The sequence below is a fragment of the Alteromonas sp. MmMcT2-2 genome (assembly GCF_022348305.1).
GTDB classification, from domain to species: Bacteria; Pseudomonadota; Gammaproteobacteria; order Enterobacterales; family Alteromonadaceae; genus Alteromonas; species Alteromonas macleodii.
This window is the reverse complement of sequence record NZ_JAKRFA010000007.1, coordinates 57,672-115,342: the sequence shown is the minus strand read 5'-3', so window position 1 is coordinate 115,342 and position 57,671 is coordinate 57,672. Positions and strand designations below refer to the sequence as shown.

50 protein-coding genes, 3 tRNA genes and 1 pseudogene (2 of these 54 cut by a window edge) are annotated in these 57,671 nt (G+C 45.2%); 42 read left to right on the top strand and 12 right to left on the bottom strand.

Annotated elements, in window-relative coordinates:
- Both wrbA and MHM99_RS06475 read right to left on the bottom strand, forming a co-directional pair.
- Window positions 1-51, bottom strand: partial view of an NAD(P)H:quinone oxidoreductase gene (gene wrbA / locus MHM99_RS06480; protein ID WP_239218616.1) — the start only. Its footprint begins 558 nt before the window's first position; 51 of the gene's 609 nt are visible here — the first part of the coding sequence; the start codon lies at window positions 49-51; the stop codon falls past the left edge of the window.
- Window positions 52-54: 3 nt separating this feature from the next.
- Entirely contained in the window at window positions 55-855 is an 801-nt protein-coding gene (locus MHM99_RS06475) for a citryl-CoA lyase (RefSeq protein WP_239218614.1), read from the bottom strand.
- A gap of 143 nt (window positions 856-998) precedes the next feature.
- On the opposite strand from MHM99_RS06475, the gene MHM99_RS06470 reads away from it, so the two are divergent.
- The 23 genes from MHM99_RS06470 (at window position 999) to MHM99_RS06360 (ending at window position 27,734) form a co-directional block, all read left to right on the top strand.
- Window positions 999-2,120 carry a CoA transferase gene (locus MHM99_RS06470; RefSeq protein WP_239218586.1) on the top strand — a complete coding sequence of 374 codons (1,122 nt, stop codon included), beginning with the start codon at window positions 999-1,001 and terminating at the stop codon, window positions 2,118-2,120.
- Window positions 2,121-2,193: 73 nt separating this feature from the next.
- A complete protein-coding gene (locus MHM99_RS06465; protein ID WP_239218584.1) occupies window positions 2,194-2,991 on the top strand; it encodes an IclR family transcriptional regulator C-terminal domain-containing protein in 798 nt (265 codons plus the stop codon).
- A 206-nt stretch (window positions 2,992-3,197) separates the two neighbouring features.
- Window positions 3,198-5,438, top strand: coding sequence for a TonB-dependent receptor (locus tag MHM99_RS06460; RefSeq protein ID WP_239218582.1), 2,241 nt, complete (start codon window positions 3,198-3,200; stop codon window positions 5,436-5,438).
- A gap of 48 nt (window positions 5,439-5,486) precedes the next feature.
- Window positions 5,487-6,083: a VOC family protein gene (locus tag MHM99_RS06455; protein WP_239218580.1), complete on the top strand. Its 597-nt coding sequence runs from the start codon at window positions 5,487-5,489 to the stop codon at window positions 6,081-6,083.
- A 3-nt stretch (window positions 6,084-6,086) separates the two neighbouring features.
- Window positions 6,087-6,905 carry an alpha/beta hydrolase gene (locus MHM99_RS06450; RefSeq protein ID WP_239218578.1) on the top strand — a complete coding sequence of 273 codons (819 nt, stop codon included), beginning with the start codon at window positions 6,087-6,089 and terminating at the stop codon, window positions 6,903-6,905.
- Between the two features lie 220 nt (window positions 6,906-7,125).
- Window positions 7,126-9,225: a flagellar biosynthesis protein FlhA gene (gene flhA / locus MHM99_RS06445; RefSeq protein WP_039224872.1), complete on the top strand. Its 2,100-nt coding sequence runs from the start codon at window positions 7,126-7,128 to the stop codon at window positions 9,223-9,225.
- A gap of 29 nt (window positions 9,226-9,254) precedes the next feature.
- The gene (gene flhF / locus MHM99_RS06440; RefSeq protein ID WP_239218576.1) at window positions 9,255-10,664 is read left to right on the top strand and encodes a flagellar biosynthesis protein FlhF; all 1,410 of its coding nucleotides are present in this window, start codon (window positions 9,255-9,257) and stop codon (window positions 10,662-10,664) included.
- A 5-nt stretch (window positions 10,665-10,669) separates the two neighbouring features.
- On the top strand, window positions 10,670-11,536 hold the full coding sequence (locus MHM99_RS06435) for a MinD/ParA family protein (RefSeq protein ID WP_014948648.1): 867 nt from the start codon (window positions 10,670-10,672) through the stop codon (window positions 11,534-11,536).
- Window positions 11,533-12,264 (top strand): RNA polymerase sigma factor FliA, encoded by a 732-nt coding sequence (locus MHM99_RS06430; RefSeq protein ID WP_239218574.1) that lies wholly within the window; start codon window positions 11,533-11,535, stop codon window positions 12,262-12,264. The genes MHM99_RS06435 and MHM99_RS06430 overlap by 4 nt, the downstream gene beginning before the upstream one ends.
- A 36-nt stretch (window positions 12,265-12,300) precedes the next feature.
- Window positions 12,301-12,684, top strand: a complete 384-nt coding sequence (gene cheY / locus MHM99_RS06425) for a chemotaxis response regulator CheY (protein WP_012517682.1) — start codon at window positions 12,301-12,303, stop codon at window positions 12,682-12,684.
- A gap of 34 nt (window positions 12,685-12,718) precedes the next feature.
- Complete coding sequence (locus MHM99_RS06420) at window positions 12,719-13,474, top strand: protein phosphatase CheZ (RefSeq protein ID WP_014948650.1); 756 nt, start codon at window positions 12,719-12,721, stop codon at window positions 13,472-13,474.
- Between the two features lie 12 nt (window positions 13,475-13,486).
- Complete coding sequence (locus MHM99_RS06415; RefSeq protein WP_239218572.1) at window positions 13,487-15,721, top strand: chemotaxis protein CheA; 2,235 nt, start codon at window positions 13,487-13,489, stop codon at window positions 15,719-15,721.
- Window positions 15,722-15,749: 28 nt separating this feature from the next.
- Window positions 15,750-16,880 (top strand): chemotaxis response regulator protein-glutamate methylesterase, encoded by a 1,131-nt coding sequence (locus MHM99_RS06410; RefSeq protein WP_014948651.1) that lies wholly within the window; start codon window positions 15,750-15,752, stop codon window positions 16,878-16,880.
- Between the two features lie 28 nt (window positions 16,881-16,908).
- Entirely contained in the window at window positions 16,909-17,673 is a 765-nt protein-coding gene (locus MHM99_RS06405; protein ID WP_014948652.1) for a ParA family protein, read from the top strand.
- A gap of 7 nt (window positions 17,674-17,680) precedes the next feature.
- Entirely contained in the window at window positions 17,681-18,487 is an 807-nt protein-coding gene (locus tag MHM99_RS06400) for a chemotaxis protein CheW (protein ID WP_014948653.1), read from the top strand.
- Window positions 18,488-18,504: 17 nt separating this feature from the next.
- Complete coding sequence (locus tag MHM99_RS06395; RefSeq protein WP_014948654.1) at window positions 18,505-18,996, top strand: chemotaxis protein CheW; 492 nt, start codon at window positions 18,505-18,507, stop codon at window positions 18,994-18,996.
- A 59-nt stretch (window positions 18,997-19,055) separates the two neighbouring features.
- Complete coding sequence (locus tag MHM99_RS06390) at window positions 19,056-19,490, top strand: DUF2802 domain-containing protein (protein WP_014948655.1); 435 nt, start codon at window positions 19,056-19,058, stop codon at window positions 19,488-19,490.
- 112 nt (window positions 19,491-19,602) lie between these two features.
- A complete protein-coding gene (gene metA / locus MHM99_RS06385; protein ID WP_039224879.1) occupies window positions 19,603-20,541 on the top strand; it encodes a homoserine O-succinyltransferase in 939 nt (312 codons plus the stop codon).
- Window positions 20,542-20,544: 3 nt separating this feature from the next.
- Window positions 20,545-21,612, top strand: a complete 1,068-nt coding sequence (locus tag MHM99_RS06380) for a homocysteine S-methyltransferase family protein (protein ID WP_061094485.1) — start codon at window positions 20,545-20,547, stop codon at window positions 21,610-21,612.
- A gap of 9 nt (window positions 21,613-21,621) precedes the next feature.
- Window positions 21,622-24,246, top strand: a complete 2,625-nt coding sequence (gene metH, locus MHM99_RS06375) for a methionine synthase (protein ID WP_239218570.1) — start codon at window positions 21,622-21,624, stop codon at window positions 24,244-24,246.
- A gap of 23 nt (window positions 24,247-24,269) precedes the next feature.
- Window positions 24,270-24,860 (top strand): DUF938 domain-containing protein, encoded by a 591-nt coding sequence (locus MHM99_RS06370; protein WP_061485050.1) that lies wholly within the window; start codon window positions 24,270-24,272, stop codon window positions 24,858-24,860.
- Between the two features lie 79 nt (window positions 24,861-24,939).
- Complete coding sequence (locus MHM99_RS06365) at window positions 24,940-25,224, top strand: pyrimidine/purine nucleoside phosphorylase (protein WP_039224887.1); 285 nt, start codon at window positions 24,940-24,942, stop codon at window positions 25,222-25,224.
- 488 nt (window positions 25,225-25,712) lie between these two features.
- Window positions 25,713-27,734: a methyl-accepting chemotaxis protein gene (locus tag MHM99_RS06360; protein WP_239218568.1), complete on the top strand. Its 2,022-nt coding sequence runs from the start codon at window positions 25,713-25,715 to the stop codon at window positions 27,732-27,734.
- 135 nt (window positions 27,735-27,869) lie between these two features.
- Here MHM99_RS06360 and MHM99_RS06355 read toward each other — a convergent pair whose 3' ends face one another.
- Both MHM99_RS06355 and MHM99_RS06350 read right to left on the bottom strand, forming a co-directional pair.
- Window positions 27,870-28,757 carry a LysR family transcriptional regulator gene (locus MHM99_RS06355; RefSeq protein WP_039223024.1) on the bottom strand — a complete coding sequence of 296 codons (888 nt, stop codon included), beginning with the start codon at window positions 28,755-28,757 and terminating at the stop codon, window positions 27,870-27,872.
- A 17-nt stretch (window positions 28,758-28,774) separates the two neighbouring features.
- Window positions 28,775-29,743, bottom strand: a complete 969-nt coding sequence (locus MHM99_RS06350; RefSeq protein ID WP_014948663.1) for a hydrogen peroxide-inducible genes activator — start codon at window positions 29,741-29,743, stop codon at window positions 28,775-28,777.
- 158 nt (window positions 29,744-29,901) lie between these two features.
- On the opposite strand from MHM99_RS06350, the gene MHM99_RS06345 reads away from it, so the two are divergent.
- The 4 genes from MHM99_RS06345 (at window position 29,902) to betI (ending at window position 35,531) form a co-directional block, all read left to right on the top strand.
- Window positions 29,902-30,555, top strand: a complete 654-nt coding sequence (locus MHM99_RS06345; protein WP_014948664.1) for a carbonic anhydrase — start codon at window positions 29,902-29,904, stop codon at window positions 30,553-30,555.
- Between the two features lie 11 nt (window positions 30,556-30,566).
- Entirely contained in the window at window positions 30,567-32,204 is a 1,638-nt protein-coding gene (locus MHM99_RS06340; protein ID WP_049587661.1) for a SulP family inorganic anion transporter, read from the top strand.
- 253 nt (window positions 32,205-32,457) lie between these two features.
- The gene (locus tag MHM99_RS06335) at window positions 32,458-34,881 is read left to right on the top strand and encodes a TonB-dependent receptor (protein WP_239218566.1); all 2,424 of its coding nucleotides are present in this window, start codon (window positions 32,458-32,460) and stop codon (window positions 34,879-34,881) included.
- A 74-nt stretch (window positions 34,882-34,955) separates the two neighbouring features.
- A complete protein-coding gene (gene betI / locus MHM99_RS06330; RefSeq protein WP_061485063.1) occupies window positions 34,956-35,531 on the top strand; it encodes a transcriptional regulator BetI in 576 nt (191 codons plus the stop codon).
- A 228-nt stretch (window positions 35,532-35,759) separates the two neighbouring features.
- Here betI and MHM99_RS06325 read toward each other — a convergent pair whose 3' ends face one another.
- On the bottom strand, window positions 35,760-37,835 hold the full coding sequence (locus MHM99_RS06325; protein ID WP_168532398.1) for a M13 family metallopeptidase: 2,076 nt from the start codon (window positions 37,833-37,835) through the stop codon (window positions 35,760-35,762).
- Window positions 37,825-39,150, bottom strand: a complete 1,326-nt coding sequence (locus MHM99_RS06320) for a GNAT family N-acetyltransferase (RefSeq protein WP_168532396.1) — start codon at window positions 39,148-39,150, stop codon at window positions 37,825-37,827. The genes MHM99_RS06325 and MHM99_RS06320 overlap by 11 nt, the downstream gene beginning before the upstream one ends.
- 118 nt (window positions 39,151-39,268) lie before the next feature.
- Between MHM99_RS06320 and MHM99_RS06315 the strand changes: the two genes are divergently transcribed.
- From MHM99_RS06315 to MHM99_RS06270, 10 genes and pseudogenes are all read left to right on the top strand, one after another.
- A complete protein-coding gene (locus tag MHM99_RS06315; RefSeq protein ID WP_168532394.1) occupies window positions 39,269-39,727 on the top strand; it encodes a regulatory protein RecX in 459 nt (152 codons plus the stop codon).
- Between the two features lie 297 nt (window positions 39,728-40,024).
- The gene (gene alaS / locus MHM99_RS06310; protein WP_014948671.1) at window positions 40,025-42,622 is read left to right on the top strand and encodes an alanine--tRNA ligase; all 2,598 of its coding nucleotides are present in this window, start codon (window positions 40,025-40,027) and stop codon (window positions 42,620-42,622) included.
- Window positions 42,623-42,756: 134 nt separating this feature from the next.
- A complete protein-coding gene (csrA, locus tag MHM99_RS06305) occupies window positions 42,757-42,948 on the top strand; it encodes a carbon storage regulator CsrA (protein ID WP_012517705.1) in 192 nt (63 codons plus the stop codon).
- A 565-nt stretch (window positions 42,949-43,513) separates the two neighbouring features.
- Window positions 43,514-43,605, top strand: a tRNA-Ser gene (locus MHM99_RS06300).
- A gap of 37 nt (window positions 43,606-43,642) precedes the next feature.
- Window positions 43,643-43,719 (top strand) — tRNA-Arg (locus MHM99_RS06295).
- Window positions 43,720-43,772: 53 nt separating this feature from the next.
- A tRNA-Arg gene (locus tag MHM99_RS06290) sits at window positions 43,773-43,849 on the top strand.
- A gap of 141 nt (window positions 43,850-43,990) precedes the next feature.
- Window positions 43,991-44,400 (top strand): annotated as a pseudogene (locus MHM99_RS06285) (acyl-CoA thioesterase).
- A gap of 219 nt (window positions 44,401-44,619) precedes the next feature.
- Window positions 44,620-44,928: an OadG family transporter subunit gene (locus MHM99_RS06280; protein ID WP_168532392.1), complete on the top strand. Its 309-nt coding sequence runs from the start codon at window positions 44,620-44,622 to the stop codon at window positions 44,926-44,928.
- 19 nt (window positions 44,929-44,947) lie between these two features.
- Window positions 44,948-46,771: a sodium-extruding oxaloacetate decarboxylase subunit alpha gene (gene oadA, locus MHM99_RS06275; RefSeq protein WP_168463663.1), complete on the top strand. Its 1,824-nt coding sequence runs from the start codon at window positions 44,948-44,950 to the stop codon at window positions 46,769-46,771.
- A gap of 3 nt (window positions 46,772-46,774) precedes the next feature.
- On the top strand, window positions 46,775-47,905 hold the full coding sequence (locus MHM99_RS06270) for a sodium ion-translocating decarboxylase subunit beta (RefSeq protein WP_014948675.1): 1,131 nt from the start codon (window positions 46,775-46,777) through the stop codon (window positions 47,903-47,905).
- A gap of 171 nt (window positions 47,906-48,076) precedes the next feature.
- Here MHM99_RS06270 and MHM99_RS06265 read toward each other — a convergent pair whose 3' ends face one another.
- The 6 genes from MHM99_RS06265 to pspF are packed head-to-tail and all read right to left on the bottom strand — an operon-like array spanning window position 48,077 to window position 54,673.
- Entirely contained in the window at window positions 48,077-48,883 is an 807-nt protein-coding gene (locus MHM99_RS06265) for an ATP-binding cassette domain-containing protein (RefSeq protein ID WP_039233285.1), read from the bottom strand.
- Window positions 48,883-49,878: an oligopeptide/dipeptide ABC transporter ATP-binding protein gene (locus tag MHM99_RS06260; protein WP_014978627.1), complete on the bottom strand. Its 996-nt coding sequence runs from the start codon at window positions 49,876-49,878 to the stop codon at window positions 48,883-48,885. Before MHM99_RS06260 ends, MHM99_RS06265 begins: the two co-directional genes overlap by 1 nt.
- A 1-nt stretch (window position 49,879) precedes the next feature.
- Window positions 49,880-50,773 carry an ABC transporter permease subunit gene (locus MHM99_RS06255; RefSeq protein ID WP_014948678.1) on the bottom strand — a complete coding sequence of 298 codons (894 nt, stop codon included), beginning with the start codon at window positions 50,771-50,773 and terminating at the stop codon, window positions 49,880-49,882.
- On the bottom strand, window positions 50,760-51,728 hold the full coding sequence (locus MHM99_RS06250; protein ID WP_080752378.1) for an ABC transporter permease: 969 nt from the start codon (window positions 51,726-51,728) through the stop codon (window positions 50,760-50,762). The genes MHM99_RS06255 and MHM99_RS06250 overlap by 14 nt, the downstream gene beginning before the upstream one ends.
- A 59-nt stretch (window positions 51,729-51,787) precedes the next feature.
- The gene (locus MHM99_RS06245) at window positions 51,788-53,548 is read right to left on the bottom strand and encodes an ABC transporter substrate-binding protein (RefSeq protein WP_168532388.1); all 1,761 of its coding nucleotides are present in this window, start codon (window positions 53,546-53,548) and stop codon (window positions 51,788-51,790) included.
- A 3-nt stretch (window positions 53,549-53,551) separates the two neighbouring features.
- Complete coding sequence (gene pspF / locus MHM99_RS06240; RefSeq protein WP_039226406.1) at window positions 53,552-54,673, bottom strand: phage shock protein operon transcriptional activator; 1,122 nt, start codon at window positions 54,671-54,673, stop codon at window positions 53,552-53,554.
- Between the two features lie 222 nt (window positions 54,674-54,895).
- On the opposite strand from pspF, the gene pspA reads away from it, so the two are divergent.
- From pspA to tyrR, 5 genes are all read left to right on the top strand, one after another.
- Window positions 54,896-55,579 carry a phage shock protein PspA gene (gene pspA, locus MHM99_RS06235; RefSeq protein WP_014948682.1) on the top strand — a complete coding sequence of 228 codons (684 nt, stop codon included), beginning with the start codon at window positions 54,896-54,898 and terminating at the stop codon, window positions 55,577-55,579.
- 75 nt (window positions 55,580-55,654) lie between these two features.
- Window positions 55,655-55,894, top strand: a complete 240-nt coding sequence (gene pspB, locus MHM99_RS06230) for an envelope stress response membrane protein PspB (RefSeq protein WP_014948683.1) — start codon at window positions 55,655-55,657, stop codon at window positions 55,892-55,894.
- On the top strand, window positions 55,891-56,337 hold the full coding sequence (pspC, locus tag MHM99_RS06225) for an envelope stress response membrane protein PspC (RefSeq protein WP_014948684.1): 447 nt from the start codon (window positions 55,891-55,893) through the stop codon (window positions 56,335-56,337). Before pspB ends, pspC begins: the two co-directional genes overlap by 4 nt.
- Before the next feature lie 203 nt (window positions 56,338-56,540).
- Complete coding sequence (phhA, locus tag MHM99_RS06220; RefSeq protein ID WP_014948685.1) at window positions 56,541-57,341, top strand: phenylalanine 4-monooxygenase; 801 nt, start codon at window positions 56,541-56,543, stop codon at window positions 57,339-57,341.
- A gap of 215 nt (window positions 57,342-57,556) precedes the next feature.
- Window positions 57,557-57,671, top strand: partial view of a transcriptional regulator TyrR gene (gene tyrR / locus MHM99_RS06215; RefSeq protein WP_014948686.1) — the 5' end (the start) only. It continues 1,442 nt past the right edge of the window; the window shows 115 of its 1,557 coding nt (coding positions 1-115); its start codon is at window positions 57,557-57,559; its stop codon lies beyond the right edge, outside the window.

The window sequence follows — 57,671 nt, the reverse complement described above, 5'->3', positions numbered from 1 at the left end:
TAACGTTTCTATATGGCCATAGGTAGAATAATAAAGAACAAGTGTTTTCATGGTTTAATCCTCTTTTGTCTCGCGAGTAGTAGGTCCAACGTACTTCACATCTTCTACTGCCTTTCCAGTTAAGATAAAGCCTATCGGCGTTGTGGTTTCTTCTTGTAAATGTGCAACCAAGCTACCTGTTCGCGCCAATAAGGAAATTCCCTTCAATGCGCTAAGAGGAAAGCCTACGTCCAGCATTACAGCGGGAATGGCGCCATTAACGTTAATCGGTAGCGATTTCCCTATAATGTCAGGCATTAACTTCTGCACAGTGTAAAGTGCTTCGAAATAATGATTTTCAACTTCTTTTTCTTTTGCGAGCTTCATTATCAGGTTGGCGCGCGGGTCGCCTTCAGAGTGGAGAGGGTGGCCAAAGCCAGGCAGTCGTTTTCCTTGCGATTTGTACTCGTTGAGCACTTCTTTTACTGCTGACTCCATAGAGGAGTCTTGAGCTCTTTCAACAATACGATGCAAAAAGTGCCCGGCGACCTCTGCACTACCTAGCACAACGGAGCCGCACCCATTGAGGCCAGCAGCAACTGCTCCTTGAAAAGCTTCTGGTGCAGCAGCAAGCGTTGCTCGAGCTGCCACCACGCTTGGTACAAGCCCATGTTCGGCGATTGACGTCAGTACGACATTAGCAAAGAACTTTTGCTTTTCGGTTGGCATATGACCGCAAACTAAAAGCCAGAAATAAGATGTAAAATCTACTTTGCCGATAATGTCATCACACAAATCATAGCCCCTGACCGTAATGTTTTCAGCGGTAGACGTACAAATAGCCGAAGTAAAATTATCCTGTTTACCAATTCTCATGTATGTTCTCCTCTGAAAAACAAATCGGTTAATTTCGCATATCGAACTTGATTTCGTATATCGAAGAATATAGTATGAATAGTGAAGTGTAAAGATGCATTTTCAAGTTTATCTACGCGCTGTTTATAATTGAGGATCCGGTTATGTCAAAAATGCTATCAAATGTGAAGGTTGTAGAAATGGGAACCTTTATCACTGGACCGGCCGCGGGAATGTTTCTCGCGGACATGGGCGCTGACGTAATAAAAGTAGAGCGTCCAGAGTCTGGTGACCCTTTTAGAGCGTTCAAAGGCGAGCTATACAGCCCACATTTTCAAACGTATAACCGCAATAAGCGAAGCATTGAGCTCGATACTCGCGACAGCAGCGATTTGGCGAAGTTTGATGCATTGATAAAAGAGGCTGACGTTTTTATTGAAAACTTTCGTCCAGGCGTAGCGGATAAACTGAATGTAGATTTCGCGCGTTTAAAAGCGTTAAACCCCAAGCTTATATACTGCTCAATTTCAGGTTTTGGTCCAGACGGCCCTGACGCATTGAAGCCTGCATTTGATACCGTTGCGCAAGCCGCCACCGGGTTTCTTAGGCTTTTGTTAAATCCAGCTAATCCACGTGTTGTCGGCCCCGCCATTGCTGATGCGATTACAGGGTTTTATGCTTCTCAAGGGGTTCTTGCAGCTTTATTTAAACGCCATGAGTCGAACGAAGGATGCCTAGTCGAAGTGTCAATGCTAGAAGCTATGACCCATTTCAATTTGGATGATTTTACGCACTTCTATTCAAGCGACCTGATTATGGGGCCCGAAAGCCGGCCGAACGTTTCTCAATCTTATGTTTTCGAGTGTAAAGACAGACGTTGGATTGCCTTACATATGTCTTCGCCTGCTAAGTTCTGGACCGGGCTTTCTGAAGCAGTGGGCAAGCCTGATATGCTAGAAATGCCTGAATTTAATAGCCGTGAAGCAAGGATAGAAAACTACGATAAGGTGTTGGACTTTTTAAAACCCATTTTTATGCAGCAACCCGCATCTTACTGGTGTCAACGTTTTACTGAGATTGAGGTTCCACATTCTCTGGTCATGAATTCGGCGGAAGCCCTTGAGACCCCTCAGGCGAAACACATGAAATTAAAGGTGCAGGCTGAGCACCCATCGAAGGGAACATTTACTACGGTTCGTCCAGCCATTCGATTTAATGGTGAAATTAGCGAGGACGTTACCCCTCCGCCCGTTCTTGGGCAACATAATGGACAGGGTTTTAATTAACCTGTGTAGTATTTTTATCACCCTTTAACTTTGATATAGTCGAAGAAATAATGGTTATAAGTAGCGTAAAACTTTGAAAGATAAAGATCCTGAGTATCTTACTACACTAGAACGAGGATTAACGGTCCTGCGTTCGTTTAATAAGTCCCGGCCGGAAATGCAGCTGAGCGAGGTTGCTGCTGCAACTAATTTAAGTCCAGCAGTGGCTCGCAGGTGCTTGAATACCCTGGTGGCTCTGGGTTACGTAACCCGTGCTGGCAAAAAGTTTCTTCTAACACCAGAAGTGCTGGTTTTTGGATCCGCATTTCTGGCGTCTGCGAGCATTGACTCTGTTATTGGTGAGCACCTACAGAGCGTTAGGGATGAAACTGGCGACAGTTCGTCTATCTCTGTGCTGTCTGGTGAGGATATTTTGTATCTTGCCCATATCCCGACGAACCGCCATATCCGTTTAAATGCAGGAGTCGGGACGCGCTTTCCTGCTCACGCTACCTCAATGGGTAAGGTCATGCTTGCTCATCTGCCTGAAGATAAGTTAGCTGATTATTTAGAGCACGCTGAACTAAAGCGTTTCACGGACTTAACAGTAACCTCACCCGAAACGCTCAAAAAGCAACTTGTTGATATTAGAAGCAAGGGATATTGTTCGGTTTTAAGTGAATTAGACTACGGCCTCGTTTCTATTGCTGTACCTGTATATGACGATGACGGTAGTGTTCTTGCTGCCATCAACTGTTCTACAGCTGCCTCGCGCATTGCGCAGGATGAATTAGTTCGAACTCGCCTTCCTTTGTTAAAGCAAGCGTCACAGCAAATTCAACAATCTCTCAATAAGTGGCCTGTACTACTTCACTCGCTGCTCAGATTGTAATACACCCTTCCAAATAATTTCTTCGAAAGCACGCTACGGCGTGCTTTTTTCGTTTCTGCGCAAAACAAAACCAAAAAAATATTAAAAAATTCGATAATCGAACTTGATTTCGATAGTCGAAGACATTAATGTAAATAAAACGTTAAGTCACTGTGAGGTTTTTCCTCTCTGTAGACTGGGACCAAGTAGCGGGTGGAGAAAACGTCATGCCTGAGTTAGCAAGTAAAGATCTATTCAAAAAATCTATTCTGAGTTCAGTGGTTGTTGGGGCGTTGAGCTCTACACCTGTATATGCACAGGAAGGTTCAGGAGAAAACGAGTTACAAGATGACAAAGACGTTGAAGTCATCATGGTTCAAGGAACGAGAAGAACGACCAAACTACAAGACGCACCAGTTTCGATGACGGCCTTCACTGAGCTAGACATTGAACGCTCTGGAATCGACCGCCCCGCTGATTTTATAGGCTTAACCCCCAATGTAACGCTAATAGAAACGCAAAACGCCGGGATGGCATTTATTACTATCCGAGGCATATCACAAAACCGTGATACACAACCTTCCGTTGCGGTAATCGTGGATGGAGTGCAGCAAACAGACGCTGGGCAGTTTCAGCAAGAGCTTTTTGACATTCAACAGATTGAAGTGCTTAAAGGGCCTCAAGGCGGTCTGTATGGTAGAAACGCCATTGGAGGCGCTATCGTAATTAATACTAAAGATCCTACTGAATATACTCAGGGTAAAGTGCGATTGGGTGTGGATAACGGGCCCGGATATCGAGTTCAAGCTGGGTTAAGCGGTCCAATGGGAGAGAATTGGGCCTATCGCATCTCGGGCTCTTATTACGATACAGATGGTTACATAGAGAACACTTACCTAGGTGAGAATTCAGACCCGCTCAAAGATATCTCTTTCAGAGGTAAAGCCCTTTGGTATGCCAGTGAAAATTTCGAAGTGGATTTTAGGGGATATTACAGCGCTCTGGAAACGCAGCCATTTAATTACCGAATCACCTTTGATGTCAATGAAGTGCTTTCCCCTCGCACCAACAACCCTGGAATCAATGACAGAGACCTTTACGGTGGGTCAATTAAAATGACCTATACCGACGAGGAAGGGGGAACATGGACTTCAATTACAGCTTATGACCGCAGCAAAGAATTAATAGCGGGAGATGCATACGACTTTTTGCCTGTAGAAGAATCATTTCTGTATAACTTGCTGCTTGGTTTTGGACTGCCAGAAGATGCTGTGTATGACCAAAGTCAAATATCAAACTTTGGGTCAAAAAACTGGAGCCAAGAAATTAGGTACACATCTCCAGATAGCGAGCGATTTAAGTATATCTATGGAGTCTACTTCGTCGATACTGAACAGCTTCAACAAAACGGTGCCAGGGCAGATTTCGGTTTAGGGTTTGCGTCTCCACTCGACTGGATAAGCACCGATCCAAGTAATCCTCAGCTCAATTTCCTGTCTGACTTACGCAATAACTTTGCTTGGGCAGTTTTCGCCAATATGTCTTATGAAATGAGTGACGATTGGGTGTTAGACGCTTCGCTACGCTATGACAGGGACGAGCGAGAGAACGTAACTCAAACTCCGCAAGCATTCATTCCTAATGTGCCAGGCTTCCCTGTCGGGACAGAAGGGGAGGTGCGTGAAAAAACATTCAGCGAATGGCAGCCTAAAGTGACACTAACATATAAACCTGTCGACGCATTTACCATGTATGGTGGCTACAGCGTGGGTTTTCGTTCTGGCGGATTTAACCAAACTGGTTCAGATGCTGTCGCAGGTGCCGCTGGCATTTTCGGTATCAAAGAATTTTACGAAGCTGAAACCGCTTCGACATGGGAACTGGGAGGTAAGTTTACATTAGCAGATAACAACATTCGCGGTGGGTTCGCGGTGTATTCAACTACTAGTGAAAACACGCCTTTCTTCGTATTTCTTCAAGAAAACTCTACGCAGAATATTGGAACCATTGATGAAGCTGAATTAAATGGGTTCGAATTCGATATTACTGCAACGCCATTGCCTGGTCTTAGAGTCGTAGCTGGCTTTGGGTATGTTGACAGCGAAATTACTGAGTATGGAGACCCACAGGCTATAGGTAACCAGACGCCGGCGGTATCCAAAACCACCATTAATCTTGGTGCTGAATATCGCCAAGATCTTAGTGATGGGCTCACTAGTCTTATTTATCGAATTGACTACCAACGCCTAGGTGAAACGAATTTTGATATTTACGAAACCACCACTCGTGAGCCTGTAAGCCTTGTAGATGCCCGTCTTACCTATGACACCGAAAATTGGTCTCTATCGCTCTGGGCGAAAAACCTTCTAGACAAACAGTATAACGCCGAATGGTCGCCAGGTGGATTCGTCTATCGAGCACGTCCCCGCGTGTTCGGGCTGACCTATAACTACAAATTTGAAATGTAAAACTATTGTTAATAGCTTAATATCTGAGAAACGAATGGGAGTATCACAATGTCATTAGCTCACTGGAATAAGTCAGATGTACCAATTCAAAAGCTCCGAGCGCTACAGCGCAAGCGTCGCGGCAACACCTCGGTACACAGCTTACATCACCATGCTTTTAAGTGTAATAACGCGGAAGAAACGCGGAAGTTTTATGAAGATGTACTCAATATCCCGCTAGTTTGTGCAATCATTGAACCGAAAGATCCTATCACAGGTAAAGAAACGCCTTATGCCCACCTCTATTTTGAATTAAGTGACGGAAGCTGGCTGGCGTTCTTTGATTTCCCGCAGAAATACAAAGACCTTAACTGCGGTTTCGAAAATACTGACGTATGGACGCATCACATCGCATTGGAGATTGATGATGAAGATACGCTTAATGATTACCGTAAACGATTAGATGAGCATGGCGTGGAATACATGAATATCGACCATGAATATTGTAACTCTATCTACTTTTATGATCCTAACGGTCTTTGTGTGGAGTTTACCCACAACGTAGACGATACAGAGCGTTATTTTCATGACAAAGCTCGAGATGCCAAGGCTGACATGGAAGAGTGGATGAGAGTACGAGGTGAAGCATATCCAGATGCGTCGTAAATAATGGATACAGTTTCTTGTGTTAGTAGTGACAACTCGTTACTACACGTCGTTCACAATAATCGAGTAGGGCGCCCCGCTATTGTTTTTTTGCATGGCGCTTGCTCGTCACACCATGTTTGGAAGTACCAGTTTAATGATGAATTACTTGACGAACAGTTTCATCTAATTGCGTTAGATATGAGAGGGCATGGCTTGTCCTCTAAGCCAGACAGTTCCGACGCCTACCGAGAGGGCCGTTATTGGGCAGATGACCTTGATTCGGTGTTAACGCACTTTAACCTTACTCAATGCGTCTTAGTTGCTTGGTCATATGGCGGGCGGATGGTAAATGACTATCTAAGATATTATGGCACTTCCCATCTGCTGGGGATTAATTTTATCGCTGCCGGTACCCTTGCTACGAATGACGTAAAAGGACCAGGGTACACAGTGTTAGGCGATATGTTCAGTGAAGACCCTATGCGTGTTAGTAAAGCTGAAGAGCAATTTGTACACGATTTAGCAGTGGGCGTAACCGACCTCGATTTAATCAAGCACCTTAATGAAGATTTAAAACATTGCCCTATGTATGTTCGCGATGCCATGCGTCAGAGGGATATGGACTACGACGACATTCTTAAAAATTTAGATGTACCCGTTTTGCTTACTCATGGAGAAGATGATAGGTATTCACTTGTTAAGCTAGCTTATTTGCTCAACAATCACATTCCGCATACTTCGCTTTCGATTTTGAAGCGCGCAGGTCATTTGCCTTTTGTACAGCGCTATCAAGAATATAATAAGTCTCTTTACGCTTTCGTCAGCACTTTAGTGACTTGATAGCGTGAAACGATAGGGTTCTGATTCTCTCAACCAATTCTTTTTGCTTAAATTCGTGAGGACTAGGTTGCTGTAAATCAACATAACTACCGAACTAGCTTCCACTGTATATACAAGTAGCAATAAGTTTTGCACTCATACACAAAGCTGGCACGTTAGTTGAAAACTCTCCTTCAGTTTCACGTAAAGCGTCAATTTTCTGATAGAGAGACACCAAGCCATGCAGTTATCCGGTTATCTTCAGCGATTCGATAAAAATCAGCTGCAAAATTTCACTAGTGGTTTAGGCGCACCCATCGTCCTTTTGGCAATTATGGGCATGGTTATATTGCCTATGCCGCCATTCTTACTGGACGTGCTGTTTAGCTTTAATATTGCGTTGTCGCTAGTCATTATCTTGGTGGCTGTACTTACCCAGCGCCCAGTAGATTTCGGCATTTTCCCCTTGGTGTTACTTATCGCTACCGTTTTGAGACTAGCGCTTAACGTGGCTTCTACTCGCGTTGTTTTACTTTACGGACATGAAGGCGGCGATGCAGCAGGTAAAGTTATCGAAGCCTTCGGTGAGGTCGTGATTGGTGGTAACTACGCCGTAGGTATTGTTGTTTTCGCCATTCTTCTTATTATCAACTTCAAAGTTGTAACCGCAGGCGCAGGACGTATTTCAGAAGTAAGCGCTCGCTTTACGTTAGATGCTATGCCCGGTAAGCAAATGGCCATCGATGCTGATTTAAATGCAGGGTATATAGATCAAGATCAAGCACGTAAACGCCGTGAAGAGATTACCGCAGAAGCGGATTTTTATGGGTCGATGGACGGTGCGTCAAAATTTGTAAAGGGTGATGCGGTCGCAGGCCTTTTCATCATGCTGATTAATATTGTCGGTGGTCTTTTTATTGGCATGATTCAGCACGGGCTTTCATTCGGTAACGCGATAGAAATCTACACCATATTGACCATCGGTGATGGTTTGGTGGCGCAAATTCCTTCATTGTTACTTTCGGTCGCTACAGCCATTATCGTTACTCGTGAAAACGAGACCCAGGAAATGGGCAAAGAAATCCGCGGTCAGCTCGGTAATAATCAAGCCCTGTATATAGCCTCGGGCGTTCTATTTGTGATGGGGATCATTCCTGGGATGCCTCATATCGCATTCTTAGGGTTCTCATTCTTGATTGCAGGCTTTGCTTACTGGCAGTCGGTCCAAGAAAAGAGAAAGGCCGCAGAGCCCAAAGTGCCAGACAATGTGGTTAAAGATGAATCGGTTGCGCCTGAAGTGAAAGAGCTTGGCTGGGATGATGTTCAGCAGGTAGATACCATCGGATTGGAAGTGGGCTATCGCTTAATTCCTCTTGTCGATAAATCCCAAGGTGGCGAGTTGTTGACGCGCATTAAAGGCGTACGTAAGAAACTATCGCAAGAGCTGGGTTTCCTTATTCCGCCTGTCCACATTCGCGATAACTTGGATTTAGAGCCCAACACTTACACCATCGCTATGCTAGGCGTAACGATTGGGGATTCCATCATCAGTCACGATGAAGAACTTGCTATTAATCCAGGGCAAGTGTTCGGTAAATTAGAAGGGCGTGCCACCAAAGACCCCGCGTTCGGCTTAGACGCAGTATGGATCAAGCCCAACAAACGGGAGCATGCCCAAACCCTTGGGTACACAGTAGTAGACGCTGCGACCGTTGTAGCGACCCATTTAAGCCAATTACTCTCTAACAATGCATATCAATTATTAGGGCACGAGGAAGCCCAACAACTTCTTGATATGCTTGCCAAGCAGCATCCGAAACTGGTTGAAGGATTAGTACCAGACATTCTTCCGCTAAGCACCGTCGTGAAAGTACTGCAAACCTTATTGTTTGAAGGCGTGCCTATTCGCGATATGCGTACAATCGTGCAAACACTCAGTGAGTACGGCACGCGCAGCCAAGACCCCGATGTTTTAGTGTCTGCGGTGCGTATTGCCCTTAAACGTTTAATTGTCCAAGAAATTACTCAAGGTGCAAAAGAGATACCTGTCATAACCTTGGCGCCAGAGTTGGAACAGATGTTGCACCAGTCACTTCAAGCAGGTGGCGAAGATGGCGCTGGCATAGAACCAGGTCTGGCAGACAAGCTGCAAAAATCATTGCAGCAAGCCAGTCAGCAGCAAGAGTTAGAAGGAGAGCCTGCAGTACTCCTTACCTCAGGCATGCTACGACCCGTTCTGTCTCGCTTCTTAAAATATTCGGTTGTTGGGCTTCATGTTCTGTCTTACCAAGAAGTGCCTGACGACAAACAAATAAAAATAGTCAGTTCGGTCGGTCAATAATCTGACACTGGGTGATTGGAGAGGTTGCAATGAAAATTAGACGTTTCTTCGGCAAAGATATGCGTGAGGCGTTAAGCCAAGTTAAAGCTGAATTGGGCAGTGACGCTGTGATCATGTCAAATCGCAAAGTCGCTGACGGTATTGAGCTTGTCGCAGCCTACGACAAAGAACCTGAAGCGAAGCTGTTTACGCCGAAAGCGTCCCCACAAGCCGCTGCAAAAACACCTGGTCAAAAGGCAGTGCCTAGCTTGAGCGAAATCATTGGTGACGACGGTCCTGATAGCCTTAAAGCACTGCTAGAAAAGCAGCACGGTGGAAATAATGGCGTAGCGAGTCCAACGCAACCTAACCAACCAATGACAGCAAATGCTAAGCACGCCAATGAAATTGCTTCGCACTTAGACTTCTCAGAAGCCTTTATTGACGACGTAGAAGCCCAGCAGTCTTCTCATGAACCAGTTCGTCAGAACGCTTTCCCAGAGCATCAAGCGTCTAGTATGGATGATACCCCTGTGACGCAGTCAGCGGAGCTTGCGCAAATCAAGGAGGAGCTAGCGTCTCTTCGCGATGTATTGCAATATCAAGTGGCCGACTTGATGGAAGCTAAGAACAAACGTCAAAAACCTGTTCATCAATATCTAATCACCCGTTTAACCGATATGGGGTTAAGCAACGCGTTAGCGAAACAGCTTATTAGCTATACGCCGTCACATTACAACGAACGAGATGCATGGGTATATCTTCTTAACCTATTGGCTAATCGCATAAATGTGACAGGAAACGATATACTTAGCGCACAAGGTGCTGTTGCATTAGTAGGACCAACAGGTACCGGTAAAACAACTACCGTTGCGAAACTTGCTGCCCGCTATGCGCAGAAATACGGTGCAGAGTCGGTTGCGATGATCACCATCGATACGTATAGAATTGCCGCCTATGAGCAGCTAGCAACATACGGAAAGATTATTGGCTGCACGGTGAGAAAAGCGCAGACTAGTGAAGAACTTGCGGATTTATTATTCCAACTTCGTCATAAGCGACTAGTATTGATTGATACGGCTGGATTTAGTCAAAGAGACAGTCGATTAATTAAACAAATTAAGCAGTTTGATAACGGACAAATGCCAAATGTTAAGAAATATTTGGTAGCGCAAGCAAATACGCAATATCCTGCTTTGCAGAGAATCATTCAAGCGTATGATGATATTGAACTAAGTGGCTGTATTTTCACGAAGTTAGATGAGTGCTACTCTTTAGGAGAGGTGCTTAGTGCAGCGGTTGAATACCAATTACCGGTTAGTTATGTCACCGATGGTCAAAAAGTACCTGAAGACATTAAGATTGCAGAAGCGAAATCTTTGGTTTCCGCTGCTGCAAAGCTTTATAAAAAGTACGGTTTGAATCATACTAGTGGTAACAACGCAATTAAAACAGCATAGGCAGTATGATTGACGACCAAGCGAGTAGCTTAAGAAAAATGAAGCAATCACGGTTAATCAAAGTAATCGCCGTCACCGGTGGCAAAGGTGGCGTAGGTAAAACAAACATTACATTGAACACCGCTATCGCCATGGCGAAGCAAGGTAAACGTGTAATGGTTCTCGATGCGGACCTCGGTCTTGCTAACGTAGACGTTATGTTAGGTTTGCGTGTTGAGAAAAACTTATCCCACGTGCTTTCCGGCGAATGTACACTTGATGAAGTATTAGTGACCGGTCCGCACGGAATAAAGATTGCCCCTGCCACATCAGGTACGCAGTCGATGGCAGAATTGTCGCCAACGCAACACGCGGGCCTAATTCGTGCATTTAGTGAGCTACGCTCGCAAATTGACGTACTTATCGTTGATACAGCGGCAGGTATTTCAGACATGGTGTTGAGCTTTTCAAAAGCCTCACAAGACATCATGGTCGTTGTGTGTGACGAGCCTACTTCATTGACAGATGCGTATGCATTGATAAAAATTCTGAATAGAGAGCACGGTGTTTTCCGCTTCAAAGTTGTGGCTAATATGGTGCGCGACGTGCGAGAAGGCCAAGAGCTATTTAGTAAATTAAGCAAAGTGACAGGGCGTTTTTTAGATGTTGCACTAGAATTAGTGGCGACTGTACCGTTTGACGAGAACATTCGTAAAGCAGTGCGTAAACAAACAGCCATTGTCGATGCTTACCCAGGTTCACCGGCAGCCGTTGCAATAACACAGTTGGCAAGTAAAGCCTTAACATGGCCTATTCCAGCGCAGCCAGGTGGCCATTTAGAGTTTTTCATTGAACAATTAGTCGCAGAAAAAGCCGTAGGAAGTCAGCGTTGAACAGCAAGGCAGCCGCGTATCAACAACAAACCGATAAAGCGCAGTTAGTCGAAAGACATGCGCCATTGGTTAAGCGTATAGCGCATCACTTGATAGCGCGATTGCCTGCTAGTGTTCTTGTAAACGATTTAATTCAATCAGGCATGATTGGATTATTAGAAGCCGCGCGAAACTTTGATGGTTCAAAAGGAGCCAGCTTTGAAACGTTTGCCGGTATTCGCATTCGCGGTGCTATGCTAGATGAAATTCGCAAAGGGGATTGGACACCGCGTTCAGTCCACCGAAATGGCCGAGCGATCACTGAAGCAATTTCGCAAGTAGAAAGCGAAACAGGCCGAGATGCTAGAGATTCTGATATTGCTGATAAGCTTAATGTAAGCTTGCAGGACTATCACCAAATGCTTAATGAAGTAAATGCCGGAAAGCTGGTAGGTATTGAAGATTTAGGTGTGTCAGAAGATGTTATTTCGACAGAGCAAAATCGAGGTAGCGACGCACCACTGGAAGATTTGATGCAAGGCGCTTTCCAAAAAGCGCTTGCCCATGCAATTACGACATTACCTGAAAGAGAAGCGATTGTACTTTCGCTGTATTATGATGAAGAGCTGAACCTAAGAGAAATTGGTGAGGTTCTTGATGTAAGTGAATCGAGAGTCAGTCAAATTCACAGTCAGGCCATGTTAAAACTCAAATCACGAATGAAGTCGTGGCAAGCTGACGAAGAATAGAAATTAATAACAATTAACCCCTCACTGGAGGCTATTTTGGACAAAAGCATGAAAATTCTCGTGGTCGATGATTTTTCTACCATGAGACGTATCATCAAAAACCTACTTAAAGATTTGGGTTTTTCCAACATCCAGGAAGCGGATGACGGAAGTACTGCATTGCCTATGTTGCAGCAAGGTGATTTCGATTTCGTAGTTACCGATTGGAACATGCCTGGAATGCAGGGTATTGACTTGCTTCGCGCGATTAGAGCCGATGACAAGCTCAAGCACCTACCAGTACTTATGGTTACTGCTGAAGCGAAGAAAGAGCAAATTGTTGCCGCCGCGCAAGCAGGTGTTAATGGCTACGTTGTTAAGCCGTTCACTGCAGCAACACTTAAAGAAAAATTAGATAAAATATTCGAACGTTTAGGTTGATCCAGACGCTCACCAGAGAAATGAGGTTTACTGGATGTCAACGAATGTAAACGTTCCAATTTCGTTGGAAGAAGCAAAACAGCTTGTCACCTACCTTGAAGAGGGTGACAACGCTTCAGCCAATGCCCTACTAGAAGCGGCCTCAATGAAAGAAAACGTTGAGTTATTTGCTGAAGTAGGGAAACTGACGCGTCAGCTCCATGACGCGCTGAATAATTTCCAAATAGACGACCGCATTAAAAATCTCGCGACCGATGATATTCCCGATGCACAATCCCGCCTAACCTACGTAATTGAAGAAACTGAAAAAGCTGCTAATACTACTATGGATGCCGTTGAAGCGAGCATGCCTATAGCTGAAATGCTGTCGGCGCGCATCGAAAAGGTTATGCCTGAGTGGAAGAAGCTGATGAATCGCCAAATAGAGTTGGGTGAATTCAAGGCTTTATGCGCAGACTTAGACGAATTGTTGGAAGAAGGTTCGGCACAGTCAGCTAAACTTACACAGTTACTTACAGAAGTATTGATGGCTCAAGGTTATCAAGACTTAACTGGTCAGGTTATTCGCCGCGTTATCGACTTGGTTAAAGAAGTGGAAGACAGCTTAGTTAACATGCTTACCATGTTTGGTGAACGCGACGGTGCAGAACAAACTAAACCATCTAGCGTTAAGGCCGATAAGGTTGATGGTGTAGAGGCAGAAGGCCCTATCATTGATGCCGATAAGCGCGACGACGTCGTGTCAGGCCAAGATGATGTAGATGATCTTCTGTCTAGCTTAGGTTTTTAGGGGAGCGGGCGCATGTCGTTTGATGTTGACGAGGATATATTACAGGACTTTCTAGTTGAGGCTGGAGAGATACTTGAACAATTACAAGAACAGCTCGTTGATCTTGAGAACAATCCTGAAGATGCGGATTTGCTAAATGCAATTTTCCGTGGTTATCACACAGTTAAAGGGGGAGCAGGGTTCCTGTCTCTTACCGAGTTAGTAGAAATTTGTCACGGTGCGGAAAACGTCTTTGACGTAATGCGTAACGGTCAACGAACACTAACCCCTGAACTGATGGATATTATTCTGCAAGCCACAGATGTGGTGGTTGAAATGTTTGAACGAGTGAAAGCTCGGGATCCATTAGAGCCAGCAGATGCACACCTAGTAGACTTATTACACAAACTAAGTCGCCCGGAATCTCCAGATGAGAATATTTTTGGTGAACAAAGCGCGCCGGCGTCAGAACCTGAGCCCGCGATTGAAGAGCCAGAATTAGTTGTTGAAGAGCCTACTGCACAGGCCCCAAGTTCTGGTGATAGCGGCGGTATTGACGAAATCACTGAAGATGAGTTTGAAGCGCTGCTTGATGAGCTTCATGGCTCTGGGGCACCAGGACAGTCCTCAGCGGCTAAAAGCGAACCTGCAAAGGCTGCTGCACCTGCTGCCGCTAGTGATAACGACGATATCACCGACGAAGAATTTGAAGCGCTGCTCGATGATTTACATGGCAAAGGCAAGTTTGGTGGTGAAGAAGCTGCGCCAAAGGCAAATACACCAGCTCCAGCACCAGTTACGCCGAGTGCAGCTGGTGATGAAGAAATCACCGATGACGAATTTGAAGCACTGCTTGACCAACTACATGGCTCAGGGCAAGGGCCTACCAAGCAGGGAGCCGTTTCAAAGGCGCCAGAGCCTCCTGTAGATAAGGCAGCAACAGAAGCGGTTCAAAAAGCGAAACAAGCAGCGCCAGCTGCGCCAAAATCGACGCCTGCTCCTAGCGCCGCAGCGCCAGCTAAAGCAAGCGCACCTGCTGCACCAAAAGCAGCGCCTAAAAAAGATGAGAAGAAGGCGGCACCAGCTGCGCCTCCTGCTGAGACTACAGTACGTGTAGATACCAAGCGCCTTGACCAAATTATGAACATGGTGGGTGAACTCGTACTAGTGAGAAACAGGCTAATAAGCTTGGGTATCAACAGTAACGACGAAAGCATGTCCAAAGCCATTGCCAACTTAGATGTGGTAACGGGCGACTTGCAAGGTGCGGTAATGAAAACCCGCATGCAACCTATCAAGAAGGTGTTTGGTCGTTTCCCTCGCGTTGTTCGAGACCTCGCTAGAAGCTTGAAGAAAGAAATAACCCTTGAGCTTGTGGGTGAGGAAACTGATTTAGATAAAAACCTGGTTGAAGCACTGGCCGATCCACTTGTGCATTTGGTGAGAAACTCCGTCGACCATGGTATTGAAATGCCTGATGATCGTGCTGCAGCGGGTAAACCGCGTATGGGTACAGTTCAGCTATCGGCATCTCAAGAAGGCGATCATATTCTTCTAACCATCGAAGATGATGGTAAAGGAATGGATCCTGAAAAGCTTAAAGAAATTGCTATTAGTCGCGGTGTACTAGACGCAGACGCAGCTGCACGGATGTCGGATGTTGAAGCGTTTAACTTGATATTCGCGCCAGGGTTCTCAACCAAAACAGAAATTAGTGATATTTCTGGTCGCGGTGTGGGCATGGACGTGGTTAAGACCAAAATTAACCAACTTAACGGCACCGTGAACATAGATTCACAGCTAGGAAAAGGCACGCGACTGGATATCAAAGTTCCGCTAACGCTAGCCATTCTTCCGACGCTAATGATTGTTGTAGGAAAACAAACCTTTGCGTTACCATTAGGTGCGGTGAACGAAATAATAAATATGGACATCAAAAAGACCAACACGGTCGATGGCCAGCTAACAATGATAGTTCGTTCAAAAGCAATTCCGTTGTTCTTCCTTGGTGAATGGTTGATTCGAGGTCCCAAAAACATCGATAGAGAAAAGGGACACGTTGTTGTAGTGCAAATTGGTACACAACAAGTAGGATTCGTAGTAGACGCGCTAATAGGCCAAGAAGAAGTGGTTATTAAACCTCTTGATGCATTATTGCAAGGCACGCCTGGTATGGCGGGAGCCACGATTACATCAGACGGTGGAATTGCACTAATTTTAGATATTCCGAGCCTGCTTAAACGGTATGCGCGTAAACCCATCAAGTAAGGCGATGAATTAACAGGAATAATAATCCATGGTCTTTAAAGTCCTTGTCGTGGACGACTCGACTTTTTATCGTCGTCGAGTAAAAGAAATACTCGATGGCGATAGGGAACTTGAAGTTGTTGGGGAAGCGAGAAATGGGCGCGATGCACTTGAAAAAGCAGAAGCGCTTAAGCCGGATGTGATAACGATGGATGTTGAAATGCCTGTCATGGACGGCATTTCAGCTGTAAAGGCCATAATGGACAAACGGCCTACACCTATTCTTATGTTTTCTTCGCTTACGCATCATGGTGCGCAAGCGACATTAGATGCGTTAGAAGCGGGCGCGCTCGATTTCTTACCGAAGAAATTTGAAGATATCGCGCAGGACAGAAAAGACGCATCGCGCTTGTTGTGTACAAAAGTACGCTTAATAGCGCGTCGTGGTATTGGTCTTAAGCGTCCGTCGTTTCGCTCTACAGAGGCAAGAAAGCTTCCTGATAATGCGCCAAAGCAGGCGTTTTTTAAAACATCAGGGTTGCTATCAGGGCATAAAGACGCAGCCAAACAACCAACCGTTTCGTCTGTAAGAGCGACGGGAAAGCACTACAAGTGTTTGGCAATTGGGGCTTCTACAGGCGGGCCTGTGGCGCTTCAAAAAGTGCTGTCTCCTTTACCTGCAGAGTTTCCATACCCCATTTTGCTTGTACAACACATGCCTGGAACATTTACTACGGCATTTGCACAGCGTTTAGACACAAACTGTAAGATTAGAGTAAAAGAAGCCGAGCACGGCGACATTCTAAAGCCAGGTCATGCGTATCTTGCTCCCGGTGGGAAGCAAATGTTGCTAGAAACCATAGGTGCGAATAAACGCATTGCCATTGTTGATGCAAGTGCGAGTGACAAGGTGAATTATAAGCCCAGTGTTGATCTCACTTTCAGTTCTCTGGCTAAAGCTTATGGTGGGGATGTATTAGGAATTATATTAACGGGTATGGGAGCTGACGGCAGAGAAGGATGCCGAATGCTCAAGGAAAAAGGCGCAACGATTTGGGCTCAAGACCAAGATTCCTGTGTTGTGTACGGTATGCCTCAAGCCGTAGCCGTTGCCAATATATCCAGTAAAAATATAAACATTGATGATATGAGCAGTTGCGTTCAAACCGAAATGCGATAGCAGTTTGAACAGTAATGGAACAGCAAATATGAAAGTGTGGACAGTAGCGAATCAGAAAGGTGGTGTAGGAAAGACTACCACTACGGTGAGCCTTGGCGGCTTGCTTGCACAGCAAGGCAAGCGAGTGCTCATGATTGATACTGATCCACATGCATCGCTGAGTTATTACTTCGGTATCGATGCAGAAGCGTCAAGTCATTCAGTTTACGATATTTTTATTAAGTCTAATGACATTACGGCCGATAATGTTATGGATTGTCTGTGCCCGACAAAGTTAGACAACTTATATGTGCTTCCTGCAACAATGGCGCTCGCGACCTTAGATAGAACGATGGGTAGCGAACAAGGTATGGGCTTAGTCCTAAAAAAAGCGTTGGCAAAAATAGCAGGAGAATTCGATGTTGCTATCATCGATTGCCCTCCAGTGCTTGGGGTGCTGATGGTTAACGCTCTTGCAGCGTGTGACAAGGTTATCGTGCCTACCCAAACAGAATATCTGGCGCTTAAAGGGCTTGACAGAATGATTCGTACCATGGAAATCATGGGACGTTCGTTGGACAAATCCTTTGATACTGTGATTATTCCAACTATGTTTGATAAGCGCACTAACGCGGCGCTTGCATCGCGAAAGCGCTTAATGAATGACTATGGTGAGCGCGTGTGGGAAGGGGTTATTCCCGTCGACACGCACTTCAGGGATGCAAGTTTAGTACAGCTTCCCATTTCCGCAGCGTACCCCAAAACACGTGGTGTGTCTGCGTACGAGAAACTATTAGCGGTATTGGAGAAATAACGAGAACATGAGCAAGCAATCGCCTTTTGCCCGTGAAGAAGTGATGGAGGCATACCTTGATAGCCTCCTCAAAGAGCCAGAAGCACCGGAAGATGTGACTGCGCGCACGGCAAAATTGCTCGAGCAGGCTTCTCAGCAGATGGCTGAAACGGCGCTTGCTTCTACCGCCAATGAAAGTGAGCCGCAATCGAATGAACAAGAAGCGATAGCGGAAAAGGTTACATCGTTAATTGAAACGCAAAAAGCAGAGACAATTGAAGATGAACAGCAACAGTCTCACGCAGAAACTTTAGTAGAAAATGAACAAGAAGCTGCGTTAAACCGCGCTGAAAAAACAAAAGTTCCACTAAAGGATACTCTCGGTTTTCGCTTTCAGGCGCTATTCTTTGAGGTTGCAGGGTTAACACTTGCGGTGCCTTTGACGTCGCTAGGTGGGATCCACCAAATTGAGAAGATTGGCCCTTTATTTGGAAAACCTGATTGGTTTATGGGTGTAATGTTGCACAGAGAGTCTAAACTAAGTGTTGTTGACTCTGCAAAATGGGTAATGCCAGAAAAATATGACGAAAACCTCGCACAATCGCTTAACTACCGATATCTTATAATGTTAGGGGAAAGTGCGTGGGGTCTGGCTAGTGAAAAGCTAGTCAATACGGTCAATTTGACTACCGATGATGTTAAATGGCGCGAGTCCACAGGTAAGCGTCCCTGGTTAGCAGGGATGGTTAAAGAAAAAATGTGCGCGTTAATTGACGTTGAAGAATTAATATCTATGCTTAACAAAGGCTTAGGCAGTAACGACCAGACGCCATAGTATTGGGAGCCAGGTTCATGAGCGACGAAAGAATAAATAATAACGCCACCGACAGCAACGACGAAGTCCTTCAATGGGTAACGTATCGCTTAGGTGAAGAAACTTACGGTATCAACGTGATGCAAGTTCAAGAGGTCTTGCGTTATACCGAAATAGCCCCTGTACCCGGTGCACCTGACTATGTACTTGGTATTATCAATCTGCGTGGTAACGTAGTAACGGTTATTGATACACGTGCTCGTTTCGGATTACCGCCAACAGAAATTACTGACAATACCCGTATCGTTATTATTGAGTCTGACGAGCAGGTGGTTGGTATTCTGGTGGATAGTGTCGCTGAGGTGGTTTACTTGAAATCTTCAGAGATTGACAGTGCCCCTAACGTAGGTACTGAAGAGAGTGCTAAGTTTATCCAAGGTGTAAGTAATCGCGACGGCGAACTGCTTATTCTTGTAGATCTTAATAAATTGTTAAGCGACGAAGAGTGGGATGAGCTTAGCAACATCTAAATAAATGAATAGGCGGTATTGATTATAATATTGCCTACATTTCCCCAAGGGTTATGTCCATGGATTGGCAGCTTGCTGCACCTACCTTATTAGAACTCATACTGTGTATTCTTGTAGTTATACTCATCGCCGCGATGGGTGTGCTGTATTCACACATTAAGCAGTTGCGTTCTGCATTAAGCGAAAGCGAACATGCTAACGCAGAGGCTATTGCCCGCACTGAAGCCCTTGCTAAAAATGCAAATAATCAACAAACTGAGGCGCAAGCACGCACCTTGGTGATCACTCGACACCTTCAAGAGTTAGACGAAAAGCAAACTGATATTGAAAACCAGCTTCGAGAACTCAAGCTTCAAGATCCTTCCCTACGCCTATATCAGCGTGCGGCGGACTTAGTCAAGCAAGGCGCTAGCATTGATGAAATTATTGAAGCCTGCGACATTCCTCGTGCCGAAGCTGAGATGTTGGTAATGGTGCATAAACAAAATAATTAGTATTTTTGAGCACCAGAGAAAAATAACGTTTAGACGTCTAGACGTAAAGATGTTGACATATCGCCAGTTATAGACACAATACAGATATTGTAATTTATCACTGGAGCCCTCTATGCCAATTCGTATTCCTGAGCAGTTACCCGCGCAGAATGTACTACTAGGTGAAAATATTTTTACCATGGACATGGACAGGGCTGCCAATCAGGATATTCGTCCTCTTGAAGTCGGTATTCTTAATTTAATGCCGAACAAGATAGAAACAGAGGTACAGTTACTTCGTCTATTATCGAACACGCCACTGCAAATAAACGTGGATTTAATTCGAATTGATAATCAAGCGCCGAAGAATACCCCCCAATCGCACATGGATGCTTTCTATCACGACTTTTCAGCGGTAGCGAATAAGAAATACGATGGCCTCATTGTCACCGGTGCGCCTCTCGCGCTTATCGATTACGAGGAAGTAAAGTACTGGGAAACCATGACCACCATATTGGAGTGGGCGCAGCGTCACGTGAACTCAACCCTTTACTTGTGTTGGGCTGCCCACGCCGCCATGTATCACTTTTACGGCATTACACGAGAGCTTAGAGACGAAAAGTTTTCAGGTGTCTTTAAACACAAAGTGAATGACCCGAATAATGAGCTATTAAGGGGCTTTGATCCTTCTTTTTACGCACCACATTCCCGTTATGGGCATATTAACACCTCGTTGTATAACAGCGTCGATGGACTTAGTGTTGTTGCAGAGTCTGACGATGTAGGCGCTTATATTGTGGCGTCAGAAGATAAGCGCATGGTATTTGTAACGGGTCACCCGGAATACGATCCAGATACACTTAAAGATGAGTATTTTCGAGATATTGCCGCGGGACAAACGCCAGTAATTCCAAAAAACTATTTTGAAGGGGATGATCCAGCCAAGTCTCCTATTGTACAGTGGCGCTCACACGGTAGCCTATTGTTTACAAACTGGCTGAATTATTATGTCTATCAGACCACGCCTTACGATTTAAGTCAGCTTGCTGAAAAGTCACAGCCAAAGAGGTAGCACGTGAGCCAAAGACCAAATTCTAGCGCGCAAGCAACGCTTACAGAAGCCGCTAAAAAGCGCATCCTTATATTAGATGGCGCCATGGGCACCATGATCCAGCGCCATAAGTTAGAAGAAGAAGATTATCGCGGAACACAGTTTGCCGACTGGCACTGCGATGTTAAGGGTAACAACGATTTGCTGGTTCTTACCCAGCCCGATATCATCTATCAAATTCACTGTGATTACTTTGAAGCTGGCGCGGACATTATTGAAACGAATACGTTTAATGCTACGACTATCGCTATGGCCGATTACGATATGCAGGCTCAATCCCGTGATATTAATTTAGCTGCAGCTAAATTGGCGCGTAAAGCTGCCGATGAGTTCACAGCAAAGACACCAGACAAACCCCGTTTCGTGGCAGGTGTACTTGGCCCAACAAATCGCACTGCTTCAATTTCGCCTGACGTTAACGACCCAGGCAAACGCAATGTTACTTTTGACGAACTCGTGGAAGCGTATAGCGAGTCTACCGAAGCGCTCATTGAAGGCGGTGCAGATTTAATCATGCTCGAAACCATCTTCGATACACTTAATGCGAAAGCGGCAGCCTATGCGGTAGAGTCGGTTTTTGAAAAGCTGGGTATATTGCTGCCCGTTATGGTGTCTGGCACGATTACCGATGCCTCAGGGCGCACGCTGTCTGGTCAAACCGCGGAAGCGTTTTATTATTCCATGCGACACATCAGTCCATTCTCATTCGGCTTAAACTGTGCTCTTGGACCAGACTTACTGCGCCAATACGTAGATGAAGTTGCTACTGTTAGTGAGTGCTTAATTTCAGCGCACCCTAACGCTGGTTTACCCAACGAGTTTGGTGAATACGACATGGAAGGCCCTGAAATGGCCGAGCACATCAAAGAATGGGCGCAGTCTGGGCTAGTGAATATTGTAGGTGGCTGCTGCGGCAGTACGCCGGAACACATTCGCGATATTGCTAACGCGGTCAATGGAATTGCGCCAAGAAAAGTGCCACAGTTCGAACCCAAAATGCGTTTGTCAGGCCTAGAGCCGTTTGTACACTAGGAGGGCATTATGAGCGCAGAATTTTCTACATTTATTAATATCGGTGAGCGTACCAATGTAACAGGCTCCGCTCGTTTTAAACGACTTATTCTTGAAGGTGATTATGAAACTGCACTTGATGTCGCAAGGCAACAAGTAGAGAACGGCGCGCAGATCATCGATATCAATATGGATGAGGCCATGCTTGATTCTAAGCAGGCCATGATCACCTTTTTGAACCTAATCGCCTCTGAGCCTGATATTAGCCGCGTACCTATTATGATCGATTCGTCTAAATGGGATGTTATCGAAGCAGGACTTAAGTGTGTACAGGGCAAAGCGATTGTTAACTCTATTAGCTTAAAAGAAGGGGAAGAGCTCTTCTTAAACCAAGCCAAGCTAATAAAGCGTTATGGTGCAGCAACCGTAGTGATGGCGTTTGACGAGACCGGCCAGGCCGATACACAAGCTCGAAAAGTAGAAATTTGTCAGCGTAGCTACAAGCTGCTGACAGAAGAAGTCGGCTTTCCACCTGAAGATATTATTTTTGACCCTAACATTTTCGCAGTAGCGACGGGTATTGAAGAGCACGATAACTACGCGGTTGATTTTATTGAAGCGACCCGCGAGATACGTAAAACCTGTCCGTACTCACATATTTCTGGTGGCCTTTCTAATATTTCATTCTCGTTCAGAGGGAACAATCCGGTTCGCGAAGCTATGCACTCGGTATTCCTATATCACGCTATTCGAGCCGGTATGGATATGGCTATTGTGAATGCAGGTCAGCTAGAGGTATATGACGAAATACCCGCTGAATTGCGCGATGCGGTTGAAGACGTGATTTTAAACCGCAGAAGTGATGCTACTGAACGCTTACTCGATATTGCACCGAACTATCAAGGAGACGGTAAAGCGGCCGCAAAGGAAGATTTATCCTGGCGCGAGCAAGAAGTGAATAAGCGCTTAGAGCATGCGCTTGTTAAAGGCATTACCGATTACATCATTGAAGATACTGAAGAAGCGCGTCAACAAGCTGAGCGTCCGTTACATGTTATTGAAGGGCCGTTAATGGACGGCATGAACGTAGTAGGGGATTTGTTCGGCGAAGGAAAAATGTTTCTTCCTCAGGTAGTAAAGTCGGCCCGTGTAATGAAAAAGGCGGTAGCCCATTTACAGCCATACATTGAAGAAGAAAAGTCAGACGATGCGAAAAGCAACGGTAAAATTCTATTAGCCACGGTAAAGGGCGATGTTCACGATATCGGTAAAAATATCGTAGGCGTGGTACTTCAGTGCAATAACTTTGAAGTGATTGATCTTGGCGTAATGGTGCCAGCGGCGACAATCTTACAAACCGCTAAAGATGAAAACGTTGATATGATAGGCCTGTCGGGCCTAATTACACCATCACTTGATGAGATGGTTCACGTAGCTAAAGAAATGGAGCGTCAGGGCTTTGATATTCCGCTTCTTATTGGCGGGGCGACGACGTCTAAAGCGCACACTGCGGTAAAAATTGAACAAAATTATCATGCACCTGTGGCTTATGTTCCAAACGCAAGTAGAGCAGTAGGCGTGTGCCAGCGTCTTTTAAACAAAGCGTCTCGCGATATTTACGCGCAGGAACTGGCAAAAGAATACGATACGGTACGCGAACAGCACGCCCGTAAGAAGCCGCGCAGCAAGCCGGTGACGTTAGAACAGGCCAGAGAAAACGCTTTTAGGCCAGATTTTACGACTTTGCCAGTAAAACCTGCGAGCCTGGGTGTAACACCGGTAACCGCCGATTTGGCTAACCTGCGTAACTACATCGACTGGACACCTTTCTTCTTAACTTGGTCGTTAGCAGGCAAGTACCCACGTATACTTGAAGATGAGGTGGTGGGAGAGCAAGCACAGTCACTGTTTAACGACGCCAACGCCATGCTGGATAAAATTATCGAAGAGAACAGCCTTCAGGCGAAAGGCGTTATCGGCTTGTTTCCTGCCAATCGCGTTAATGACGATGTTGAAGTTTATACCGATGAGTCGAGAAACCAGATTCAAGGTGTTGCCCATCACTTGCGTCAGCAAACCCTAAAAGACAAATTCGCTAATTATTGTTTAGCAGACTTTGTAGCTGAAAAGTCGAGTGGCATAAATGATTATGTGGGCGCTTTTGCCGTCACCGGCGGTATAGGTGAAGACGAGCTTGCTGATAGCTATATTCAGACTGGCGATGACTACAACGGTATTATGGTTAAAGCGGTGGCAGACAGGCTTGCCGAAGCGTTTGCGGAATATCTGCACAAGCAAGTGCGTAAGCACTATTGGGGCTACGCCGCTAACGAATCACTGAGTAACGAAGAACTTATCCGCGAAAAATATCAGGGCATTAGACCGGCACCAGGCTACGCTGCGTGTCCAGAACACACCGAAAAGCAGCTTATTTGGGATTTATTGTCAGCAGAGCAGCATACAGGTATGAAGCTTACGGAAAGTTACGCCATGTGGCCGGGGGCGTCAGTATCGGGTTGGTATTTTGCTCACCCTGATGCCAAATACTTTGCTGTCGCCAAAATTCAAGCCGACCAAGTAGAGGATTACGCCACACGTAAAGGCTGGACCTTGGAAGAAGCTGAAAAGTGGTTGGGTCCAAACTTAAGTGATTAATGCTGATTAGGCAGGTAACGTGTATGCAAATCGAAAAGCCTTTTAGTCAGGCTTGTGAGAACAACAAGCGCGCCATTTTGAGCGTGCTTGAACGTAAATTTGCCAATTGCCGACAGGTATTAGAGATAGGGAGTGGAACAGGTCAGCACGCCGTATTTTTGGCTGAGCATTTGCCCCATCTTATTTGGCACACAAGCGACCAACCACACTATCACGAAGGCATTGCCGCGTGGCTGAGTGATTCAAATACGGGGAATGTGAAACCTCCCATAGCATTTACCGTTGGGCAAGATGACTTTCCCAACCTCGACATAGACGGGATTTTTACGGCAAACACCGCGCATATCATGCAAAAAGAAGAGGCGAAGCTACTCATGGAATCAGTAGCGTTGCACTTACCCAAAGGGGGCGTATTCTGTCAGTATGGCCCTTTTACACATAGTGGTAAGTTTACTTCTGAAAGTAACCAAGCCTTCCATACTTCGCTTTTAGCGCGTGGTTATGGTGGCTACCGCGATATCAATGAGCTTACTGCTTGGGCAGGCGAGTTAAGCTTGCAAGAAATAATCGACATGCCCGCCAATAACCATATGCTTATTTGGCAAAAACGCTAAAGAAGTATCAAGGCTGCAGCACTTTGCTTTAAAAACAGTTAAAGCAAAGAAAGTCAGCACTCACATCAAAGGAGTAACTATGAGCTTTAAAGTAAACCATTATTTCGACAATAAAGTGAGCTCGATTGGGTTTGAATCTGCAAACGGCCCCTGCACCTCGGGCGTGATGTCGCCGGGTGAATATACATTTTCTACATCACAAAAAGAGCTAATGAAAGTGGTTGAAGGTGAGCTAGTTGTGAAGCTTCCGGGAAGTGACGAATGGCAATCTTTTGCTACAGGCAGCAGCTTTAATGTACCCGCCGATGCTTCTTTTGACGTAAAAGTGTCTACGCCTACCGCTTATCTTTGCTTTTACAGCTAATTCTTAAAAGCGTTTAATTCACTCTGTATTTGAACTTTCGTAGAATTGACTTTCAGAGGTTGTAAAATTTCTCTGTATATCTCAAAGTATTAGAAGTGCAAGCGAGCTTGGCTCACTTGCGCTTTTATACTAATAAAACTAAACCTGAAATGTGTGCGAATTATCAGGGCCTGTTGACCTTTGATGTACGAATTTTGGTCTAAATGGAAGCCTTTTAATCGCGAAACAGTCCTGCAAGCCTAGTGGGCTAAGTTAAAGGGCTGTGACAAAGAGTAAAAGGCTTCCATAACGACCCCTTCGGGCAGCGCCTTTGTGCCATCTATACTGCGTTGAATGTTTTCGACTTAGAACCACGAAACCGTCAAACATCCGCCTTGTCTAGATGGCACAAAGACCGCTGCAAAAATGTACAACAAAGGTCAAGAGGCCCTAGTGCTGGAATACACTTTTCACACGTTGTGGCGTTTAGTAAACAATGAGAAGTACAAATGAAATCCATATCACTCCAAAAAAAGTTCATGCTTATCGTTGGCGGTAGCATAGCTTTGATGTTACTCATTACGGCGTTTTTCTTAGTCAATACCGTTGCAGATAACACCCGCAGTCGCGTAGAAAAAGAGCTTAAATCCTTAGTTGCACGTGAGGCTAATGACGTTGAAGGCTTCTTCGCAACCTATGGCGGCGTTGCTAGAGCATTCCTAAGTAGTCCTTTTCTACAAGATTTTTTTACGCGCCATAACACGCGAGGGGCGCCCGAAAGCCAACTGGCTCAATCCAAAGATATCTATGCCACATTTGAGGGCATCAGCAGCCAAGATCCCATTATTAAATCGGCGTTCTTTGGTTCAGCTAAGACGGGTGAATACTTCTATGAAGAGGGCCGAGTCGGCGTAGACACTTCGGGTCCTGATGCTGGTAATCCTAACGCCGGTTACTTTGCAACTAAGCGTCCGTGGTTTACTACTGCCGTTGAAAAAGGAAAGCTATATGTAACGCCTCCTGCTGTCGATTCCCAAGATGGAAGCGTATCTGCAGTAGTACAAACCCCGATATACAAAAATGGAGCGTTACTAGGCGTTGGCGGTGTCGATATTCTTATTAGCACGGTGGGTAAGGTCATAGATGCCATTCGTTATGAAGAACAAGGCACGGCGTTTTTACTCGATGAAAACCAAAACATTGTTTACTTTCCAAAACAGAGCAAAGCGTTGCCACTAAGCTCCTCTATTCGCAACTTTGACAGCGTGTTTGATAGCACTGAAGGGTTTGGCAAGTTGGCAAGTAATATAGCGGCTAATGAATCTGGTATTGTGCACGTAACCTGGAAGGGGGAAGACTATGTTGCGGTTTTTGAGCACGCTCAGTTAACTAACCCACAAATGAATTGGTCGCTGGGCATTCTTATCCCTGCAAGCATCATTGATAGCCCTATAAATAATGCAATTACTACGGCAATTATCGTCGCCTTTGTGATTATTGGATTAATAGCGCTTATTACTTATTTTGCGAGTGCTAAAGTCACTCAGCCTTTGGTCGAAATGCGCAACGCAATGGCGGAAATAGCGCATGGCGACGGCGACTTAACCAAGCATCTGGAAGTTAAGAGTAACGACGAAATCGGTGCGCTAGCCATAGAGTTTAATACCTTTACTGATAAACTAAGATCATTGCTAAAGGATACTGCCGCTAACACTAAGGCTGTTTCTGATGCAGCGGATCACCTTCGAGATGTGAGTCACGCGACTAGCAAGGAAATTAACCAAGAGCGTAGTCAGGTGGACAATGTGTCTACGGCAGTCACGCAGATGGCTGCTACCGTCGTTGAAATTTCTAAAAATGCGGCACAGTCCAGTGACGCTGCGACTAAAGCAGATGAATTGGTACAAGCCGGCAGTGAGCAAGTGCAAGATGCCATGAGGGAAATTCGCGCGCTGGCTGACGCCATCAGTCAGGGTGTTGAAGTTGTGGGCGGATTGAGCAAAGAGTCAGATAGCATCGGTGCTGTAGTCGATGTAATTAACAGCATAGCTGAACAAACTAATTTACTGGCATTAAACGCAGCCATTGAAGCGGCGAGAGCCGGTGAACAGGGGCGCGGCTTTGCCGTTGTTGCAGATGAAGTTCGCTCATTAGCAAGTCGTACACAAGAATCGACGACTGATATACGAAAAATGGTAGAGCGATTGCAGGCAATGTCTGAGCAGACCAACAGTGTTATGCAGGAAGGACAAACCCGTTCTCAATCTGGTGTCGATAAAACAGAGAAAGTGGTCGAAACGCTTAAAGACATTACCCAGTCTATAGGTTTGGTTCACGAGCAAAGTACTCACATAGCACTTGCGACCGAGCAGCAAACGGAGGTGGCGCAAGATATTAATAAGTCGCTCGTAGCTATCACTGGTTTAAGTGATAAAACTAGTCAGCATGCAGAAGAGTTAGCTGTGGAAGCTACGCAGTTAAGTGCCGTTTCTGGTGACTTAAAAGAATTGGTGGGGCAGTTTAAAATTTAGCGCCATTCATACCGTTAACCGCGCATAATGCGCAATAGTCTTTAATTAGAGCGTTTTCGCTTGCCAACATTGTTGGCAAGCGAGTTGTTCTATTCCTTAGTTTGACATAAGTTTCCGAAATAAAGTTTGGAAAACCTATGGCTTGTGCGTTTGCGAAAGGGCAATGAAATCATCTACAAACCCCAATACGTCCTGCGCTTTTCTATGACCCAAGTACAGCGTTTTTGATACGCCTTGTTCACCAAGCGACCGACAAGTCAGGAGATCGCTTTCTTTTGATTCATCAATTAACCATTTAGGTAGCGCAGTAACACCACGTCCCGCTGCTACCATTTGTAAGATGATCTCTGTGGTTTCAATCGTTTTATGTTGCCTCACTGTGCAATTGGCAGGAGTAAGAAAATGCGTGAATACGTCCAGTCGACTGAGTTCTACGGGGTAGGTGATAAGGGTCTCATTGCTTAAGTCTTTCGGTGTAACAAATGGTTTCTCTGCCAAAGGGTGGTGCTTATCCATTACCAACACTTGTTCATATTCGAACACTGGCGTGTAGGTAATGGTTTCAAGTGAAAGAGGGTCTGGCGTGAGCAATATATCAATATCGTACCCGTGAAGGGCTTGTAAACCGCCAAAAGAGAACGCGCGGCGTACATCTACATCAACATCTGGAAAGGCTTTCAAAAAAGGCGCCACTACCTTGAGCAACCATTCAAAACACGGGTAGCACTCCATCCCAATACGTAATATGCCCTGTTTACCATCGGCGAATCTGCGTAATTGGGCTTCAGTATGCTCAAACTGGGGTAAAACTCGGTGAGCTAAGCCCAATACACTCTGACCCGCCTGAGTCAGCGTGAGTCTTCTGCCGTCTTTTTTCCAAAGCGGTACGTCAAAATGGGCTTCCAACTTTTTCATTGCGTGGCTTAACGCTGACTGGGTTAGAAAAAGCGATTTTGCCGCTTCTGTCATCGTGCCTTCAGCATCTATCGCTCTTACTATTCGTAAATGTTGTCTATCAATCATAATAAATTACAACCAGTTTAACGTTTTTGAAGAGGGCTTGGGGCAGCACTGACTATAGTCACGGCGTCCGACAGGCGAGTTTCAATTATCTCTTTTATGATAATTGATATTTCTCTAAAGGTCTTTCGTCCAGGCGCAGTGTTTCTCCACGCTAATGAGTGCTGACGCTCAATAGGCATATCGGCAATCTCACACACGTGTAACGCTTCAGGCTTGTGCAACTCAGAATGAATATAAAGCCCTGGTAGGAACGCTACACCCATGCCCATTACCACCATTTGACGCAAAGTATCGAGGCTGGTGCCCTCATAATCACGCTGTAAATCTGCCCCAATCTCATCGCAAATGCGCTGCACTTGATGATGAAAGTGATGTCGGTCTTCGAGTGTTAACACTTTCTCGCCGCTTATTTCTTCTGGCTTAACATAGGCTTTTCCTGACAATTTGTGATCAGAAGGCGTAACGAATTTTAAAGGCTCTTTGAAGAGTGGTTGCGTGATCAATTGAGAGTTTTCGCCCGAAAGTGGGGAAAGAATTAGGTCATATTCACCACGCAGTAGACCGTGTTGCAATGCGTTAGGGGCGCCTTCTCGAACATAGAAACGCAAGCCGGGCTTCCGTTTGTGCAGATCTGGTAGCACAAAGGGAAGTAAATAAGGCCCTAGTGTTGGCGGTATCCCTAACCGGTAGGTTACAACTTCACCCTCGGACAAGTCTCGTGCAATTTCGCTGAACCGTTGAGAGGCCTGCAGCACCTCTTCCGCTGCATCAAGCAAGGCTTTACCTTGGGGAGATAACAGCGTTCCCGTGCGTGATCGTTCAAAAAGCGTTAGCCCTAAGAGGTTTTCTAGCGCACTGATCTGACTGGTCAGAGTAGGCTGACTAATTCCCAGTATTCCCGCTGCTTGCCTGAAGCTTAGGTATTTAGCCACTGCAACAAAATAGCGGATTTGGTTAATTGACGGGGTCTTTCCGTTGAACTGCATGGTGAAAATGGCTCTCTCTTACTATGCTTATAGGTAGTGTTACGTAAGCAGTGATAGTATTTAGCTATCGCGAGTTAGTATATTAAACTATTAATCTATCAGGTGAAACTGGCGTAATTACATAATCATTACAATTATTAAAAAATTGGGAGTTATATATGGATCACGTTATCTCAGGTGTTGCCAAATTCCAGAAAGAAGTTTACCCAAACAAAAAAGCTACGTTTCAAAAACTAGCTACTGGGCAGAACCCTGAAGTGCTTTTCATTACGTGCTCTGATTCACGTATCGACCCGAACTTAGTAACACAAACTGATCCGGGTGAACTATTTATCTGCCGTAATGCGGGCAACATCGTACCTCCTCACAGCAACCAAACTGGTGGCATGACAGCGTCTATTGAGTTTGCAGTTGCTGCACTGGGCGTTTCTCACATTGTTATTTGTGGCCATACTGACTGTGGTGCAATGAAAGGCGCCATCAACCCTGAAGGCTTAAGTGCGCTTCCGCATGTAAAAGAGTGGCTAGGTCATTGCCGTGTTGCAACTGAAGTTGTTAAAGAGCGCTGTGGCCATTCAGACCTTTCTATTGACGATCTAGAAGCGGTAACGAAAGAGAACGTTGTTCAGCAAATTCAGCACCTTCGTACTCACCCTGCTGTTGCTGCAAAAATTGCAACAGGTCAGGTTAAGCTTCACGGATGGGTATATAACATTGGTTCAGGTGAAGTGCTTTACTACAACACTGAGTCTGGTGAATTTGATGTAATGGACGAGTCTACTGCCGAAGCACAACTTGCTCGCGGTGAATAAGGTCTATAACGATGGTAAAAATTAACCTTTCAAACCTACGAGGCGATTTTACCGGCGGTTTAACAGCCGGTATCGTTGCTTTACCACTGGCGCTTGCACTTGGTGTCGCGTCAGGCTTAGGTCCAATGGCGGGTCTGTACGGTGCTATTGCGGTTGGCTTTTTTGCCGCACTTTTCGGTGGTACACCAGCACAGATTTCTGGTCCAACGGGGCCTATGGTTGTTGTTCTTGCAGGCTTGTTCGCAAGTCTATCGGGCGACACCAGCCTTATATTCACAGCGGTGATATTGGCCGGTATATTCCAGATTGTTTTTGGTGTCCTTGGTATTGGTCAATACATTCGCCTAGTGCCTTACCCGGTAATATCGGGCTTTATGTCGGGCATCGGTGCAATCATCATTATTCTTCAAATCGGCCGCTTACTGGGCCATGAGCCTCCAGGTGGAACAATCGGCGCATTGACATACTTGCCAACCGCGCTTGCCGATATTGATTTTGCAACCTTGGCGTTAGGCCTTGGTACCTTGGTTATTGCCTACAAATGGCCACCGCAACTAGGCAAGTATGTGCCTGGTGCACTGGCTGCACTTATCATTGGCACGCTTGTAAGTTTAGCGTTGTCTGTGCCAATTCTTGGTGATATCCCGACGGGTTTACCTAGCCTTCACCTTCCAGTATTTGACCAAAGCAAAGCACTGCTTATTCTTGAAGCCGCGTTTATTCTAGCTGTGCTGGGAGCCATCGATAGTCTACTTACATCTCTTGTTGCTGATAACATGACGCGTACCCGTCACGATAGTAACAAAGAGCTAATCGGCCAAGGTATTGGTAATACATTTGCTGGTCTTATCGGCGGTATCGCAGGAGCAGGCGCAACGATGCGTACTGTTGTAAATATCCGTAGCGGTGGTAAGTACAACATTTCAGGTATGGTACACGCACTAGTTCTTCTAGCAATTGTGTTAGGTCTTAGCCCGCTAGCAGCGCAAATTCCTCACGCAGTTCTTGCTGGTATCTTGGTTAAAGTTGGCTTAGATATCATCGACTGGAGTTACTTGAAGCGCGCTCACAAAGGCCCCCGTTGGGACTTCGGCCTCATGATTATGGTGCTTGCGCTAACGGTATTTGTAGATCTGATCACAGCAGTTGGTGTTGGCGTGGTATTCGCAGCATTAGCTTACGTTAAGCAAATCGCACAGCTGCAAATTGAAGAGCTTAAGAAAATCCCTGAGTCGTTAAACGACCCTAAAGAAAATGAGCTATTGGAATCTCTTAAAGACAAAGTATCAATCTTTAGTTTTGGCGGGCCACTAAGCTTTGGTGCGGCTGCCGATTTGGGCCACCACGTTCGTGAGCGTGTGAAACCGGGTTCTAAAGTCACCATTTTAGATTTCTCGCGCGTTCCACTTATGGATGTTTCTGCTGCGATGGCAGTTGATACAGTTACCTCAGATGCACTAGCGGCAGGTCGTCAGCTGGTTATTTGTGGTGCTAATGCAGAAGTCAATAAGGTGCTTGAGGGCGTAAACGAAGCGCACCCAGGGATCCCCAACTTTGACACGCTACACGACGCCTTGCTTTACGCAGAAAAGCAAGTAGCCGGGACTGAAAGCAAAAACACCCGTTTTCAAGCCGCAACGCAGTCGTGAAGTAATATCAAGGTAAGATAAACCTTTCCCTTTTGGCCCTCCTTAGTGAGGGCTTTTTTGTGTCTGTTAGGCAAAGATTTCTTTGCTAAATTTCTGGGGCAGTTTATAGCTGATGCGTGTTTACTTGGATGTCATTGAATAAACAAACATGGAAAATGTTTTATTAATTGATTGTTCAATTAAACTTAACGCTACTGTAACAATTCCTCCCTAGAGTAGTGAGTAAACATTACACAACTACTTTGGGAAACACATGAAAACACACAATAAACTCTCGTTAGCTGTACTTGCAGCACTTTCGTCTATGACTACACCTACAGTGGCGTGGGCAGAGGAAGCAGAGCGTGCTGACGAAGAGCGCATAGAAGAAATTACCGTTGTTGGGCGAAGCGTTTCTTACGCGAATAACGCAACAAGCGACGATATGTTTAAACAACAGGCTAATCTTAGCAGTGTGTTAGCCGCGGTTGATAACCTGCCGGGTGTGCTTATTAACGAAGGTGATACCTTTGGGGCTGATGACTGGTCAACGTCTATTGTTATTCGTGGCTTTCAAGTAAACCTAAACGAGCAGCAAATTGGCATGACGGTAAATGGCATCGCCAACGGTAACTCGAATTACGGTGGTGGCGCGAAAGCGAATCGCTATATTGATACCGAAAACGTAAAAGGCGTTGAAGTTTCTCAGGGTACGGCGGATATCGCTTCCCGTTCACACGAAGCCTTGGGCGGCACACTGAATTTCACCACCATTAACCCGTCTGCGGAGCAGGGCTTAATAACCAGTGTGACTGCGGGTTCATTTGATGCGTCAAAATATTATGTACGCTACGAAACAGGCGAAATCTTTAAAGATACTTACGCGTGGATAAGCCTTTCAAGTCAAGAAAGTTCTGACTTTATGCAGCAGGCAGCAGAGAACACCCGTGATCATTTAGCCATGAAGTTTATCTCTACCGTTAACGACGTGTCTCTTACAGGTTACCTGTCTTACGACGATACCCACGAAGATAACTACCAGCGCATATACGGGCTGGCGCAATATGAGCAAAATCCAGATTGGGACCAGTTAACTGACGAGTGGACAGGCGTGCCTTATCAAGATCAGGCGTATCGTCGAGGTTGGTCTACCCTACGCGAAAACCTTTTCGCTTATTTACAGGCTGACTTTACTATTGGCCAGGTCGATTTTATGACTAACGTGTATTATCACGACAATGAAGGACGCGGCGAATGGGTTCCACCCTATATTGTTGATATCACTGATGACGGAGCAGAAGGGCACTCAGAGCTTATTGTTGGAAATACGGTATTCGGTGGAGAGGAGCTGGGACAAATCTACTTTGTTGATAGACAAGGCAACCAGCTAAGCCCTATTGAGGGGTGTCAAAGCTCACTGACCTTCCCTTATGGTGGTGCAGGTGCAGAATATGACCCAGGCTGTCATGCGCAAGGCGCTATTCCCGTGGGCTCATATCGTCACACCCATTATGATAAAGAGCGTTTTGGCATTAATGCTGATGCTGTGTGGTACACCAAAATTGGTGATTTTGATAATACCGTACGTTTTGGTATTTGGTGGGAAGACTATGAGCGTGGCGAGTCTCGCGATTGGCATAAAATTACCAACTCGTCTATTAGCGTCGATTATGACAACGTGCCTTACTGGGTGCAGTACGACAGAACCTTCCCAGTTGATACCTTGATGTACTATGTGGAAGATGAGCTTGATCTAGGCTTTGCCCGCATTCGCGCTGGTGCCAAGAAGTTTAACGTAGATATCGAGAAAACGGACAACTTTGATTCAGCCAACAACTTAGCGGTGAATACTGACTCAGATAGCTTATTCTCAGCCGGTATCGTTGCACCTTTACCCATTGAAGGAGTGGAAGTTTTCGCAGGTTACGGTGAGAACTTTGCGGCAATCAAAGATGCACAACTAGAGCGCAACGATACTGACCTTCGCTTTATAAAGCCAGAAACCGCTGACAACATTGACGTAGGTTTCCGCTACTCTTCACCTGGTTTCAATGCCAGCGTGACCTACTACAATATTGAGTTTAACGACCGTATTCAATTTACCAGTAACGAAACCTCAGAGGGTATAGACTTTCTTGAAGCAGCCGCGGGTGGATACAAAAACGTGGGCGGTATTGAGTCTAGCGGTTTTGAAATTTCAGCAGACATTATGCTAACCGAAGAGTTCTCGTTGTTCACTTCTATTACCTTAAGCGAGTCAGAATATGTTGCGACGATAGGTAGTTCAGGTACGCAATACGATACACTTGACGATGCGCTGGCAGCCATCGCTGATCCTGAAAACCCAGAAGTGTCACTGGTAGCTATTGAAGGTAATACGGTTATCGGTACGCCTGACACTATGGCGGTAATTAGCCTTGATTGGGCACGCGATAACTACTTTGCAGGCCTGTCTACCAAGTACGTTGATAGCCGCTACCTGGATATTGATAATGCAGCACAAGTTGATGACTATATCGTTAGCGACTTCTATATTGGCGGCTTTATCGAAAACATTGGTTCAGGTGCTGAAGAGCTAGAAGTGCGTTTAACAGTAAACAACCTGTTTGATGAAGACTATGCGTCTACCATTGCACCAGGCGCATTTTGGATTGGCGCACCTCGCGCTGTTGCAGTCAACGCACGCTTAACCTTTTAATCGTGATATCATGCCTGCGGCGGCATTGTGCTGTCGCAGGTTATTTTTTTAGATTTAAGGTTTGGAGTTATAGCATGCCCAAGGTGGGAATGGAGCCAGTTCGCAAGAAGCAATTAATAGAAGCAACGCTAGAAGTGATGGCAGAAGTTGGCTATCACGGTACAACGATTAGCTTAATTAGCAAAAGAGCTGGGCTTTCTTCAGGGATAATCAGTCACTATTTTGGTGACAAGCAAGGTTTAATTGAAGCAACGATGCGCCACCTTCTCGATGCGCTAAAAATCACGCAGCGTATTGACGATCCCCTAGAGCGGATTGATTTCATTATTGAAAATAACTTTTCACAAACGCAAGGGGCGAGTTCCGCCACCAATACCTGGTTTAACTTCTGGGCGTTGTCACTACACAACAAAGGCTTGCATCGTTTGCAGTGTATTAACCACAAACGCTTAGAGCGTAATTTAGCGTTTAGTTACCGCAAGCTACTTAAACCTGAGCAGGTCAAAAACGCCGCTGCGTCTACCGCTGCATTAATTGATGGGTATTGGCTTCGTTATTCCATGGGCAGTGTGGGTAACGGTGATTTTTCAGAAGCTGTAGCCCGTTGCAAGCAATACGTTCGCGATTTAGTTGCCCAATACGGAAGATAAATAAGCAAACGGAAGTTAAACAAGTACTCGGGGCTGGCGTATAAGTACCACCGAGCGAATACTGATTAGAAAAATAAAAAGGGCGGTTCGAGACAAGTCGAACCGCCCTTTTTAATTATATACACTTTCTAAATGAGCTATGCGGACTGGTATTAGCTGGCGCCAGATACAAATCGCTACCCGGCGCGAGAAGCTAGCATGTGCTCACTAAGTGCTTAACTCAATGAGTTACCAAATTCTTACGCGCTCTTCTGGCGCAAGATAAAGTGCATCACCTGGTTTCACATCAAACGCTTCATACCATGCATCATGGTTTCTTGGTGCTTGTGCACGATAACGACCTGGCGCGTGTGTACCTGCGCGAAGTTGATTCAGCATGCTTTCTTCAGTGCGTTTTTCTTTCCACACTTGTGCCCATGCAAGGAAGAAACGCTGATCGCCTGTTAGGCCGTCAATTACCGGCGCTTCTTTGCCGTTAAGGCTAAGTTTGTAGGCGTGGTAAGCCATGGCTAGACCACCCACGTCACCAATGTTTTCACCCAAGCTGTTGCGACCATTTACGAAGTTACCTTCGATAGGCTCGTACTGGCTGTATTGCTCGGCTAGCATATCCGCTTTTTCTTCAAACGCTGCGCGGTCAGCATCGGTCCACCAGTTGCGCTGAATACCGTTTGCATCTGACTTCGAGCCTTGATCGTCAAAACCATGTCCCATTTCGTGACCAATTACCGCACCGATTGCACCGTAGTTAACTGCTGCGTCGGCGTTTGGATCAAAGAATGGTGGTTGCAAAATAGCCGCTGGGAATACAATTTCGTTGAACGAGCTATTGTAGTAGGCGTTAACGCGCTGCGGTGTCATACCCCAGCGATTGCGATCCGTTTTCTCTAGCTCACGTTCTACCGATTGGTCTTGGAAGAATGTGCGTAGGTTTCGAACATTGCCTACTAAGTCTTTGTCGCTGATGGTTACGCCGTCGAAAGACTGCCATTCGTCTGGGTAGCCAATTTTAGGGTTAAATGCCATTAGCTTTTCTTTGGCATTTACCTTGGTTTCTTCGCTCATCCAGTCTAGGTTTTCAATACGCTCACCTAGTGCTGTACGCAAGTTTTCAACCAGCTCTGCCATCTGCTCTTTTGAGCTTTCTGGGAAGTATTCGTTTACGTAAATCTTGCCTATAGCAAAACCCAGTGACTCAGTACCAGACATTTGGCTCACTGCGCGTTTCCAACGAGGACGAGGCTCTTGCTGGCCGCTTAGTGTACGACCAAAGAAGTCAAAGTTGGCTAGGTAGATATCTTCAGAAAGGAAATCCGCATTGTTTGAAATAGTGTGATATTTCAAATACGACTTCCAATCGGCTAAGTCAGCTTCGTTAATAATCTTAATAACGTCTTTTACTGGCTCAGGCTGTGTAATATTCAGCTCAGGCACTTTATAACCGGTTTGAGCAAAATACGTGTCCCAATCAAAGCCAGGGTATTCGTCAGACAGTTTGCTACGCTCAATTTGATTAAGTGTAAGGTCGCGGTCACGGCGTTTTTCGCGAGGCCACTGAATTTCTGCAATTTGTGTTTCAAGAGCAAGAATGTTTGCTGCTTTTTCGGCTGCGTTTTCTTCGCCTGCAAAATTAAGCATTTGCTCGATGTGTGCTACGTAAGCTTCACGAATCTTAACAAAACGTTCGCTATCGCTCAGGTAGTAATCGCGATCAGGAAGACCCAAACCACCTACGCCAACACTTAACTGGTATTCGTTCGGGTCAAGACGGTTGTACCACATGCCACCGTAAATTGGTGTGCTTGAACCTACCAACCAGCTATTACCAAACGCTTTGGTTAGGTCAGTTCTATTCTCAATGCTATCAATAGAGGTTAGTACGTCTTTAATCGGCTCAATACCTTTTTCGTTGATGGTATCGGTATCCATGTAAGCAACGAAAAAGTCGTGAACAAGCTTCTCTTCTGCATTCAGCGAAGACTTTTCCATTAGCCCATCAATGATGTTTTTAACTTGCTCTTCACTACGCTCTGCAAGACCCGTAAACGCGCCGTAGCGAGTTTTGTCAGCGGGCAGCTCGTAGTTGTCGTACCATGTACCGCTCGCGTACATGAAGAAGTCATCACCAGGTTTTACCGCTTCATTGCGAGCGGTTAAGTCTACGCCAAAAGAGCCTAGTTCCGCTTCGCCCTTCATTTCTGGCGCTTCAACATTGCTAGTTTGTTCTTGGGCTTTTTCAGGCTGACCGCAACCAGCAAGTCCCAAAGATGCCGCAATCGCTACGGCAAGAAGTTTATATTTCATCGTTTTTCTCGTTGTGATTATAAGTGTCGTCGTTAGATGCAGTGACACTCGTTGTTTTTAAAGTAGGCATAAATTCCTTGTTAAACGGTAAAGCATTCCGTGCCTGATTAAAATAGCTTGCGATATGTGGCGTTTCTCGCTGTAAAAAGTCTGCTACAGCAGTGTGAAACGACGGATGTTGTAATTTGTGATGAGAACGGCAATAAATGGGCTCGAAGCCTCGAAGTATTTTATGTTCACCTTGGGTGCCGGGATTAAAAAGCGATAGCTTTTTCTCAATGGCAAATTCAATGCCTTCAAAATAACAGCAGGCAAAATGTAGCCCGTCTATTTCTTTCTGTGCTCCCCAGTATCTTCCATACAGTCCTGTCTCATCGTAGAAAAAGAGGGCGCTGGCTACTGCTACCTCATTCTCTACTGCCGTAACTATAAGCATGTTCTCGCTCATGCTCTCGACAAGCTGTTCAAAGAACGCATCATTCAAATATCCCACGTGACCGCTTCGTTTTAAATAGGTTGCTTTGTAACACTTTGTGAAAAACTGCAGTGTCTCTGGACTAATCTCATTGCCGGTATGATGGGTAAAGCGGACGCCTTGCTCGTTCAGTTTACGTCGACTTTTCTTGATATCTTTTCTTTTGCGGGAGGTAAGCGCGTTAAGAAAATCGTCGAAATCACCATAACCGTAGTTATGCCACTGAAACTGAACTGCGTATCGGGTCAGGTAGTGGTTGGGAATACTGGGTTGAACTTTGAATTGGTCATTAGGCAAATCATCGGTTAACTCACTAGCCTCAGACTCGCCTTTACCAATGAGTTGAGCCGAGGTGCTTTCATTGGGAAATAGCCAATGAAAAGAAGATAAAGCCTCACCAAATACGGACTCTACATACGCTGTCAGTGTATTTTCCAGTTCACTTAAAAGCGCCGGAGTAAGCACAATTTGCCCATCAGAAAGTAGTCTAGAACCTGTTACGGGGGTGAAGGGGATGGCCGATATCCACTTAGGATAATAGTCGAGACCGTGCTGTGCATAAGCATTAGCCCACGCGTGGTCGAACACGTATTCACCGTAGCTATGAGTTTTCAGGTAGCCAGGAATAACAAGATTTGCAGCCTCATGCTTACCTCTCGCTATAGCGATATGGCAAGGCTGCCACCCAGATTCATTGCTGCACGAGCCGCTGCGTTCTAGCGCATGTAAAAATTCATAAGAAACAAAGGGACCCGCTTCTTTCGCGAGGTATTGCCAGCGCTCTTTAGAGAACTGTTCAATCGAATCTATTATTGTTATGCGATAGTTGGATGCTGTCATGCAGTTTACATCATGTAGAGGTTAAGTGCGTAAAACGTTAGATAGTCGCAATCTACGAGTAATTAACGCTAAAATAACGCGGTTTCTACGTTTAATACAGAAGAGTAATTTTACAAAAATGTCAGAGTTCGACCGAAAAATCATTACCGACGCGATTACTCGCATGCTGGCACGACGAGAGCATAGCTTAAACGAAATTATGCGAAAGTTGCAGCAGAAGGGAATAGCGAGTGATGCTTTCATGCCTATTCTGGGGGAATTCAAAGATGCTGATATCCAAAGCGATGCTAGATTTGCAGAAAGCCGAGCTCGCGCACTGTACTTAAAAGGGAAGGGACCCCGCGCGATTAAATTAGACTTACAGCAATACGGTGTTGATGAAAGTACTGCAGAACACGCAATGAGAGAGATTGACGCTGACTGGTTTGAAAGTGCTAAAAAAGTAAAAGAGAAAAAGTTTGGCGACTTTTATGAAACCGAATTCGCGTTGAGACAAAAGCAGAAACAATTTCTTCAATATCGTGGCTTTTACCAAGATCACATTGAATATGCGGTAAGCGCAAACGAATCTAGCTAAAACGGCTGATTTATGCTCATGTTTACCGACAAATAGATGCCGTTGGCGATTCGTTTTATGAATACTGGCTATTTTCGTCTGCTTAAAGTGAAATTTGGGCCTATCTTCTCCCCGTTACACTTAACAAAATTGCGTTATCCATGGTATTGTTGCGCAAATTTGTGTGCATTTTAATTATCCAGAGAATTATAGCGAGGATAAGCGTATTGCGTATTCGCAAACTGCCCCGATTATAAAGCTCATTAGAACAGGCAAATCACACGTTTCAAAAATAGAATAAAGGAAGTTAGGTTTTCAATGACATTATCAACTGCTGACTTACGTAACAAGTTTATCGATTATTTTAAAAGCCATGGCCACCAAGCGGTGGCGAGCTCGTCACTGGTTCCGGCAGATGATCCCACACTTCTTTTTACTAACGCGGGCATGAACCAGTTTAAAGACTGTTTTTTAGGTGCGGAAAAACGCAGCTATACCCGTGCGGTATCGTCACAGCGCTGCGTTCGCGCAGGTGGTAAGCATAACGACCTTGAGAACGTAGGTTACACTGCGCGTCACCATACCTTTTTTGAAATGCTGGGTAATTTCAGCTTTGGCGATTATTTCAAAAAAGAAGCGATAGAGTTTGCGTGGAATTTCCTTACCAAAGAAATTGGTTTGCCAAAAGAAAAGCTCTTAGTCACCGTTTATTCTGAAGATGACGAAGCTTTCGACATCTGGGAAAACCATATTGGTGTTCCAAAAGAAAAGATTATTCGCATTAGTACGTCAGATAACTTCTGGTCTATGGGCGATACCGGTCCATGTGGTCCTTGTTCTGAAATCTTTTACGATCACGGTGCGCACATTTGGGGAGGTCCTCCGGGAACACCAGAAGAAGACGGCGACCGCTTTATCGAAATTTGGAACCTGGTATTTATGCAGTTTAACAAACAAGCTGACGGTACCATGGAGCCACTCCCTAAGCCTTCAATCGATACCGGTATGGGCCTAGAACGTATTTCCGCTATCTTGCAGAACGTGCACAGCAACTACGAGATCGACCTTTTCCAAAACTTGATCAAATCAGCAGCATCAATTGTTGGAAGCGAAGATTTAGAAAATAAATCGCTACGGGTCATCGCCGATCACATTCGTTCGTGCAGCTTCTTAATTTGCGATGGCGTTATGCCATCAAATGAAGGGCGCGGATACGTATTACGTCGCATTATTCGTCGCGCTGTCCGCCACGGCTATCAACTTGGCGCAAACGATATTTTCTTCTATAAGCTTGTAGCATCACTTGCCAAAGAAATGGGTGAAGCGTATCCAGAACTTGTAGACCAGCTACCGGTAATTGAAAAAGTACTACGTGTTGAAGAAGAGCAGTTTAGCAAAACGTTAGCCCGTGGTATGGCTATCCTAAACGATACACTAGAAACTCTAGAAGGCGACACAGTGCCGGGTGACGTAGTGTTCAAGCTTTACGACACCTATGGTTTCCCTACTGACTTAACCAATGATGTAGCGCGTGAGCACGACCTTAAGATTGACGAAGAAGGTTTTGAAGCTGCTATGCAAGCACAACGTGCCCGTGCACAGCAGGCTAGCAACTTTGGTGCAGACTACAATAGTAAACTCGCCATTGACCACACAACCTCATTTACTGGGTACACCGATGTAGAAGGCCAGGCGAATGTGGTTGAACTTATTGCCGACAATGCGTTTGTTGAGAAGCTTGAAGACGGTCAAGAAGGCGTTGTGGTATTAGACAGCACACCGTTCTACGCTGAAAGCGGTGGTCAGGCAGGTGACAAAGGTGTGCTTCGCGTGGCAAACGGTGAATTCATCGTTACTGACACCCAAAAAATGGGTAATGCGTTTGCACACAAAGGTATTGCTAAAGGTTCGGTATCTAAAGGTGATACGGCAACCGCAGCGATTGATGCAGCAAATCGTGAAGCCATTAAAAAGAACCACAGCGCAACGCATTTACTTCATGCAGCACTGCGTGAAATTTTAGGTGAGCACGTAACTCAGAAAGGTTCATTGGTTGAAGCGCCGCGCATGCGTTTTGACTTCTCGCATTTTGAGGCAGTAACGGCTGAGCAACTTGCTGAGATTGAAAGACGAGTTAACCAAGAAATACGTGCAAACCACACGTTAGCAACTGAACTAATGGATTTGGATGAAGCCAAAGCATCAGGCGCAATGGCGCTATTTGGTGAAAAGTACGACGAAAAAGTTCGCGTGGTAACCATGGGGCCATTCTCTGTTGAGCTATGTGGTGGTACTCACGTTACACGTACTGGTGATATTGGCTTGTTTAAAATTACCAGTGAAGCGGGTATTGCATCGGGCGTTCGACGTATCGAAGCAGTTACTGGCGAGCATGCACTTGAAGTCGTGCAAACCCAACAAGCGACACTGTCTTCATTGTCTGCGTTATTGAAAACAGACAGCCAAAATGTACTTGATCGCGTAGTTTCTCTACAAAATCAGACTAAAGAACTAGAAAAAGCACTCAATTCTGCGAAACAAAAATTGGCGAGTCAGCAAGGTGCTGATATGCTTAGTAATGCAGTAGAGATAAATGGCGTTAAAGTTCTTATTGCGAATTTGGAAGGTGTTGAAGCGAAGTCATTGCGTTCAATGATGGATGACATTAAAAACCGAATTGGTGAAGGGATCGTAGTATTAGGTGTGGCTAATGACGCGAAAGTGAATCTTATTGCTGGCGTTACTAAAAACCTCACTAGTAAAGTTAAAGCGGGCGAGCTAGTTAACTTTGTTGCATCACAAGTAGGTGGCAAAGGGGGCGGTCGTCCAGATATGGCACAGGCAGGCGGTGACCAGCCTGAAAACTTGGGCCAGGCGCTAGATTCGGTTAACGCTTGGTTACAAGATAAGCTATAATTATTTTTGTGTATAACAGTGAGTTTTTGAAGTGACGCAGAAACATGGAATCACTGTCGCTTCCATCGGGTCGTGCCGATGGGTTGGCAAATCTTAATGGATGATGTTCAGTATTAAGGAACAGGAGCAAGCGAATGCTTATTTTGACTCGTCGAGTTGGTGAAACGCTTATGGTTGGTGACGATGTAACCGTTACCGTACTAGGTGTAAAAGGGAATCAGGTACGTATCGGTGTGAATGCACCAAAAGAAGTTTCTGTGCACCGTGAAGAGATATACATGCGCATTCAAGCAGAAAAAGGCGGTCAGCCAGGCTCTGCAGAATAATTGCATTATACGCTTCATTGGAAAAGGTCAGCTTACGCTGGCCTTTTTTGTTTTAAGTGACTAAATCTTATCGGGCTTTAGCGCAAGTCTATTGTTTCTGTTCTATTTCGCCAGAAATGACGTTGTGATGTCTCGCGCTAACGACCAAGTTAAGTCTCTGGGTCGTGCACAGCTTTTTTCTAGCACAATGCCTTCTGGGTGGACGATTTTTAAATAGAGACATATACCGCTTTATTTGAGATTTTGGAGTGTTTTTAAATAACTTAAGTAAGTAATACGAATCAGCGTACTTGGTTATGAACAAATAAATTCAAAACTTTTTGATATTATTTTTGAAAAATTGACTAAATTATTAAGGCGGGTCAGTTAAAACTGCAATGAAGCTGCGCATATTCAAATGCAAATTAACGAGCATCGTTAAATAAAATTCGGTTTAATTGCTTGTATTGCGAACAAATTACTGGTTTTTTGCTCGAATCGTTTAAAATGGCAGCGGGTGAACAATTTCTTTATAAAAAAGGTTTGACTCAGGCCAATGAATCCGTAAAATGCACCCCGCAGTCAAGGAGAGGTGGGTGAGTGGCTGAAACCAGTTCCCTGCTAAGGAACCATACGCATATACGCGTATCGAGGGTTCGAATCCCTCCCTCTCCGCCATTATTCGTTGGCAGTGACGGCCAACAACAAGTTTTGCGCGTGTGTAGCTCAGCTGGATAGAGTACCTGGCTACGAACCAGGCGGTCGGAGGTTCGAATCCTTCCACACGCGCCACTTATTTTAAAGCGTCACCTTTTGAGGTAGAATTCAAAAGTACACAAGTTTACGCGTGTGTAGCTCAGCTGGATAGAGTACCTGGCTACGAACCAGGCGGTCGGAGGTTCGAATCCTTCCACACGCGCCATATTGAAAAACCCACCTTTTTAGGTGGGTTTTTTCATTTTTACTCCTTTTATTTTTGTTCTCTCCACTTTCGTCTAAGCGCGCTGTTTAAAATTTAAGCTAAACTTAATGTGTTTAACAGCAGTAAAGCGCGAGGTACGCTATGGCACATCCATCTACTACTTTTCGATTTTTAGCAGAACCTACCGACGTAAACTTTGGCGGTAACGTTCACGGTGGCATGCTCTCTATAACAGCTTAATGAAATGGATTGACCAAGCAGCCTATGCCTGTGCCGCGCAGTGGTCGAAATGCTATTGCGTTACAGTTTCATCGAACGGTATTCGCTTTATAAAGCCAATAAAGGTAGGTCAACTCGTAGAAATAACCGCATCGTTGGTACACACTGGAGCGTCAAGTATGCATATCTATGTTGTGGTTAAATCGGGCGACGCCACGGAAAACACTACGTCTGTCGCAAATCGCTGTTTTATAACTTTTATGGCGGTGCATGCGAAAGATTTCGCTAAACAGCTAGACAGTGACTTTACGGAAAATATAGGCTTTCATTAAGGTGTGAGTATAAATGAACGTAAACGTAGATTGCTGGCATCGGCAACGCTTATGCTAATTCCTAAAATATGCTTTTGTTGCAAATTTATTAAGAAATAATGCATTAAGTTTCATTTTGGCGGGTTTTATTCATTTTAAAGTGTTTTTTTATGCTGCTTTGTTGTGTTTTGAAAAACCACGTGATACTTATTCAGGTACAAAATAACAACAGGATTGAATATGAATTCGGGATCCGTCGCTAGCCTGCTCTTTGAAGCGGGTTCTCTTATGCTTATAGGAATGATATTTGTTTTCTCATTCTTAGGGCTTCTTATTGTGGGTATTCATCTCATTGCCCGATTTTGTGAAGCTTTTCCCGGTGAAATAGCAGAGCCTTCAGCTCATTTAAAAGGGCCTTCAGCTAATTTAAAAGGGCCTTCAGCTAATTTGAGTCGAAACAATCAAGCGGTACAACCAGGAATAGACGGAAACTTTATCGCGGCTATTTCTGCCGCAATTCATACCCATCGCCAAAATTCTAAAAAATAAAGTCTAATCAGGAGTTACCATGTCTAAGCCTCTGGCCCTTACCGAGCTGGTTCTGCGTGATGCCCACCAATCCCTTCTTGCTACGCGCATGCGTATTGAAGATATGCTTCCCATAGCGGAAAAACTAGATAAAGCTGGCTTTTGGTCAGTTGAATCTTGGGGTGGTGCTACATTTGATGCCTGTATTCGTTATTTAGGGGAAGACCCTTGGGAGCGCATCAGAAAGCTAAAAGCAGCCATGCCTAACACGAAACAGCAAATGCTGTTGCGTGGTCAAAACCTATTGGGTTACCGCCATTATGCTGACGATGTTGTCACTCGCTTTGTAGAGCGTGCTCACGAAAGTGGCGTAGATGTATTTAGAATTTTTGATGCCATGAATGACATTAGAAATTTGAAAACCGCAATAAAAGCGACCATAGACAGTGGCGCTCACGCGCAAGGGACAATTTCTTATACGGTAAGCCCTGTGCACAATCTTAAGCTTTGGCTCGAAATGGCGAAACAGCTTGAAGACCTAGGGGTTCATTCTATCTGCGTAAAAGATATGGCTGGGCTTTTAAAACCGTACGAGTGCGAGGCATTGATTACCGGATTAAAAGAAACGGTTGATGTACCTATTGCCATGCAGTGCCATGCCACAACAGGGTTGAGTACGGCGACGTATCAAAAAGCTATCGATGCCGGCATTGATATGCTGGACACGGCTATTTCTTCAATGAGCATGACTTATGGTCATAGTGCAACTGAGACCATGGTTTCTATCGTAGAAGGTACAGAGCGCGATACGGGTATTGCACTACCCGAACTAGAAGAAATTGCCAGTTACTTCAGAGAGGTAAGAAAGAAATACAGCAAGTTCGAAGGCAGTCTCAAAGGGGTAGATGCACGTATTCTTTTGGCTCAAGTACCGGGCGGAATGCTAACCAACATGGAAAGTCAGCTTAAAGAGCAGGGCGCTGAAGATAAATTCGAAGAAGTGTTAAAAGAAATTCCACGGGTAAGGGAAGATCTTGGGTTCATTCCTCTTGTTACGCCAACCTCACAAATCGTGGGCACGCAGTCAGTGCTTAACGTACTCACCGGCGAGCGTTACAAAAGCATTACAAAAGAAACCGCAGGCGTTCTTAAAGGTGAATATGGCGCTACCGCAGCACCAGTAAACAAGGAGTTGCAGGCGCGTGTGCTTGATGGCGCAGAGCCCGTGACATGTCGCCCTGCTGACAATATTGCACCAGAGCTGGATACACTGAGTAAAGAGCTTGATGAACTGGCTGAGAAAAAGCAACTCTCGCTGTCAGACGATAAAATTGATGATGTTTTGACTTATGCCTTATTCCCGCAGATAGGCCTAAAGTTTATCGAAAACCGCGGCAACCCTGATGCGTTTGAACCTGCACCTAGCGCGCAAGAGTCGCAAAGCTCGAGTGCGCCGCCTAAGCCTGCTGAAGCCAAGTCAAGCTCACAAGGGGCTACCGCGAGTGAAACTTACGACGTAAACGTAGATGGAAGAGTGTATCGCGTAGAAGTGGCACCTTCAGGTACGCTGACGAGCGTTACACCTGCTAGTGGCTCTCAGACGCAAGCACAGCCTCAAACTAAGAATGCTGCGCCATCAGACTCTAACTCTTCTCAGTCTATTGATGCACCGCTTGCAGGTAACGTATTTAAAGTTTTGGTGAGAAACGGCGACAGCGTGTCAGAAGGCGATGTGGTGATGATCCTTGAAGCCATGAAAATGGAGACAGAGATCCGCTCCGCATACACCGGTACGGTCACCGACATTACTGTTAGTGAAGGCGATGCCGTAACCAGTGGTCAACCGTTAATCTTATTGGGGTAGTACATGGATAAGTTAATGGTACTTTGGGATAGTACCGCGCTTGCGCACTTTGAAGCCGGCCAGCTTATAATGATGGCGGTGGGTTTCGGCTTGTTGTACTTGGCCATTGTTAAAAAGTTTGAGCCATTGCTTTTACTGCCCATTGGTTTTGGTGCATTGCTTACTAATATCCCTATTGCTGGTTTTTCAGAAGCGGGTGGGTTGCTGCACTACATATACAAAATCGGCATAGATACAGGGGTATTTCCTCTGCTCATCTTTATGGGCGTAGGCGCAATGACTGATTTCAGTGCGCTTATTGCTAACCCTAAAATGTTGTTACTTGGCGCAGCTGCGCAGTTCGGTATTTTTGCTACCTTGTTTGGCGCGATAGCGTTAAACCTTATACCTGGCTTTGAGTTTACGTTAAAAGACGCGAGTGCCATTGCTATCATAGGTGGCGCGGATGGGCCTACTGCCATTTTCCTCGCCTCACGGCTTGCGCCTGATTTGCTTGGTGCGATTGCAGTCGCTGCATACTCTTATATGGCGTTGGTACCTATTATCCAGCCACCTATCATGAAAGCGCTGACCACAAAAGAAGAGCGCGAGATAAAAATGGGTCAACTACGACCTGTGTCAAAGCGAGAGAAGATTATTTTCCCGCTTGCTGTGCTGTTTATGACTATCTTGTTTTTACCGGCCGCTACGCCGCTTGTCGGCATGTTTTGCTTCGGTAACTTAATGAAAGAGTGTGGCGTGGTAGACAGATTGAGCAAAACAGCCCAAAACGAGCTCATCAATACGGTCACTATTTTCCTTGGTTTAGCAGTAGGATCAAAGTTATCAGCGGAAGCATTCCTTACGGTCGAGACTTTAGGTATTTTGGGGCTTGGGGCTATCGCGTTTGGTATAGGCACTGCCGCAGGCGTACTCATGGCCAAGCTAATGAGTAAGCTGTCGGGTGGCAGTATAAATCCACTGATTGGCGCAGCTGGCGTCTCTGCTGTGCCGATGGCAGCCAGAGTGGTGAACAAAGTTGGGCTAGAAGCTAACCCTCATAACTTCTTACTTATGCATGCGATGGGGCCTAACGTGGCTGGCGTGCTAGGTAGTGCGGTTGCCGCAGGTATTCTATTGGCTCTGGTTGGCTAGAATGCACAAATGCATTGCTGTACAAGGGGCAATTTATTTGCCCCTTTTTTATTGCATGGCGTTTGTTCAAAAAAAGGCTTTCTAGGGTTTTCTTTTTGTGACGAGTAGAGCGTGCCAGTTCGGTACGTAAGTGCGCTTCTCAAAGAAAACAGCACCCAAACGATAAGCTCTTTATTCTCGAATTGTGTTTTGTGGCACCAGAGATTGGTATGCGGTAACGAGTTTCTTAGTGCGCGTATGCTGGGGCCACCTAAAGATAGTTTCGGTCTTGCCTTCTTCTACAATTTCACCGCCTTCCATCACAATAATCCTGTCTGCAATGTGTCGTACAATACCCAAGTTGTGACTAATAAAGATAAACGCCAAGCCAAGTTCTTGCTGAAGCTTCAATATAAGATTCACCGTTTGCGAACGAATGGAAGGGTCTAACGCTGCAAAGGGTTCATCAGCCACTAACACTTTGGGCTTTAACACAATGGCTCTGGCTAGCGCTACGCGCTGCTGCTGTCCATCAGAAAGCATATGTCGATAAAAGTAATAGTGTTCGCGCAAGAGGCCTACCTTCACCAACATATCTTCTATAATTGGTTTGCGTTCTGCTTCGCTTAGGCCTGTATTCAAACGCAATGGCTCATCCAAGATTTTTCCCACAGGAACCGATGGATTCATCGACTCGGAGCTATGCTGCAAGATCATACGAATGTCATGGGTACGTTTTTGCTGGCTATCTTTAGACTGGTATTTGGCTAAATATTTGTGTGTGTTAATTTCAATTTCACCTGCATCAGCGGGCAGTGCACCTACCAAGAGCTTAGCCAACAAGGACTTACCTGAACGGTTTTCACCAATAATTGCAATGGTCTCACCGCGCTTTACGCTTAAGTTCACTGGACCAAGTTGAAAAATTTCAGGACGTTTTAGCCAACGTTTCCTCTCGTTATGAATAAACGTGAGATCTTTAACCTGCATGATATCCATTACAGCTTCTCCATATGTAGAGGGAAGTGACAGCTGTAATTGTGATCGTGAATTTTACGCACGGCTGGTGTTTGTACACAGGCGCGCTGAGCACGAGGGCAGCGAGGACCTAATCGGCAACCAATAGGCAAATGCTGTAGTGTGGGAATAGAGCCACCAAGCGTGGGTAGTAGCGATTTCGGTGGTAAATCTTTTCTGAAGCTCGGCGCGCTGTCTAGTAATGCTTTTGTGTAAGGGTGCAGAGGGCGCTTCTTAATGTGCTTCATTCTACCTGATTCTACAGTCTGCCCTGCATACAATACCGTCATAGAGTGAGACATACTTGCAATTGCCAGTAGGTCGTGACTAACAAACAAGATCGAGAGCGAGCGCGTCTGATTCAAACGCGTGAAGAGCTTCAGAATTTGTGTTTTTGTTGTAGGTTCCATTCCCCGAGTTGGGTCATCGGCGATGAGCAATTTAGGCTGTGAAACCAGGGCCATCGCAATCATGAATTTTTGACCTATGTCAGCCGGTATTTGATGAGGAAAAGCGCTTAAATAATGCTTGTGGTGCTTTATTCCTACTTTGTGAACGGTGCTTATTGCGATCTTTTTGCGGTGTTGTGCTCGTTGCCAGAACCAGCTCCCTTCAACAAATTCATCGGGAATGCTCTCTTCCAACTGCTCTCCAAGCGTTGCCGATGGGTCTAAACTTGCCTGTGGGTTTTGGAACACGACCGCTATTTCTCGGCGCATTACCTCACGACGCTGCTGCACAGACATACTCAGCAGGTTTTCACCATTCCAACTCATGCGGTCAGCCGTTAAATTCCATTGGCTAGGAAGGGCTCCGCAAATGGCGGACACGATCAAGCTTTTGCCTGAGCCTGATTCTCCTACCAGTGCGCGAATCTCCCCGCTGCTAACCGACAGGTTAACCTTGTCCAACGCTTTAATTGCGCCATCGCTGCTCTGCATTTCCAAGGTGAGGTTTTTAATATCAAGCATTGGCATATTAATGACTCACTCTTTTTCTAAGTGCTGAACGCAAACCGTCACCCACAATGTTGATAGATAGCACCATGAAGAATATTGCCATGCCGGGGACGGCAACGTTCCACGGTGCTAGATAAGCAACATCTAGCCCATCAGCTAGAATAACGCCAAGTTCAGGAAGCGGTGACTGTGCGCCTAAATTCAGAAAACCAAGTGCAGATATGTCGATAACGGCAATAGAAAGTGCAAGCGTGCCCTGTACAACCAGCATTTCGGTCATGTTGGGTAGTATAGAATGAACAAAAAGTTGCCATCTACTGGCACCGTCCAATTTAGACGCCACTATATATTCTTTTTTCATTTCGGCGCGCACAAAACTTCTTGTGTGGTGCACAAACTGTGGAATAAGTGCAAGGGTAATTGCCCACATGCTGTTAACCAGACCGGTACCCAATATTGCAACGATAATAATCGCAATAAGTAGCGTGGGAATGGCCATAAGTGCATCGAGTAAGTGGTTGACGATACTTGAGCGAACACCTCGCAGCATGCCAGCAAAGGTCCCAAGGCTAACGCCGACTAACATGGCCAGCACAACAGTAATGAATGCGGAGCCTAGTGTGATGCGACACCCATAAATTATGCGGGTAAATAGGTCTCTACCCAACGCATCAGTACCGAAAATGTGCGATATAGAGCCATTAGCTAACCAGCTAGGCGGTATTAACAGTCCGTCGATATTTTGTTCCACGGCATCATAGGGAGTGATGATTGGTGCGAACAGCGCGCAAACAACAAACAACGCCAGCATAATCAGACCAAGCATGGCGATGTGGCTCGCTTTAAATGATGCCCAAGTCCGTTGCCACGGCGACGGATGGAATTCTTCGTCGTATAAACTAAACTGTGGCACGTTCGTATTTCTCTCTGCTTGGGTCAATCATTCGGTTAAACAAATCAACGAGAATCGTGAGTGTAATTACTACCGTGGATACTGCCATCATACCAATTCTAAGGGCAGGGTAATCTCGCTGATAAATAGCTTGAATCAGCCAATTACCGATCCCCGGCCAAGAAAACAAGGTTTCGACAATCATCGCGTTCGTTATTAATGTCGTAATTTGTATCGCCATTAGCGGTAAAATGGGCAGTAACGCGTTGCGCAGAATATGACGAAAGAATATCTGCCAACTTGAAAGGCCTCTAGATATTGCTGCAGCGATATAGGGGCGGTGTTTCACGTCTATAACAGAACGTCTTGTTATACGTATCATCGAAGCGGTGGCGATAGCACCAATGGCAAACGTAGGTAATGCTAAGTGCGATAACGCATCCTTGAAGGCTAAGGTCTTGTTTTCTACGTCAGACAATAATATATCAATGAGAATAAAGCCTGACACGGGTTCGATGTTATAAAGCAAACTGATACGACCCGACAGCGGTGCAGCGTCTAGCTGCAAACTGAAAACCAATATAAGCAGGAGCGCAAACCAAAAAACAGGAAAAGAATAGGTTGTTATACTTGCACTATTTATTAGGTGATCCGACGTTGAATAGCTGCGAATCCCTGCATAATAACCAAGCGGTATTCCAATGAATAAGGCCATCAACATGGCATAGGTTGCCAGTTCTATTGTGGCTGGCATCGCAATACCTACCTCTTCTCTTAACGGCAGGCCTGACGTAAAGCTGTATCCCCAGTCACCAGTGAGCAAATTGCCTACATAATAGAAAAACTGGAAAATATAGGGCTGATCTAGTTTAAATTGCCGCTCCAATGCCGCGCGTTGAATTTCATTTTGCGGCACGAGTCCTGTTAGGTTTTCAAGTGTATCGCCTGGAAAAAGGTAGGCGAGTGAAAACGACATAATCGCTAACACCAAAAGCGTTAATATAAATAAAGTGCAGTATCTTACGAGGATCTGGATCACAGTGCTTTTTTTACTCCACCAAAGCGTACACCGCCAAAGGGATTAATGGTCATTCCTTCTAGTTCATTCCTGTATGCCTGATAGCGATAGGCATGTGCGATGGGAACAAGAGGAAGGCGTTCGTATAATAATCGGTTAACTTGCCGGTATATGGCTGTGCGTTCTTCAATATCATCTGTCTGAAGAGCGTCGTTGAGTAACTTATCATAGTCTTCACTGCACCACATGGCACGATTTGTACCAGAGGGTATAGCGCCACAGCTCAATAGCGGACGATAGAAGTTATCTGGGTCTCCGTTGTCGGCAGACCAACCAATTAATACCGAGTCGTGCAGGCCTTCCTGAAGATGGCGTCTGAAGGTAGTCCAATCGTAACTGACAATGGTTGCTTCTACGCCTACATCACGCAAATAACGCTGAATGAGCTCGGCCATCTTTGTTGCGTTAGGATTGTAAGAGCGTTCAACAGGCATAGCCCATATCGTCATAGAAAAGCCGGCCTTAACTCCGGCGTCAGCTAATAATTTGCGCGCTAGAACTGGATTGTAGGCGGTATCGTCTGCGTCATTTTGAAACGCCCAGCTTGCCGCAGGCAGCAGGGTCTTAGCTCTAGTAGCACTGTCAAAATACACCGCTTCTAGCAATGTGTTCTTATCGATTGCGGCCGCTAGCGCACGTCTTACATCTGGGTTATCAAAAGGAGGGCGTTGAGTGTTAAACGCCCAAAATCCAATGTTTAGTCCTGGTTTTTCCGCTAGCGTCAGATCTTCTTTTGCCCGAATCACTTCAAGTTCAGTCTGTGCAGGAAAAGCGGTAGCGTCACATTCACCTGTCATTAATTTAGCCAGTCTCAGTGAGCTTCTTGGCGTAATGTCAAATATAAGCTGCTCTACAACAGGGCGCGTTTCGTCACCGTTTTGTGCTGTACCATCTTGAACAGTATCTTCGCCACCTTGGCCATTTTCAACTTCTTGGTTGGCACTCTCTACAGTATTGTTATCGCTTAGGACTTCATCACTCGTAGGCGCATCTTCCATTTGGTCACGCCAATAGTTGTCGTGGCGCAGGAACTTAATGAAATGATCTTTGCGATAGCTATCGAATTTAAAGGGGCCAGTACCTACTGGAAGCTCATCGATTTTGCCTGGCGTGCCGGTCTGTGCCAGCTGGTTAGCATATTCTTCTGATAAGATAACGGCGAAATCGGTTGCTAGATTTGCCAAAAATGAGCTATCCCTGCGCTTAAGTGTAATTTCAACGCGGTAGCCGTTTACGCGCTCTACCGACGCGATATTTTGTGCAAGGCCTATGCTTTCGAAGTAGGGATAGCGCCCACCAGATACGTAATGGTATGGATGGGAGCGTAGGCGCCATCTGTCTATACTGAAGATAACATCGTCGGCGCTAAAGTTTCGTGTTGGCGTGAAGTAGCGCGTATTGTGAAACCATACATCCTTTCTCAGTTGAAAAGCGTAGGTAAGACCGTCATCACTCACTAACCAACTACTCGCCAAACTAGGCACGATGCGGCCAGACTCAGGGTCGAAATCAAGCAATCTGTCGTAGAGTTGGTGTGAAGATGCATCTGACGTTGTACTTGATGTATCTAGCTGCGGATTGAAGGTAACTGGATTGCTTTCAGAGCAGTATATAATACCCGTATTGTAAAACGCTTGTTTGTTCTGCTTAGCACAGGATGCAACAAGAAGCGCTGTACATATACATAATGACAAACGCTTTACCAAACCATGGGACATGCTTTACGCCTCGACGCTTTCCGCGGAAGAATCTAGTAAGTTATATTTTTTGAGATAGCCTCGCAGCTGATGATACGTCAGGCTCAATTTTTCAGCAGTCTTCTTCTGATTAAACTGACTGTCAGCAAGTGCCTGTTTTATCATATCTATCTCATGTTGTTGAGAACGTTCTTTCAAATCTATGGGATATTCAACAATTTCTGGCTTTTTCACTGGTGCCAGTGGCGTAATGTCTGCACTTTCAATGCGTTCATTGGTGGCAGCGGCCTCTGAAGGGGACTGAGTAACGGGTGAGTCGGACGTATTCACTCTGTCATTGGTCTTCACTCTACCTTTCGGGCGATAAGCTGACTCAAAGGGGTCAAGAACGATTTCATGTACGGGCAGATGAGGATTATTTGTTCGATACACTGCACGTTCGACCACGTTCTTTAGTTCACGTATATTTCCTGGCCAATCGTAGTCAAGAAGGGTCCGCTTTGCCTTCTCTGTAAAGCCGCTGAATAATTCCATTTCCATTTCACGGGCCATATTAATAGCAAAGTTTTCTGCCAACATCATGATATCTTCCCTACGCTCGCGTAGCGGAGGAATGGTAATTACGTCAAAGGCAAGTCGGTCGAGTAAGTCTGCACGAAATTCACCTGCATCGGCAAGCGCGGGCAAGTCTTCGTTTGTAGCTGCAATAAGGCGTACGTCAGTTTTTACTGACTTGCTTCCGCCAACGCGCTCAAATTCGCCATATTCGACAACGCGCAGTAGCTTCTCCTGAATAAGGCCAGAAGTATTAGCCAGTTCATCAAGAAATAAGGTGCCGTTGTGGGCCACTTCAAAGCGACCTTCGCGGCGTTTTGAGGCACCGGTGAACGCACCTGCTTCATAACCGAATAATTCACTCTCCAATAGGCTTTCACTTAAGGCAGCACAATTAAGCTTAATATAGTTCTGATCCCAGCGCTTAGATAAGAAGTGAAGTCGCGCGGCAATAAGCTCTTTACCTGTGCCTCGCTCACCTATTACCAGCACAGGTTTATCTAGCGGTGCAATTTGTGAAATTTGCTCTAAAACTTCTAGAAAACTATTCGCTTGGCCAAGTAAATTGTCTTGCTGTCGATACCTACTCATTAAATACCTCAAAAGTTAGTCATTTCGACCAATTAATAGTGTAGAACAAAACATATTGAGAAACGAGTATTATTTGAACTTATAAAAAGTGTATGAAAAATAGCAGGTTAGCACAGTTGTAAAGTTGGCAAGCATATTGAATACAACTAATACCAAGAGTAACCTATTTATCAAGTGTGGTGTTTTTTAAACACTTACCATTTTTAGCAAGAGGTAATTATTATGGGTATCTTCTCGCGTTTTACAGATATTGTGAATTCGAATATTAATGCGCTTTTAGATAAAGCGGAAGATCCTGAGAAAATGGTTAGATTAATCATTCAGGAAATGGAAGACACATTGGTTGAGGTGCGCTCAGCATCAGCAAAGACCTTAGCCAACAAAAAAGAAATTGTTAATCAAATTGCAAAGTATGAAAGCGATGCAAGCGACTGGGAAGCCAAAGCTGAGCTTGCTTTGAGCAAAGACAGAGAAGATTTGGCGCGTGCTGCGCTGCAGGAAAAGAAGAAGTCTGCAGAAGCTGCTGAAGCGTTAAGTAAAGAGCTGGCTATTGTTGATGAGCAAATCAGCAAACTTCAGGATGAAATTGGTCAGCTTCAAGAAAAGCTAGCGGATGCGAAGAGTCGCCAAAAAGCGATTATTATGCGCCAGAAAACTGCAAGCTCTCGTCTTGAAGTGAAAAAGACGCTGGATAGCACTAAAGTAGATAATGCGATGGGACGCTTTGAGCAATATGAGCGTAAAATCGATGACCTTGAGTCGCAGGTTGAAGCTTACGATCTAGGTAAGAAAACGTTACAGGATGAGTTTGCTGAACTAGAGGCCAGTGACAAAGTTGAAGACGAACTTGCTGCGCTTAAAGCGAAAGTAAAAGGTGCAAACACAAGCACCGAAAAATCAGAATAATAAGAATAGGGTGTACCCTCCTGATGTGAAATCGGAAGGAGGGTAATTACATCAGAGTTTGTAGGAGAGATTGAGATGGATGAAGGTACGATTGCAATGTTGGTGATGCCCCTTGTGGTGTTTTCAATATTCGTTGCTCCAATTTGGCTAATATTACACTATCGAAGCAAGAAGCAAGTGAATCAGGGATTGAGTGCAGAAGAGCACGCATCTTTGCAAGACTTAGCCGAGAAAGCCGAGAAAATGAGCGAACGCATTGAAACTCTAGAGGCCATTTTAGACAGCGAGGCACCTGAGTGGAGGAATAGAGCATGAGAAACGGTAAGCAGCTCTATCGCAACCCAGAAAATGCAAGAATTGCAGGCGTGTGCTCGGGTGTAGCTGAATATTTCGGCTTAGAAACTTGGTTAGTAAGGATTTTAGTTGTAACAGGTTTCTTCTTGTTAGCCGGACCTTTCATCTTTGTTGCATACATTGCAGCTTGGTTCATTCTCGATAAAAAACCTGTTGGGTTAAAAAATGCGCCAACGCAACCTGTTTTCTCAAAAGGTAAGGGATGGACAAATCCCAACGGTGGTCAGGTAAAAAGCCCAAAAGTGGAAGTGAAAACGAAAGTTTGGCAGGCGGGCGAGCCACCAAAACAAGCGTTTCACGATATTCGCAATCGTTTTGAAAAAGCAGAAGTTCGACTTCGTAAAATGGAAACTTATGTAACGTCTCGCGAATATCAACTCAATAAAGAAATTAGCCGCCTTTAATTGGCGATGGCGCACCAAGCAAACTTGAATGAAGCCGCTCGTAATGAGCGGTTTTTTGTTATATAAAACAATGCGTTTACTTGGTTTTGTAAAATTCCTGTTACAGCAAAATCGAGTCGCTCGTAAGGGCTTACACTTTTCGACGTCGCGAATTTCATTAGACTGATAGACAAGTTTTTCAACTCTTATTGGTTACAGAAGTTATGCCAAAATCAACGCAATACCAGTCGAGACAATCTGACGAGAATGGCATTATCCATTGGTCAGACGAAGAGAACCAAATTTGGTCTGAACTCTATGCGAGACAAATTCCGCTGGTGAAAGAAAGAGCGTGCCAAGAATACTTGGACGGGCTTGATTTGTTGAAGTTAAATGAAAAGGAAATCCCTCAGCTACCCGACATCAACAAAGTACTGATGGAGAAAACGGGTTGGCAAACAGCTGAAGTGCCTGCGTTAATTAATTTTGGCGAATTTTTCAGATTACTGGCGAATAAGCAATTTCCTGTTGCCACTTTTATACGCACCAGAGAAGAATTCGATTATTTGCAGGAGCCGGATATTTTCCATGAAGTTTTCGGTCATTGTCCGCTACTAACCAATCCCGCATTTGCTCATTTTACTCACACTTACGGAAAGTTGGGCCTTGCTGCCAGCAAAGAAGACCGAGTTTATCTTGCTCGTCTTTATTGGTTCACCGTAGAGTTTGGATTGGTGAGAGCCAAAGATGAATTGAAGATATACGGTGGAGGCATCTTATCTTCTCCTGGCGAGACAATATATGCGTTAGACAGCGACACACCTCTGCGTAACCCGCTCACTGCTATTGATGCATTAAGAACACCTTATCGCATCGATATTATGCAGCCTCTTTATTATATCTTACCGGAATTCGACCATCTGTTTGAATTAGCGGAAATGGATATTATGGCACTCGTAGAAGAAGCGAAGTCTTTAGGGCTATTTTCCCCACTTTTCCCACCTAAAGAGAAAAAAGCCAGCTAACACTATTGTTAATTAAATGTGTTTTATATAGGATGCCGCTCACTGAAGCGGCATCTTTTTTATTTGGTATGTGCGGCCTTTTAATCATGCTCTCTGCGCGTTCTTAAATGTGTGATTCATCGCAAATTTAACCATCTGTAACATTTATCTTGTTATCTTTTTGTAAAAGTATGGTATTCTGTACATATATGTTTACAAAATAGCTATAACACCCTATGCGTCTAGAAATAAGCTGTCAGGACCGTCTTGGTATCACTCAAGATGTTTTAGATATTCTCGTTACTAAAGAAATAGATTTACGCGGTATTGAAATTGACCCTGCGGGAAAAA

Coding starts and splice junctions, on each gene's coding strand:
- MHM99_RS06250 (WP_080752378.1), bottom strand. CDS start 51,728: ATGTCGTTTTCACTCGCCTACCTTTTTCCAGGCGATACACTTGAAAAC.
- MHM99_RS06405 (WP_014948652.1), top strand. CDS start 16,909: ATGAAAGTGTGGACAGTAGCGAATCAGAAAGGTGGTGTAGGAAAGACT.
- betI (WP_061485063.1), top strand. CDS start 34,956: ATGCCCAAGGTGGGAATGGAGCCAGTTCGCAAGAAGCAATTAATAGAA.
- pspC (WP_014948684.1), top strand. CDS start 55,891: ATGAGAAACGGTAAGCAGCTCTATCGCAACCCAGAAAATGCAAGAATT.
- phhA (WP_014948685.1), top strand. CDS start 56,541: ATGCCAAAATCAACGCAATACCAGTCGAGACAATCTGACGAGAATGGC.
- pspA (WP_014948682.1), top strand. CDS start 54,896: ATGGGTATCTTCTCGCGTTTTACAGATATTGTGAATTCGAATATTAAT.
- MHM99_RS06320 (WP_168532396.1), bottom strand. CDS start 39,150: ATGACAGCATCCAACTATCGCATAACAATAATAGATTCGATTGAACAG.
- MHM99_RS06370 (WP_061485050.1), top strand. CDS start 24,270: ATGCAAATCGAAAAGCCTTTTAGTCAGGCTTGTGAGAACAACAAGCGC.
- MHM99_RS06335 (WP_239218566.1), top strand. CDS start 32,458: ATGAAAACACACAATAAACTCTCGTTAGCTGTACTTGCAGCACTTTCG.
- metH (WP_239218570.1), top strand. CDS start 21,622: ATGAGCGCAGAATTTTCTACATTTATTAATATCGGTGAGCGTACCAAT.
- MHM99_RS06265 (WP_039233285.1), bottom strand. CDS start 48,883: ATGGATATCATGCAGGTTAAAGATCTCACGTTTATTCATAACGAGAGG.
- MHM99_RS06360 (WP_239218568.1), top strand. CDS start 25,713: ATGAAATCCATATCACTCCAAAAAAAGTTCATGCTTATCGTTGGCGGT.
- MHM99_RS06350 (WP_014948663.1), bottom strand. CDS start 29,743: ATGCAGTTCAACGGAAAGACCCCGTCAATTAACCAAATCCGCTATTTT.
- MHM99_RS06400 (WP_014948653.1), top strand. CDS start 17,681: ATGAGCAAGCAATCGCCTTTTGCCCGTGAAGAAGTGATGGAGGCATAC.
- MHM99_RS06325 (WP_168532398.1), bottom strand. CDS start 37,835: ATGAAATATAAACTTCTTGCCGTAGCGATTGCGGCATCTTTGGGACTT.
- flhF (WP_239218576.1), top strand. CDS start 9,255: ATGAAAATTAGACGTTTCTTCGGCAAAGATATGCGTGAGGCGTTAAGC.
- MHM99_RS06470 (WP_239218586.1), top strand. CDS start 999: ATGTCAAAAATGCTATCAAATGTGAAGGTTGTAGAAATGGGAACCTTT.
- MHM99_RS06355 (WP_039223024.1), bottom strand. CDS start 28,757: ATGATTGATAGACAACATTTACGAATAGTAAGAGCGATAGATGCTGAA.
- MHM99_RS06390 (WP_014948655.1), top strand. CDS start 19,056: ATGGATTGGCAGCTTGCTGCACCTACCTTATTAGAACTCATACTGTGT.
- oadA (WP_168463663.1), top strand. CDS start 44,948: ATGTCTAAGCCTCTGGCCCTTACCGAGCTGGTTCTGCGTGATGCCCAC.
- MHM99_RS06270 (WP_014948675.1), top strand. CDS start 46,775: ATGGATAAGTTAATGGTACTTTGGGATAGTACCGCGCTTGCGCACTTT.
- MHM99_RS06260 (WP_014978627.1), bottom strand. CDS start 49,878: ATGCCAATGCTTGATATTAAAAACCTCACCTTGGAAATGCAGAGCAGC.
- MHM99_RS06475 (WP_239218614.1), bottom strand. CDS start 855: ATGAGAATTGGTAAACAGGATAATTTTACTTCGGCTATTTGTACGTCT.
- MHM99_RS06420 (WP_014948650.1), top strand. CDS start 12,719: ATGTCAACGAATGTAAACGTTCCAATTTCGTTGGAAGAAGCAAAACAG.
- alaS (WP_014948671.1), top strand. CDS start 40,025: ATGACATTATCAACTGCTGACTTACGTAACAAGTTTATCGATTATTTT.
- pspF (WP_039226406.1), bottom strand. CDS start 54,673: ATGAGTAGGTATCGACAGCAAGACAATTTACTTGGCCAAGCGAATAGT.
- MHM99_RS06460 (WP_239218582.1), top strand. CDS start 3,198: ATGCCTGAGTTAGCAAGTAAAGATCTATTCAAAAAATCTATTCTGAGT.
- MHM99_RS06365 (WP_039224887.1), top strand. CDS start 24,940: ATGAGCTTTAAAGTAAACCATTATTTCGACAATAAAGTGAGCTCGATT.
- pspB (WP_014948683.1), top strand. CDS start 55,655: ATGGATGAAGGTACGATTGCAATGTTGGTGATGCCCCTTGTGGTGTTT.
- MHM99_RS06415 (WP_239218572.1), top strand. CDS start 13,487: ATGTCGTTTGATGTTGACGAGGATATATTACAGGACTTTCTAGTTGAG.
- MHM99_RS06280 (WP_168532392.1), top strand. CDS start 44,620: ATGAATTCGGGATCCGTCGCTAGCCTGCTCTTTGAAGCGGGTTCTCTT.
- MHM99_RS06410 (WP_014948651.1), top strand. CDS start 15,750: ATGGTCTTTAAAGTCCTTGTCGTGGACGACTCGACTTTTTATCGTCGT.
- MHM99_RS06395 (WP_014948654.1), top strand. CDS start 18,505: ATGAGCGACGAAAGAATAAATAATAACGCCACCGACAGCAACGACGAA.
- MHM99_RS06340 (WP_049587661.1), top strand. CDS start 30,567: ATGGTAAAAATTAACCTTTCAAACCTACGAGGCGATTTTACCGGCGGT.
- csrA (WP_012517705.1), top strand. CDS start 42,757: ATGCTTATTTTGACTCGTCGAGTTGGTGAAACGCTTATGGTTGGTGAC.
- MHM99_RS06435 (WP_014948648.1), top strand. CDS start 10,670: ATGATTGACGACCAAGCGAGTAGCTTAAGAAAAATGAAGCAATCACGG.
- MHM99_RS06345 (WP_014948664.1), top strand. CDS start 29,902: ATGGATCACGTTATCTCAGGTGTTGCCAAATTCCAGAAAGAAGTTTAC.
- metA (WP_039224879.1), top strand. CDS start 19,603: ATGCCAATTCGTATTCCTGAGCAGTTACCCGCGCAGAATGTACTACTA.
- MHM99_RS06450 (WP_239218578.1), top strand. CDS start 6,087: ATGGATACAGTTTCTTGTGTTAGTAGTGACAACTCGTTACTACACGTC.
- MHM99_RS06245 (WP_168532388.1), bottom strand. CDS start 53,548: ATGTCCCATGGTTTGGTAAAGCGTTTGTCATTATGTATATGTACAGCG.
- MHM99_RS06455 (WP_239218580.1), top strand. CDS start 5,487: ATGTCATTAGCTCACTGGAATAAGTCAGATGTACCAATTCAAAAGCTC.
- flhA (WP_039224872.1), top strand. CDS start 7,126: ATGCAGTTATCCGGTTATCTTCAGCGATTCGATAAAAATCAGCTGCAA.
- MHM99_RS06315 (WP_168532394.1), top strand. CDS start 39,269: ATGTCAGAGTTCGACCGAAAAATCATTACCGACGCGATTACTCGCATG.